General features: G+C 41.3%; 33 protein-coding genes. 16 read left to right on the top strand and 17 right to left on the bottom strand.

Annotated features, from left to right (window positions below; all coding sequences use genetic code 11):
• From CDG77_RS14995 to CDG77_RS15010, 4 genes are all read right to left on the bottom strand, one after another.
• A partial coding sequence (locus CDG77_RS14995; protein ID WP_442946423.1) for an endonuclease MutS2 occupies positions 1–1,306 on the bottom strand: 1,306 nt, incomplete at its 3' end.
• A gap of 197 nt (positions 1,307–1,503) precedes the next feature.
• Positions 1,504–1,800 (bottom strand): DUF2288 domain-containing protein, encoded by a 297-nt coding sequence (locus tag CDG77_RS15000; RefSeq protein ID WP_094330157.1) that lies wholly within the window; start codon positions 1,798–1,800, stop codon positions 1,504–1,506.
• Positions 1,801–1,878: 78 nt separating this feature from the next.
• Positions 1,879–2,916, bottom strand: a complete 1,038-nt coding sequence (locus CDG77_RS15005; RefSeq protein ID WP_094330186.1) for an AI-2E family transporter — start codon at positions 2,914–2,916, stop codon at positions 1,879–1,881.
• 155 nt (positions 2,917–3,071) lie between these two features.
• Complete coding sequence (locus tag CDG77_RS15010) at positions 3,072–3,710, bottom strand: lysophospholipid acyltransferase family protein (protein ID WP_094330158.1); 639 nt, start codon at positions 3,708–3,710, stop codon at positions 3,072–3,074.
• A gap of 134 nt (positions 3,711–3,844) precedes the next feature.
• On the opposite strand from CDG77_RS15010, the gene CDG77_RS15015 reads away from it, so the two are divergent.
• The 3 genes from CDG77_RS15015 (at position 3,845) to CDG77_RS15025 (ending at position 17,556) form a co-directional block, all read left to right on the top strand.
• Positions 3,845–9,307: a trifunctional serine/threonine-protein kinase/ATP-binding protein/sensor histidine kinase gene (locus CDG77_RS15015; protein ID WP_094330159.1), complete on the top strand. Its 5,463-nt coding sequence runs from the start codon at positions 3,845–3,847 to the stop codon at positions 9,305–9,307.
• 77 nt (positions 9,308–9,384) lie between these two features.
• Positions 9,385–15,225: an ATP-binding sensor histidine kinase gene (locus tag CDG77_RS15020; protein WP_094330160.1), complete on the top strand. Its 5,841-nt coding sequence runs from the start codon at positions 9,385–9,387 to the stop codon at positions 15,223–15,225.
• Positions 15,226–15,282: 57 nt separating this feature from the next.
• Positions 15,283–17,556, top strand: coding sequence for an ATP-binding protein (locus CDG77_RS15025; protein ID WP_223269819.1), 2,274 nt, complete (start codon positions 15,283–15,285; stop codon positions 17,554–17,556).
• Positions 17,557–17,679: 123 nt separating this feature from the next.
• On the opposite strand, the gene fabD is transcribed toward CDG77_RS15025, so the two are convergent.
• The 6 genes from fabD to CDG77_RS15055 form a co-directional block, all read right to left on the bottom strand.
• Entirely contained in the window at positions 17,680–18,561 is an 882-nt protein-coding gene (gene fabD / locus CDG77_RS15030) for an ACP S-malonyltransferase (protein ID WP_094330162.1), read from the bottom strand.
• 102 nt (positions 18,562–18,663) lie between these two features.
• Positions 18,664–19,656, bottom strand: a complete 993-nt coding sequence (locus tag CDG77_RS15035; protein WP_094330163.1) for a beta-ketoacyl-ACP synthase 3 — start codon at positions 19,654–19,656, stop codon at positions 18,664–18,666.
• A 126-nt stretch (positions 19,657–19,782) separates the two neighbouring features.
• A complete protein-coding gene (plsX, locus tag CDG77_RS15040) occupies positions 19,783–20,805 on the bottom strand; it encodes a phosphate acyltransferase PlsX (RefSeq protein ID WP_094330164.1) in 1,023 nt (340 codons plus the stop codon).
• Between the two features lie 259 nt (positions 20,806–21,064).
• Positions 21,065–22,546, bottom strand: a complete 1,482-nt coding sequence (locus tag CDG77_RS15045; RefSeq protein WP_094330165.1) for a leucyl aminopeptidase — start codon at positions 22,544–22,546, stop codon at positions 21,065–21,067.
• 230 nt (positions 22,547–22,776) lie between these two features.
• Positions 22,777–23,046: a DUF3146 family protein gene (locus tag CDG77_RS15050; protein WP_372726526.1), complete on the bottom strand. Its 270-nt coding sequence runs from the start codon at positions 23,044–23,046 to the stop codon at positions 22,777–22,779.
• Positions 23,047–23,254: 208 nt separating this feature from the next.
• On the bottom strand, positions 23,255–25,516 hold the full coding sequence (locus tag CDG77_RS15055; protein WP_094330166.1) for a cation:proton antiporter domain-containing protein: 2,262 nt from the start codon (positions 25,514–25,516) through the stop codon (positions 23,255–23,257).
• A 195-nt stretch (positions 25,517–25,711) separates the two neighbouring features.
• Between CDG77_RS15055 and CDG77_RS15060 the strand changes: the two genes are divergently transcribed.
• On the top strand, positions 25,712–26,455 hold the full coding sequence (locus CDG77_RS15060; protein WP_442946424.1) for a class I SAM-dependent methyltransferase: 744 nt from the start codon (positions 25,712–25,714) through the stop codon (positions 26,453–26,455).
• Between the two features lie 76 nt (positions 26,456–26,531).
• On the top strand, positions 26,532–27,215 hold the full coding sequence (locus CDG77_RS15065; protein ID WP_094330168.1) for a Uma2 family endonuclease: 684 nt from the start codon (positions 26,532–26,534) through the stop codon (positions 27,213–27,215).
• Positions 27,216–27,520: 305 nt separating this feature from the next.
• Here the strand turns inward: CDG77_RS15065 and CDG77_RS15070 are convergent, their stop codons facing one another.
• Both CDG77_RS15070 and CDG77_RS15075 read right to left on the bottom strand, forming a co-directional pair.
• Complete coding sequence (locus CDG77_RS15070) at positions 27,521–27,817, bottom strand: hypothetical protein (RefSeq protein ID WP_094330169.1); 297 nt, start codon at positions 27,815–27,817, stop codon at positions 27,521–27,523.
• Positions 27,818–27,845: 28 nt separating this feature from the next.
• Complete coding sequence (locus tag CDG77_RS15075) at positions 27,846–28,313, bottom strand: VOC family protein (RefSeq protein ID WP_094330170.1); 468 nt, start codon at positions 28,311–28,313, stop codon at positions 27,846–27,848.
• A 78-nt stretch (positions 28,314–28,391) separates the two neighbouring features.
• Here CDG77_RS15075 and CDG77_RS15080 point away from each other — a divergent pair, with 78 nt between their 5' ends.
• A complete protein-coding gene (locus tag CDG77_RS15080) occupies positions 28,392–28,865 on the top strand; it encodes a DUF4385 domain-containing protein (RefSeq protein ID WP_094330171.1) in 474 nt (157 codons plus the stop codon).
• Positions 28,866–29,308: 443 nt separating this feature from the next.
• Positions 29,309–30,388, top strand: coding sequence for a recombinase RecA (recA, locus tag CDG77_RS15085; RefSeq protein ID WP_094330172.1), 1,080 nt, complete (start codon positions 29,309–29,311; stop codon positions 30,386–30,388).
• A 259-nt stretch (positions 30,389–30,647) separates the two neighbouring features.
• On the opposite strand, the gene CDG77_RS15090 is transcribed toward recA, so the two are convergent.
• The 3 genes from CDG77_RS15090 to CDG77_RS15105 all read right to left on the bottom strand — a co-directional run bounded on the left by CDG77_RS15090 (position 30,648) and on the right by CDG77_RS15105 (position 35,164).
• Positions 30,648–31,367: an FHA domain-containing protein gene (locus CDG77_RS15090; protein ID WP_181154302.1), complete on the bottom strand. Its 720-nt coding sequence runs from the start codon at positions 31,365–31,367 to the stop codon at positions 30,648–30,650.
• Positions 31,368–32,264: 897 nt separating this feature from the next.
• On the bottom strand, positions 32,265–33,869 hold the full coding sequence (locus CDG77_RS15095) for a serine/threonine-protein kinase (RefSeq protein WP_094330174.1): 1,605 nt from the start codon (positions 33,867–33,869) through the stop codon (positions 32,265–32,267).
• 464 nt (positions 33,870–34,333) lie between these two features.
• Complete coding sequence (locus tag CDG77_RS15105; RefSeq protein WP_094330187.1) at positions 34,334–35,164, bottom strand: squalene/phytoene synthase family protein; 831 nt, start codon at positions 35,162–35,164, stop codon at positions 34,334–34,336.
• 1,261 nt (positions 35,165–36,425) lie between these two features.
• Here CDG77_RS15105 and CDG77_RS36530 point away from each other — a divergent pair.
• The 3 genes from CDG77_RS36530 to CDG77_RS15120 all read left to right on the top strand — a co-directional run bounded on the left by CDG77_RS36530 (position 36,426) and on the right by CDG77_RS15120 (position 42,226).
• Complete coding sequence (locus CDG77_RS36530) at positions 36,426–36,587, top strand: hypothetical protein (protein WP_181154301.1); 162 nt, start codon at positions 36,426–36,428, stop codon at positions 36,585–36,587.
• Between the two features lie 108 nt (positions 36,588–36,695).
• Entirely contained in the window at positions 36,696–41,063 is a 4,368-nt protein-coding gene (locus CDG77_RS15115; protein ID WP_094330177.1) for a PAS domain S-box protein, read from the top strand.
• A 530-nt stretch (positions 41,064–41,593) separates the two neighbouring features.
• Positions 41,594–42,226 carry a helix-turn-helix transcriptional regulator gene (locus CDG77_RS15120; RefSeq protein WP_094330178.1) on the top strand — a complete coding sequence of 211 codons (633 nt, stop codon included), beginning with the start codon at positions 41,594–41,596 and terminating at the stop codon, positions 42,224–42,226.
• Between the two features lie 159 nt (positions 42,227–42,385).
• On the opposite strand, the gene CDG77_RS15125 is transcribed toward CDG77_RS15120, so the two are convergent.
• On the bottom strand, positions 42,386–42,868 hold the full coding sequence (locus CDG77_RS15125; RefSeq protein WP_094330179.1) for a DUF4168 domain-containing protein: 483 nt from the start codon (positions 42,866–42,868) through the stop codon (positions 42,386–42,388).
• A gap of 109 nt (positions 42,869–42,977) precedes the next feature.
• Positions 42,978–43,967, bottom strand: coding sequence for a DNA polymerase III subunit delta (holA, locus tag CDG77_RS15130; RefSeq protein WP_094330180.1), 990 nt, complete (start codon positions 43,965–43,967; stop codon positions 42,978–42,980).
• Positions 43,968–44,133: 166 nt separating this feature from the next.
• Between holA and CDG77_RS15135 the strand changes: the two genes are divergently transcribed.
• The 6 genes from CDG77_RS15135 to pstB all read left to right on the top strand — a co-directional run bounded on the left by CDG77_RS15135 (position 44,134) and on the right by pstB (position 49,996).
• Complete coding sequence (locus tag CDG77_RS15135) at positions 44,134–44,922, top strand: DUF1868 domain-containing protein (RefSeq protein WP_190233983.1); 789 nt, start codon at positions 44,134–44,136, stop codon at positions 44,920–44,922.
• A gap of 355 nt (positions 44,923–45,277) precedes the next feature.
• Positions 45,278–45,610, top strand: a complete 333-nt coding sequence (locus tag CDG77_RS15140) for a hypothetical protein (RefSeq protein ID WP_094330181.1) — start codon at positions 45,278–45,280, stop codon at positions 45,608–45,610.
• A gap of 328 nt (positions 45,611–45,938) precedes the next feature.
• Positions 45,939–46,982, top strand: coding sequence for a phosphate ABC transporter substrate-binding protein PstS (gene pstS / locus CDG77_RS15145; protein ID WP_094330182.1), 1,044 nt, complete (start codon positions 45,939–45,941; stop codon positions 46,980–46,982).
• A gap of 176 nt (positions 46,983–47,158) precedes the next feature.
• Positions 47,159–48,136, top strand: coding sequence for a phosphate ABC transporter permease subunit PstC (gene pstC, locus CDG77_RS15150; protein WP_094330183.1), 978 nt, complete (start codon positions 47,159–47,161; stop codon positions 48,134–48,136).
• A gap of 72 nt (positions 48,137–48,208) precedes the next feature.
• Positions 48,209–49,090 carry a phosphate ABC transporter permease PstA gene (gene pstA / locus CDG77_RS15155; RefSeq protein ID WP_094330184.1) on the top strand — a complete coding sequence of 294 codons (882 nt, stop codon included), beginning with the start codon at positions 48,209–48,211 and terminating at the stop codon, positions 49,088–49,090.
• A 126-nt stretch (positions 49,091–49,216) separates the two neighbouring features.
• The gene (gene pstB / locus CDG77_RS15160; RefSeq protein ID WP_094330185.1) at positions 49,217–49,996 is read left to right on the top strand and encodes a phosphate ABC transporter ATP-binding protein PstB; all 780 of its coding nucleotides are present in this window, start codon (positions 49,217–49,219) and stop codon (positions 49,994–49,996) included.
• The last annotated feature ends 136 nt before the right edge of the window (positions 49,997–50,132 follow it).

Here is a 50,132-nt window from a genome sequence, read left to right on the forward strand (position 1 = left end):
GATTAGGAATTTCCTTTTCCTCAGTTCCAAGTCCCAAGTCCCCAGTCCTCAGTCCCAATTCCCCATCACCTAATGCTTCTAAAATGCGACTAATGCGGCGGATGTGACCAGAGAATGTGGATAAACTTTGCTGTAAGGATTGTTCATCGCCAATATCTGCCAGCACTTTATCAAACCAAGGTATTTCTACTGGTTCGCGGGCGGGGACAAATAAACCCACTTTGGCCATCAATGCTGCTAACCCTAGAGTTTTTAAGGTTACAGTTTTACCGCCAGTATTTGGCCCGGTAATTGTTACTACCCGGATTAGCGGGTTAATCAGCAAATCTACAGGAACTACTGGTTGCCCTTGTTCGTGCTGTTGTTGCCACACTAACAGAGGATGCCGTAAGTTCCGTAAGGTAATGGTTTCACTATCTTGACGCTGGATAAATCGCGGGGGATTTGCTCCTAGCCAGTAACTATATCTCGATCTAGCGGTTGCCAAATCTAAAGTTGTGGCGATCGCTAACAATCTCTCTAAATCTGGTTTGACTGCGGCGATTTGTTCGGTCAAAATACGGCGAACCGCTTCTTCTTCGGCTTGCTCTCTGCGGATGATTTGCCGCAGTTGGTTGCCTAGAGGTACTACGGAATTCGGTTCTACGTATAGCGTTGCACCACTGGTAGAGGTATCGTGGACAATACCAGGGATGGCATCTTTTTGCGGTGCTTTTACGGGGATGACAAAGCGATCGCTCCGTTGGGTAATTAGCTGTTCTTGAACTGCCCCAGATTTTGCCTGTAAGATATTTTGCAGCTTTTGGGTAATTTGGGTGCGTAATCGCCGCAAATCTGTGCGAATTTCTCCCAGTTTTTGACTCGCGCGGTCAGTTACCTGGGCCCGTTCATCAATACATCGGTGAATTTCTTGTTCTAGTTCTGGATAAGTCCGCAAATCGGCAACCAATTCAGTCAATATCGGCAAATCTTCCTGATTGTCGATGACACGGCGCAAACTTCTAGCACCAGCGAGGGTGGTGGCGATCGCTAGCAGTTCATCGCCAGACAAAACTCCGCTACGTTCCGCCCGTTCTAAGGAATCGCCAATATCTTGAATTCCCTCAAATGACAGCCCCGTAGTGAGGCGAGTTTCCAGTTGGTAGACTTCTTTGGTTTGCTCTAACAACTGTTCGCTTTGAGTCTGAGAATCGGGTATTTTCAGATGACGCGCAGCTGTAGCCCCCAGCTTAGTTGCCGCGAAGGTGGCAAGGTGCTGGCAGAGGCGATGCCATTCTAATAATTCTAAGGTTTCAGATTGGATCAAGGTTTCAACATCTAATCTGAAATTATCGTAACAATTTTAGCTCCTAGATGGATAAATCTTAGAGGAGAAAATTTCGCTTTATTCAAATCAGCCAGTTAGTGCGTGGTAATCATCAAGTAATAACTGGCACATTGAGCTATCTTTCCTGAGAAACTACCTTAACACCAACTGTCATCGAAAACAATACAGAAACTAATTCAAGTAGCGACTATTTCCTTCACCAAAACGTAAGGCTGAACGATGAGAGTATTAAATCGTTTACTGCGCTCAAGATTCCATTCTCCCACTTGTACTGTTGTGGGTTTGGTAATTAATTGCTCATCAATCCACTGTTCTACTGATGGAATATCATCACTGGCGATCGCTACTCCAACATCCACTAAGTTTAACTCCGGTGTCACTAAAATTACTGCATCTCGTTGTACATGAGGAATTAGCCACTCCCACTCTGCCTCATCCAAAATTTCTGTTAATTCCGCTCTTAAATCCGACATCATTCCTTAATTTATATTCTCTAATAAATTATTCTACATTTAATAGACGCGATGAATCGCGTCTCTTTCTCCTTTCAGCTAAACTTCAGATTTCATTTCATCAATTTCAAATAAAGACACAATTACTCCCGCGATAGGAATAGATATAAAAACACCTAATAATCCTGCTACTCTAGCGCCTACTAGCAAAGCAAAAAATATTACCACAGGATTAAGATTCAGCGCACCTTGCATAATTCGGGGCGCAATCAAGTTGTCTTGTATCTGCTGGAGAACAATACAGGCTATTAATACTTTCACTGCTAACCAAACACCTTGAGATAAGACAAATAGAGTAACTATACTTACTCCTAATGTTGCCCCTATGCCAGGAATGATATCAACGACTCCGACTATTATTGACAATATCAAAGCAAAAGGTACTTTTAATATGAAGAAAACTAAGAATGTTGAAATAGTCAAAAATGCGCTTAGTAATAACTGACCTCTAAAAAACCCTAAAAAAGACCGTCTGATTATACTTGTAAATCTATTGCGACGTTGTTTTGGTACTATTTTTAAAATAAAATTCCATAATTTGTCTCCATCTAATAGCATAAAAAAAGCTACAACTGCAATCAAGATAAAAGTCACAAAATTCGTCATAAACCCTTGTAAAATAGCCAAGCTAGTTACAAGACTTGATAGGGCTTGATTCCGCAATTGTTCTTCAATAAAACTTAAATCTATTTGTAAATTACGGCTTCGCAAAAATGCTTCTAGTCCTTCTAATAAAGGTGCTAAAGAATTTAAAAATACAGTGATACTATTAATTAATTCTTGTCCTTGAGATAAAACCGTTAAGCCCACGGTAATTATCAGACCGCCTATAATCACAATGCTGAGTAAAAAAACTAAGCCAACTGCTACATTGTGGGGCAAAAAACGCCGCAGCCCTTGTACAGGATAGCTGAGTAAAAAAGCTAAAATTGCCGCAAATGTAAAAATCACAATGACTGCTTCAAAGTAAGCTAAAAGCTGTACAATTGCCCAGCCAGAAGCAACTAAAAGCAAAAAGCGGACTAGCGCCAGATTGTTTAATCGCTCCCAAAAATTCTTGGCTTCCAAGCCGCTCATAATGCTGTTTAAGGTGAAATTGACGGTAGATTTGCCTAGCATTTGCATTTAAGCAGAAAGTCTGACTTTATTGCTAGAGCGGGTTGACCTTAAACATACAGAGACTCAAAGGCGATCGCTACCTCCCTAAAGCATATATTTCTTGCGTGTCTAACTCATCTTCCTAAATCATGCATTTCGTTAATTACCGTGGCACACTTTTGTGTCAATCCTTCCAATTCTTCTTTATTACTGGAACCGGGAGCATCAATCAAGTTACCAATTCTCACAGTAATGGGAACTGCGTGAGGCCGGGACGATCCTTTTTGTAAAATTTTCTCAGTACCCCAGACACTTACGGGTAATATTGGGGCTTTTGCTTTCGCAGCCAGTAACAATGCGCCTCTTTTGGGGTCTGTAATTCGACCATCTGGGGTGCGAGTACCTTGCAAGAAAACACCCACAGCCCAACCTGTATTGAGATATTCTAGGGCGGAACGGATGGCATTGCGATCGGCATTTCCTCGACTCACCGGGTAAGCACCGTACAATTTAATCGCTTGCGCCAAAACGGGGATATTAAATAACTCTTCTTTCGCCATATACGCCACTGGACGACGTACACAATTAGAGACAATGGGAGGGTCAAAGTAACTAGCGTGATTACTCACTACCAGTAGCGGCCCTGATTGGGGGACATTTTCCGCACCATAAATCTGGCCCCGAAAGTAAGCGTGAAGCATGGGGCTGACGACTGACCATTTAAAGGCGTGGTAAAGTGCCAGACTGATAAACGGTTCGCGGTTTTTGTCCACAGAAGATAATGCAAATCAAACTGAATTTAGCATACGCGATCGCCAGTCTCAGATCAAATGTCAGAAAGCTGTAGAAATTAATTGCTTTACCTATCTGGGAATACTAAATCTGGAAATCGTTAGGATTTAGCAGCATGGTTAGTACTTTAGTTACTATTCTCGGATATCACATTAATGACAAATTATACAATGGTTCTCGAACCCTAGTTTATCGAGGGTATCAAGAAGCTGACCAAAAACCTGTAGTGATTAAACTGCTGAAGAATCCTTATCCGAATTTCAGTGAATTGGTACAGTTTCGCAATCAGTACACCATTGCCAAAAATCTTAACTCACCTCTAATCATCCAAACCTATAGCCTAGAACCCTATCAAAATGGCTATGCACTGGTGATGGAAGACTTTGGAGGGATTCCTCTAAAAAAATATTTTACCCATGACCAGACGCGATATATCGCGTCTCTAGAAGAGTTTTTACAGATAGCGATCGCACTTTGCAATACCTTAGATATACTCTACCGAGAGCGAATCATTCATAAAGACATCAAACCCAGCAATATTTTAATTAATCCCGAAACTAAACAAGTTAAATTAATTGACTTCAGTATTGCATCTTTGCTACCACGAGAAACCCAAACCCTCATCAATCCCAATAGGCTGGAAGGGACATTAAGTTATATTTCTCCCGAACAAACTGGACGGATGAATCGGGGGATTGACTATCGCACAGATTTTTATTCCCTCGGTGTGACTTTCTATGAATTACTTACGGGAGAGTTGCCTTTTACATCAAACGATCCAATGGAGTTGGTACATTCTCATATTGCTAAACAAACTTCTCTAGCCCATGAAATTAACTCAAAAATTCCCCCAATAATTTCAGAAATTGTCCACAAATTGATGGCAAAAAATGCTGAAGACAGATATCAAAGTGCTTTAGGATTGAAATATGATTTAGAAAATTGCTTAACTCAGCTGCAAGAAACTGGAGAAGTTCAGAGTTTTGCAATTGCTCAGAGGGATATGTGCGATCGCTTCATTATCCCCGACAAACTCTATGGACGGAAAAACGAAGTTAAAACCCTATTAGAAGCCTTCGAGCGCGTTGCAACCCCCCTGCTTTCAGGGGGACAGAGAGGGGGTGAAATGATGCTAGTCACAGGCTTTTCTGGGATTGGAAAAACAGCAGTAGTCAACGAAGTTCATAAACCCATTGTCAGGCAACGGGGTTATTTTATTAAAGGGAAATTTGACCAATTCAATCGCAATATTCCCTTAAGTGCTTTTGTGCAAACATTCCGCGATTTAATGGGACAATTGTTAACCGAAAGCGATGCACAAATTCACCAATGGAAAAACAAAATATTATCAGCCGTTGGAGAAAATGGACAAGTCATTATTGAAGTGATCCCCGAACTAGAAAGAATTATTGGTCAACAACCACCCGCACCTGAATTATCCGGAACTGCGGCATATAATCGCTTTAATCTATTGTTTCAGAAGTTTACCCAAGTCTTTACCAATCCTGAACATCCCTTAGTGATGTTTTTAGATGACTTGCAATGGGCTGATTCAGCATCCCTGAACTTAATGCAGCTCTTGATGGATGATACAAGTTATCTCTTGTTAATTGGTGCCTATCGTGATAATGAAGTCAACCCGGTACATCCATTAATGTTGACTTTGAGTGAGATGCAAAAAATACAAGCAACGATTAATACAATTACTCTAGCACCCCTGAGTCAAGAGCAAATCAATCACTTAGTAGCTGATACACTGAAATGTCCAGAAACTTTAGCCTTACCTCTTTCTCAATTGGTGGAACGAAAGACTCAAGGAAATCCATTTTTTGCCACGCAATTTCTGAAAGCGTTACATCAAGAAAAATTAATTAAATTTAACTACCCCTCTTTGTCCCCCACCCCCCTTTCATCCCTCCAAACTTCGGGGGGAAATGAAGGGGGGTGGCAATGCGATATTGCACAAGTTAACCAGCAAGCGGTTACAGATGATGTAGTTGAATTCATGGCGTTGCAGTTAGAGAAATTACCCTTAGCAACCCAGAACATCCTCAAGTTAGCCGCTTGTATTGGCAACTCTTTTGATTTAGTAACCTTGGCAATCGTTTCAGAACACTCCGAGGTAGAAACGGCGGCGGATTTATGGAAAGCGTTGCAAGAAGGGTTGATTTTACCGATTGGTGATGTTTATAAGTTTTATGTTGGGCAAGAAAGTAAAACAGTTACTCAAGAACCATCTCAAACTGTTACCTACAAATTTTTACACGATCGAGTACAGCAAGCAGCCTATTCACTAATTCCTGACGACCAAAAAATAGCAACTCATCTCAAAATTGGTAGGTTACTTCAACAAAAGTTATCCGATTTAGAGCTTGAGGAAAAACTGTTCGATCTGGTCGGGCATTTGAATTTAGGAAGTGAGTTAATTAGTCAAGCGAGCGAACTCGAAGCCTTAGCTCAACTGAATTTGCAAGCTGGAGTGAAGGCGATAAATTCTACAGCTTACGCCGCAGCAAGGGTTTATTTGCAAACGGGGATTAAGTTACTGCTGACAAACTGCTGGCAACATCAGTATGAATTGACTCTGAATCTGTATGTTACGGCTGCGGAAGTTGCCTATTTGAATGGTGACTTTGATGGCATGGAACAGCAAGCCGCAGTGGTATTGCAGCAAGCACAGAGCATTTTCGACAAAGTTAAAATTTACGAAATTCAAATTGCGGCACAAATGGCCCAGAGTCAGGCGTTAGCTGCGATCGCTATAGCTAGAGACGTGCTGGGACAATTGGGAGTTCAACTCCCCACCGAACCTGATGAAGCCCAGATTGGCGAAGCGATACAAGCCGTTGCCAGCCAGCTTCAGGGCAGACGGATTGAAGAACTGCTTGATTTACCAGTGATGAGCGATCGCAGTGCGATCGCCGCCATGCAACTATTAGGAGTATTGTTTGCACCCGTGTTGGTGGGAATGCCAGGTTTACTACCCCTCTTGGGCGCGACGATGGTGAAGTTGTCGCTCCAGTTTGGCAATACCCCTGCCTCGACGGCAGGATATGGGCTTCATGGCATGGTGCTGTGTGCCTTTTTGGGCGAAGTCGAAACAGGCTACGAGTTTGGTAGATTAGCACTCTCGTTGCTGGAGAGGTTGAATGCTCAGTCCATGAAGCCTCTCACTCTAAACTTGTTTGGGTCTTTTATCCAACATCACCAGCAAGCGGTATTGGCAACGCTACCGACGCTGAAAGATGGCTACACCACTGGCATCGAAACAGGCGATTTTCTCTACGCTGGCTACAACGTAACAGGTTACGCCTATAATGCGCTGTTTGCAGGTGTAGAACTGGACGCATTGTCATCCGAATTGGCTGCTTACAATGCTGTCCTAGCTCAGATCAAACAAGATTCGGCGCATATTTATTCGGACATGGTGCGACAAACGGTGGAGCATTTGAGAGAAACTGTGAGCCAACCAGATTGCTTAACTGGCACTATCTATGATGAGACGCTGATGCTGCCGAAGCACCACCAGGATAACGATCTTACCTCGATCGCCATTGTCTACATCTACAAACTGCTGCTTGCCTGCTACTTTGGCAATTATCAGGCTGCCCTGGACTACATCACCCCAGTCAAGTCCCATTTGATGGGAGTATCGGGAATGGTTTTTATTCCCAGTTTCCATTTTTATGCTGCGCTAACTCATCTGGCACTCTTCCCCACCCAGCCAGAACCAGAGCAAGCTCAAATGCTTGTCCAAGCCGAAACCCATCAAACTGCTCTCCATCAATGGGCGCAAAATGCCCCGATGAATCACTTGCATAAATGGTATTTAGTTGAAGCTGAACGTCATCGAGTTTTGGGTGAAAAAATCGCCGCCAGTGAGTGTTATGACCAAGCCATAACTCTTGCTAAAACACATCAGTTCATCAACGAAGAAGCCTTAGCCAATGAACTGGCAGCTAAGTTTTACCTAGAGTGGGATAAACAGCGTATTGCCCAGGAATACATAACTAATGCCTACTATGCCTATGCTCGTTGGGGAGCCAAAGCCAAAGTCGCCGACTTGGAAGGACGCTATCGGCAACTGCTTGCTCCTATCCTCCAGCAAACCCGTTCTCCCTTGTCAACTAGCGAAACTCTCTTCACATTGGGGAGTCTTACATCCACCAGTTCCAGTAGCAGTGTCTCTGTCGCTTTAGATTTAGCTGCAATTCTCAAAGCTTCCCAAACTCTTTCTGGCGAAATAGAACTGTCTAAACTGCTTTCATCGTTGGTTTCCATTGTCATTGAAAATGCGGGGGCTGATAAATGCGTGTTAATGCTGTCACGAGATAATCGCCTGCTCATTAAAGGGTCAATAAGCGTGGGGATGGAGCCAGTTGTGTTGCAACGCCTTCCCATTGAAGACAGTCAGGATATTCCCCTAAAGCTGATTTACAAAGTCTTGCACAACCAGCAGACTGTTGTTTTGGTGGATGCGACAGCAGATTTAACCTTAGCTAATGATCCGTATATTATTCGTCAGCAACCCAAGAGTATCTTGTGTAGCCCGATTTTGCATCAAGGCAAGTTGATGGGCATTTTATATCTAGAAAATAATCTAGCAACGGGGGCATTCACGAGCGATCGCATTGAACTACTCAATTTACTCTGCGCTCAAGCTGCCATTTCCCTGGAAAATGCCCAACTTTATGAGCGATCGCAGCAATATGCCCAACAATTAGAACAGGCATTAAACAATCTGCAAAATGCCCAACTCCAAATAGTCCAAAGTGAAAAAATGTCTGCACTCGGTAACTTAGTCGCCGGTGTCGCTCACGAAATCAACAATCCCGTCGGCTGCATTACTGGCAACGTTTGTGCTGTCCAAGATTCCATCAATGACCTATTTGGACTGATTGACCTCTACAACGATAAATTCCCCCAACCTGGGACTGAGATTGAAGAAGAATTAGAGACAATCGACCTGGAATATTTACGGGATGATTTACCCAAATTAATCAGAGCGATGAAAGATGGTGGCGATCGCATCAAGTCTATCAGTAAGAGTCTCCGTACTTTCTCCCGTGCTGATAGCGACCAAAAACAAATCTTCAATCTCCACGAAGGGATTGATAGCACCATCTTGATTTTACGCCATCGTCTCAAAGCTTCGGAGACTCGTCCAGCCATTGAAGTTGTCACCAACTATGGTAATTTACCTCCAGTAGAATGCTTTCCTGGGCAACTAAATCAGGTATTTATGAATATTTTGGCTAATGCTATTGATGCCTTGGATGAATCTAATACCGGACGCAGTTTTGAGAAAATTAAAACAAATCCTAACTGCATTACAATTACAACCTCAGTCGAAAATGATTTAGTTAAAATTACCATTGCTGATAATGGTCAGGGGATGAATGAATCAGTCAAACAAAAAATCTTTGACCATTTATTTACTACAAAAGGTGTCGGAAAAGGGACGGGATTAGGATTAGCGATCGCTCGGCAAATCGTTGAAGAAACCCACGGCGGAAAATTGAGCTTTAACTCAGTTATGGGTCAGGGTACAGAATTTGTAATTGAAATTCCGGTATAATTATTTTTGGCTCTTTTTGGTAAAAGAATTGAGGTATCTGGGAATACTAAATCTGAAAGTCTTAAAGATTTAGTAGTATGCTTCACACTATTGTCAGTATTCCCGGATATCGGATCGGTGAAGAACTCTACAACGGTTCTAGAACCTTAGTTTATCGAGGGTATCGAGAAAATGACTCATTACCCGTAGTGATTAAACTGCTGAAAAATCCATATCCTACTTTTAGCGAACTTTTGCAGTTTCGCAATCAATACACCATTGCCAAAAATCTTAACTCACCCTTAATTATCCAAACCTATAGCCTAGAACCCTATCAAAATGGCTATGCGCTGGTGATGGAAGACTTTGGAGGGATTTCTCTCAAAGATTATTTTGCTGGTGTAGAGGCGCGATATATTGCCTCTGGTCAAGAGTTTTTAGAGATAGCGATCGCACTTTGCAACACCTTAGATATACTCTACCGCGATTGCATTATTCATAAAGATATTAAACCCGCGAATATTTTAATTAATCCAGAAACCAAACAAGTTAAATTAATTGACTTTAGTATTGCATCCCTCTTACCACGAGAAACTCAAACACTCATCAGTCCTAATATGTTACAGGGGACACTTAGTTATATTTCTCCTGAACAAACAGGAAGAATGAATCGCGGCATTGATTACCGTACTGACTTCTATTCTTTGGGTATAACTTTCTATGAATTACTTACAGGAGAGTTACCCTTTCAATCAAATGATGTGATGGAGTTAGTGCATTGTCATATCGCTAAAGCAGCATCCAATTTAAGGGAAATAGGGAAAGGGGGAAAGGGAAGAGAGATTCCCCAAGTTCTTTGCGATCTTGTCAGCAAATTAATGGCTAAAAATCCTGAAGACCGCTATCAAAATGCATTAGGAATTAAATTTGATTTAGAAAATTGTTTAACTCAACTCCAAGAAACTGGTAAGATTGAGAACTTTAAAATTGCCCAAAGGGATGTGTGCGATCGCTTTATTATTCCCGATAAACTCTATGGACGAGAACCCGAAGTATCAACCCTACTTCAAGCATTTGAAAGAGTTAGTCTTGGTGCAACTGAGATAATGTTAGTAGCTGGTTTTTCGGGTATTGGTAAAACTGCGGTGGTGAACGAAGTTCATAAACCTATTGTTCGGCAACGCGGTTATTTTATCAAAGGCAAATATGACCAATTTCAGCGAAATATTCCCTTTTCGGCATTTGTGCAAGCATTCCGGGATTTAATGGCACAATTATTAACAGAAAGCGATGCTCAGATCCAGCAATTTAAAACCAAGATTTTAGAAGCTGTTGGTGATAATGGACAAGTAATTATTGAAGTCATCCCGGAATTAGAACGAATTATTGGTCAACAACCACCTACTACAGAATTATCAGGAACTGCGGCACGAAATCGATTTAATTTATTATTTCAAAAGTTTACTCAAGTCTTTGCTACTGAGGCGCATCCATTAGTGATGTTTTTAGATGACTTGCAATGGGCTGATTCGGCATCACTGATGTTAATGCAGTTATTGATGGCTGATACAGGTTATCTCTTTTTAATTGGTGCTTATCGTGATAACGAAGTCAACCCAACACATCCGCTAATCTTGGCTTTGAATGATATCCAAAAAACACAGGCCATTATTAATACGATTACTTTAGCACCGCTAAGTCAAATCCAAGTGAATCAGTTAGTGGCTGACACACTTAAATGTGGAGAAAGTTCGGCATTACCTATTTCTCTACTGATATCTCAAAAGACTGAAGGCAATCCGTTTTTTGCTATCCAGTTTCTTAAGGCATTACATCAAAATGGGTTTATTCAATTCATCCCTCCAACCTTGCCAGGGGAAACTACAGGAACTTGGCAATGCGATTTGACGCAAATAAATCAGCAAGCAATTACAGACAATATTGTTCATTTTATGGCATTTCAATTACGAAATTTTCCTCAATCAACTCAATATCTGTTGCAATTAGCTGCTTGTATTGGCAATCAGTTTGATTTAGCAACTTTGGCGATTGTTTCGGAACAATCAGAAATTGAAACGGCTGCTAATTTATGGAAATCTTTACAAGAAGGGTTGATTTTACCTATTAGTGATATTTATAAGTTTTATCAGGGAGAAGATTCCGATCGATTGGCGCTGTCAAATGAAAATACTAATAAAAAATTAGCGAAGTATAGATTCTTGCATGACAGGGTGCAACAAGCTGCCTATTCTCTAATCCCCGATCGCCAAAAACAAGCAACTCATCTCAAAATTGGCGAATTACTTCTACAAAATTCCTCTCAAATACAACGAGAGGAAAAACTGTTTGATATTGTTGGACATTTAAATTTAGGGCAAGAATTAATTACCCAATCAAGCGATCGCCTTGCATTAGCTAAACTGAATTTGCAAGCGGGAGTGAAGGCGAGAAACTCCACAGCTTACGCAGCAGCGAGGGTTTATTTACAAACGGGAATTAAGCTACTGGAGACAAACTGCTGGCAAGATCGGTATGAATTGACTTTGAATCTGTATGTTGCAGCTGTGGAAATTGCCTATTTGAATGGTGACTATGAAGGCATGGAACAGCTAGCAGCCTTGGTATTGCAGCAGGCGCAGACAATTTTCGACAAAGTGAAAATTTACGAAATTCAAATCCCGGTACAAACGGCTTGCAGCCAAATATTAAAAGCGATCGCTGTGGGAAGAGAAGCACTGAGTCAACTAGGAGTGGATCTCCCAAATGCAATCGATGAAGCTCAAGTAGGTAAAGTTCTAGAAGATATTGCAAGCCTTGAAAATGGGAACAATCCGTCTGCCTTGGTTAATTTACCTACAATGAGCGATCGCACCGCCCAAGCCGCAATGCAACTATTAGGAATCTTGTTTCCACCAGCGATTCAGGGAATGCCAGAGTTACTGCCCCTCTTGAGTGCAACTATGGTGAAGTTATCGCTCCAGTTTGGGAATGCACCCATCTCAATGGTCGGATATGCGATTCATGGAATGGTACTGTGTGCCTTTTTCGGCGAAGTTGAAACAGGTTACGAGTTTGGTAAATTAGCGCTTTCGTTGCTGGAACGGTTGAACGATCGAACAAGAAAGTCATTCACTCTCAACCTGTTTGGGGCTTTCATTCAACATCGCCAGGAAGCACTTAGAGCAGCGATACCGATGCTCAAAGATGGCTACATAGCTGGCGTGGAAACAGGCGATTTTCTCAACGCTGGCTACAACATGGTAGCTTCCATGAATAGTTCGCTTTTCGCAGGTGTAGACCTAGACATTTTGGCATCCGAATTGGCTGCTTACAATAGTGCCCTAACTCAGATGAAACAAGATTCGGCGCATATTCATTTGAACATAACGGGGCAAGTGGTACAGCATCTAAGAGAAACGGTGAGCCAAGCAGATTGCTTAATTGGCACTGCCTACAATGAAACATTAATGCTGCCGAAGCACAGACAGGATAACGAACTCACGCCTATTGCCATTGTCTACATCTACAAATTGATGCTTGCCTACTACTTTGGCAATTATCATGCTGGCCTCGACTACATCACCCAAGTGAAGTCCTATTTAACGGCAGTATCAGGATTAGTTTTTATTCCCATTTTCCATTTTTATGCTGCACTAACGCACCTGGCACTCATCCTCGACCAGCCAGAATCGGAACAAGCCGAAATGCTTGCTGTTGCCATCACTCATCAAACCACCCTACATAAATGGGCACAAAATGCGCCCATGAATTATCTGCATAAATGGCATATAGTTGAGGCTGAAAAACAACGAGTGTTGGGCAATAAAGCCGAAGCACTCGAACATTACGATCGCGCCATCTCCCTCGCCAAAGAAAACCGTTACATCCAAGAAGAAGCACTTAGCAACGAGCTAGCAGCCAAATTTTACCTAGACTGGGGCAAAGAAAAAGTTGCTCAGGCATATATGCAGCAAGCATATTACTCCTACGCTCACTGGGGTGCAAAAGCCAAAGTAGAAGATTTAGAAAAACGCTATCCCCTGCTACTCCAACCCATTCTGCAACAGCAACGAATCAACCTCAACCCCTCAGAAACTATTGCTTTTCGTGGAACTTCTTCTTCCACTCGCACTACTAGCGCTGGCAGCACCAGTATTTCGGACGTTCTAGATTTTACCTCTGTCCTCAAAGCGGCTCAAGCTCTTTCCAGTTCTCTAGAATTAAATCAACTTATTGCCAGCCTCACCCGGATTATCCTAGAAAACTCTGGCGCGAAGAAATCTGCACTAATTCTTCCCCAAGATGACACTTGGCAAGTACGAGCAATTACCTTTATTGAGGATGAGGAAATACAAACTATCCTCAAATCGCAATTACTAGACAATTGTCAAGATATTCCTGTAAATATTATCCATTATGTCAAAAATACCAAGCAAACAGTTGTTATAGATAATTGTCAAACAGATATTCCTGGGGTAATTGGGGAATATATGTTGCAACATCAACCCCAGAGTGTGTTATGTACCCCGATTATTAATCAAGGACATTTGGTGGGGATTGTTTACCTAGAAAATCAACTGACTCAAGGAGTATTTACTAGCGATCGCCTTTCTGTGTTAAATCTCCTCTGCACTCAAGCGGCGATTTCTTTGGAAAATGCCCAATTATATAATCATCTCCAGGAGCGAGGAAAGTTCCTCAGTAGTATTTACGAAGGTGTCGGCTGTCTGATCTTTGTAACTGATATCCGGGCTAATGGTAGGTTTGAGTACACAGGATGGAGTAAATCTTGCGAATTAGCGAGTGGTATACCTGCTTCGGAAGTGCTGGGTAAAACTCCGCAAGAAATAAATCCTAATGAAGGTGCAGCAGTCGAGCAAAAATATCTGCATTGTTTCCAAACCGGAATAACCATCACTTATGAAGAATGTCTAACATTTAATGACCAGATAACTTGGTGGTTAACCACAATCAGTCCATTAAAAGATGAGATAGGCAAAGTTTATCGCATAGTCGGGACAACTATTAATATTAGCGATCGCAAACAAGCCGAAGCAGCGGTAACAGCAAAATCCCAAGCACTCGGAACAGCTTTAGAAGATTTACAACAAGCACAATTAAAAATGGTTCAGAGCGAGAAAATGTCTGCATTGGGTAATTTAGTTGCAGGGGTAGCCCATGAAATGAATAATCCTTTGGGCTTTATTTCTGCCAGCCTCAAACAAACTCAACCCACCATTGCCGATCTTGTTGAACACTTAAAACTATATCAAGAAAGTCTCCCCCATCCGGGCGATAAAATTATTGATCATGCTGAAGAAATAGACTTAAATTATACCTTAGAAGATTTACCAAAAATTATTAATTCAATGGTGATGGCGTGCGATCGCCTAAAAAATATCAGCACTAGTTTAAGAACTTTTTCCCGTGGTGACAAAGATTACAAAGTGCCGTTTAATATCCACGAAGGTATCGAAAGTACGATTTTAATTCTTAAACATCGCCTCAAAGAAAACGATCTACGCCCAGCAATTGAAGTTATAAGCAAATATGGAAGTTTGCCAAAAATAGAATGCTTTCCTGGACAATTAAATCAGGTATTTATGAATATCATTGCTAATGCAATTGATGCTCTGGAAGAAGCAAATACTGGGCGAAGTTTTGAGGAAATTAAGTCTAATCCTAACCGAATTACAATTAAAACCTCCCTGGAAAATAAAGGTGTGAAAATTTCTATTGCTGATAATGGCAAGGGAATGAGTGAAGAAGTAAAAGAAAAGATTTTTGACCACTTATTTACGACAAAAGCTGTAGGGAAAGGTACAGGATTAGGATTAGCGATCGCGCGTCAGATTGTCACAGAGAAACATGGAGGAGCGATCGAGGTAGATTCTAGACCAGGCGAAGGTACTGAATTTGCAATCCAGCTACCGATTTAGCATATCCACACGAACTTTCTGGAAATATTCAGCCTAAACACTAATCTCTTTGACTCCATGCTTACCCAATTTAGACAAACCCTTCAGAAACAGTGGTATATCCGTTTCGTTAAGAATCGCCCTAGCTCACTTACCTACAAAACACTAATAAATATGGCATTGCGAGTAACGGTAGTGGTACTCGTCTCTGCTGGGGTGAGCTATATCCATGTCATATCCCGTTTGGAAGCCCAGACCCAAGTCCAGCTAGAAAAGTACATCAGGGGACGGGGAGAGCAAGAAAGCGGCATCTTTAAACTCGCACAGGATAACCTCACTTTGCTGCGCGATCGCCTTTTGCAAGAATTCAAGCAACCCCCTAATGATTTCCAGGCTGAATTTGAGCGGCAATATTTTTCCTGGAACGATGGTACTAAACGCAATTTTCCCCAAAATCGACCGCGCAAAGACTTTGATTCTACTCGATATGCCGGCTCGTTCATTGGTCAAAATGTGCAAATTACTAAAGAACTAAAGCAGCAATTACTAACGGCTAACACGCTAATTAGTGCCTACGGTTCTGCTTGGTCCAATCAGTTTGTTGATACTTATTTCGTGAGACGTGAAAATGCAACGACAACCTATTGGAAAGGTGTGCCGATCTTGTTGGAAACACCGCCTGATTTCTATATGCCGAAAGAGGAATTTTTCTATATTGCCGATCCTCAGCATAACCCGTCTCGATCGACGAAGTGGACAGGGGTTTATCTCGATCTCAGTGTAAAAGTCTGGATGATTTCAGCAAGTGTACCTGTCTATGAGGGCGATCGCTTCTTGGGCGTTGTAGGACACGATGTGGTCTTAACCGATTTGATGGAGCATACGATCCAGGATCAATTACCAGGTACTTACAATCTAATTTTTCGCTCAGACGGTCGTTTAATTGTCCATCCCGACCGGACTGCCCAAATTCAGGAAGCTCAAGGTCAATTAAAAATCGATACAATCAACGATCCTCATCTCAACCGCATTTTTCAGCTAGTGACAAACGCTCAACCAAAAACCCACGTCCTGGAAAATAGCCAAGACCGTGAATACTTAGCAGTGACTCGCTTACAAGGCCCAGATTGGTATTTTGTCACAGTCTATCCCAAATCACTGCTATCGGGGGAAGCATGGGATATGGCTCAGTTTATTTTAATTTCTGGTGCAGTAGCCCTGCTGGTTGAAGTGTTGTTGCTCTTGTCGGTATTGCACCAACAAATCGCTAAACCCCTCCAGCAATTAACTGCCGCTAGTAACCAACTTGCTGACGGTGACTTTGCGATCGCTCTCGATACCACGCGACAGGATGAATTGGGAGGACTGGCCAGTTCTTTCAACAGTATGGCAAGTCAGTTAAAGACTTCTTTCATTCAATTAGAACAGGTAAATAATGCGTTAGAGCTACGGGTTGAGGAGCGGACAACAACGTTACAAAAAACACTTGAAGAATTACGTCGGACTCAAGCCCAGATGATCCAGAGTGAAAAAATGTCAGCCTTGGGGCAACTGGTGGCAGGTGTGGCACATGAGATTAATAATCCTGTTAACTTCATTCACGGCAATCTTACCCATATAGAAAATTACGCCCAAGATTTATTGGAATTTATCCAACTGTATCAGTATCACTATCCTAATCCAGTGGCTGAAATTCAAATTGAGGCGAAAGAGTTGGATCTGGAGTTTATTCGAGATGATTTACCCAAGATGCTCTCTTCGATGAAAGTTGGCACTAATCGCATTCGGGAAATTGTGCGATCGCTCCGCAATTTCTCCCGTTTAGATGAAGCTGAATTTAAGGCGGTTGATATTCATGAAGGCATTGATAGTACTTTATTAATTTTGCAGCATCGTCTGAAAGAGCAACCGCAACGTCCAGCAATAGAAGTGATAAAAAACTATGGTAATTTGCCTCTAGCGGTCTGCTACCCCGGTCAACTCAATCAGGTATTTATGAATATTCTATCTAATGCTATTGATGCCTTAGAAAATGCAAATCAGCAGCGCCCGCCTACAGAAGTTATTTCCCATCCCAACACAATTTGGATTCAAACTCAGTTGGGATCAGAAAAGGAAATCATGATTTCCATCACAGATAATGGTCTTGGAATTACAGATACAGTTCTCAAAAGGTTATTCGATCCTTTTTTCACAACTAAAGATGTAGGTAAAGGATCTGGATTAGGTTTAACTATCAGCTATCAAATTGTGACTGAATTGCATCAAGGTAAACTTGATTGTAATTCCACACTAGGAAAGGGTACAGAATTTGTTGTCACCCTACCAATAAAAGCTAATTTCATGATTTGATGATTGCTTCGCGTTTGTAGGAAGTGTTTCCAAAGTAAGTCTTTTATTCGCGGTAATTATATTTAATAGTTTTTACCTCCAGAATTCCTCTAAATGTTGTTTTGCTATAAAAACAGGGAATTATTAAACAGGTAAATTAGCAGCACTTTGGATATTTTCTAATATTAAGTCAGGGCTACTACGTTTAATCAAGCCAGTTAAAACTTTGCCAGGGCCAATTTCTATTACTCGCTGGATACCGTTGGCTGGTAATTGCAGAGAAATTTCTCGCCATCTTACAGAACCAGTCATTTGTTTGTTTAAACGTTCCTTTAAAATCTCGGCATCAATAGATGGAATTGGTTCGACATTAGATAACACTGGTACAGTAGCTGGTTGAAATTCTACAGATTCTAAAATGTCTTGGAATTGGGCAGCCGCAGGCGCGATTAAATGTGAGTGAAATGCTCCAGAAACTTTTAAAGGAATAGCACGCTTGGCTTTAACTTGAGTCATCACCGCTTGTACAGCCTCAGTCGTGCCTGAAATTACTACCTGAGCCGAACTATTATCATTTGCTATTACTACATCAGGGGTTTCGGCAATGACTTTTTCCAACTGTTCGCGGTCAAAATTCATCAAAGCCGCCATCATCCCACCGACAGCATTATCCATGAGTTCTGCACGACGCTTTACTAGATATAAACCAGCCGACCACTCAAAGACACCCGCTACATACAGGGCAGAATATTCTCCCAGACTGTGACCAGCAACTAAATCTGGCTGGTGTCCTCGTTCTCGCAGAAGATCGGCAAGGATGCTTTCTACCACATAAAGAATGGGCTGAGTATATAGCGTCTGTGATAACTTTGCTTCTTCCTTTTGACAGATTTCGGTTACAGACCAGCCCAAAATTTCCTCGGCTTGGGCAAATTTGTCTTTAGCGGAAGGTATATCTAATAAATCTATTCCCATTCCCAATGTTTGAGAACCTTGTCCGGGAAACACCCATGCAGTTTTAGTCATTAGTCATTAGTCATTGGTCATTGGTCATTAGTCATTGGTCATTGGTCATTGGTCATCGATCGTTAAAAAAGGACAAATGACTAATGACAAAGGACAAAATATTTATCTTCCCCATTGAAAAATTGCCGCGCCCCAGGTAAGACCGGCACCAAAACCGGATGTAGCAATGATCTCATTGGGTTTAATTTTACCTTGTCGTACTGCTTCATCCAAAGCTAAAGGAATGGAAGCAGCTGAGGTATTACCATACTGGGCAAGATTACTTATAACTTTATGTTCTGGAATATTCAGGCGTTGGGCAACGGCATCGATAATGCGCTGATTGGCCTGATGTAAGATTAGCCAATCTATTTGGTCAACGCTCAGGTTAGCTTGAAATAAGGCTTTATCAATAATTTCTGGCACTTTTTGCACAGCAAAGCGGTAGACTTCTTTGCCGTTCATAGTAATAGGTTGATAAGTGCCTTTAGTAATATTTACACCGGGGAGCAATTCTTGGGAAGCGCCTGTATAAGCAAGATTGAGGTGATGGTTTTGAGTGCCATCACTTTTAAGGGCAAATCCTAATAAGCGATCGCTTTTGTCTGCCTGCAATACTACTGCGCCCGCACCATCACCGAATAATACACAAGTGCGCCGATCTTCCCAATCCACCCAGCGAGAGAGGATATCTGCCCCGATCAAAAGTACATTTTTATATACACCTGTTCTAATGTATTGGGCTGCTGTAACCAGACCAAACACGAAGCCAGAGCAGGCTGCTGTCAAGTCAAAGGCTACTGCGTTGGTGGCTCCTAATTGAGCCTGTACTTTACAAGCACTACCAAATAAATCGTCAGGGGTGGAAGTCGCTAGCAATATCAGGTCTAGCTCTTCTGGTCTAATTCCCGAAGCTGCGATCGCTTGAATGCTGGCGGCAGTAGCGAGTCCACTTAGGGACTCAGATGGTGTGGCTAATCTTCGTTGACGAATTCCCGTTCTCGTTGCAATCCACTCATCTGATGTTTCAACTAGTTCAGTCAATATCTCATTGTGTAGGGAAGTTGCGGGTACTGCCGAGCCACTTCCGGTAATTGCTACGCCTAAGTTTTGCACTCCTAATCTCCCAAGCTATCAGCTTTTGTCCTTTGTCAGTTGTCCTTTGTCATTTGTCCTGTGTCAGTTGTCCTGTGTCAGTTGTCCTTTGTCGTTTCCAAATGACCAATGACTAATGACTAATGACTAACCGCCCTCGCGCTCTAGGATATATTGGGACTGAATTCGTTGTATTACCTGGTTGTCAACGGCTTCTTTAGCCATGCGAATTGCATTAAAAACTGAAGGTGCTTGTGAGCTACCATGACCGATAAAACAAACTCCTGCCACGCCTAAGAGCAAAGCACCACCATGTTCTGCATGATCCATTCGCTGCTTAACTCGCTTCAGGTTTGGTTTTAAGATTGCTGAACCAATTTGACCATGCAATCCTTGGGGTAATTCTTCGCGCAGAATTTGCAGAATCACTTCTCCAACTGCTTCGGCAAATTTCAATAGTACATTGCCCACGAAGCCATCGCAGACAATAACATCAAAGTTACCGGAAAGCACATCACGCCCTTCGGCATTGCCAATAAAATTAATTTGGGAATTTTCGCGGAGCAGTTGGTGGGCGCGGACGGCTGCATCATTGCCCTTAGAGTCTTCTTCACCGATATTCAGCAAACCCACCTTCGGTTCATCTGTACCCAAGACATACTTACTGTAAGCCGATCCCATAACGCCAAACTGCTCTAAAAACTTGGGACGGCAATCTACATTAGCGCCAACATCAAGTACTAGCACTGGCTTACCAGCAATAATTGTGGGGAAAACTGTCCCGATCGCTGGGCGATCGATTCCTGGCAATCGTCCTAAGCGGAGCAAAGCAGATGCCATAGCTGCCCCAGAGTGTCCGGCAGAAAATACGGCATCTGCCTTTTGCTGCTTGACCAAATCCATCGCCACATTGATAGAAGCCTTCCGTTTGCGTCTAACTGCATTTAAAGGCTCCTCATCCATTGCGATCGCTTCTTCAGCAGTCACGATCTCTATCTGCCCTAGATTCGTTTTTGGCGGGAAGGCAGCTTCTATTTGTTGGGGATCGCCAACTAGTAATATATCTACACCCAATTCTTCCTTTGCTCGCAGTGCGCCAGCAACGATTTCACCGGGTGCGCGATCCCCTCCCATTGCGTCAATTGCGATCCGTACGCGAGTCGATCCCATTGCTCAGAGCTTTTAGAAACCTTATAAATTTTACCAGATGGCAATGCCCGAAAAAGCTTAACTTTCTGGCTGCCAAATTATTTCTGTTACTATTGCAACAATTTTTACTGGCAAGCTCAAGATAGCACGAATTGTTCGGTAGTAGGGAGTAGGGCATGGGGCATGGAGAAGAGACAAGGTAGAGAAGGAAGAGGGGGGGACAAGGGAGAGACTTGTTCAATATTCCCCCTTGTCGCCCTTGTCTCCCCTGCCCTACTCCTTATTCCCCACTTCCCAGCACCCAATCAACTAGTGTCCGAACGCCGTAGCCGGTTGCCCCTGCGCTGTTGTAGCCATTTTCTTTATCTGTCCACACGGGGCCAGCAATATCTATATGCGCCCAAGGTGTCTCTTTGATGAATTGTTTCAGGAAAAGTGCAGCAGTAATAGCACCACCTGGGCGCGGCCCTGTATTTTTCATGTCCGCGATGCCAGACTTTAGCCCTTCAAAATATTTTTCTTCCATTGGCATCCGCCAAATCTTTTCCCCTGAAGTTTGGGCAGCTTTCTCGATTTGGGAAGCTACACCATCATCGGGAGTGTACAAACCAGCAATATCTTCACCCAAGGCAATGACATTAGCACCGGTTAGGGTAGCTAAATCCACGATCGCATCCAACCCTAATTTGTCGGCATAAACCAAGGCATCTGCTAAGGTTAAACGTCCTTCAGCGTCGGTGTTGTTCACTTCGATTGTTTTGCCGTTTGATGCTGTGAGAATATCTCCAGGGTGCATGGCGTGACCGCTAATCATGTTTTCAGCTACCGCCGAGATAAAGTGAACTTCAACATCTGGCTTAATTTGAGCAATTGCTTTTGCCGCGCCCAAGGTAGCAGCTGCGCCACCCATATCCATTTTCATGGTTTCGATGCCACTACCAGCACCTTTAATATTGAGTCCGCCGGAATCGAAGGTTACACCTTTACCAATAATTGCTAGTTTCTTTTTCGGTGTACCTTCTGGTTTGTAAGTCAGGTGAATGAATTTAGGTGGCAACTCGGAACCTTGCGATACTCCCAAAAAAGCACCCATACCCAACTTTTCACAGTCTTCTTTTTCTAGAATCTCTACTTGTAAACCGTACTCCTTTGCGATCGCTTGAGCAGTTTCTGCCAAAGTAATTGGTGTGACTGCGTTGGCTGGCGCTGCTACTAACTGCCGTGCCAAATTTACCCCAGAAACGATTTGATTGGCGCGGCTAATGGCGGCTTCTTGTCCACCGAAACCTAGTAAATCTACGCTTTCTATTTGCGATCCTTTCTCTTCTGGTTCTGATTTAAAGCGAATATCTTGGTAAAGTGCTAATTCCACACCTTCTGCGATCGCTTGGGCACTGGCCGCTGGATCGTTATTCCATAATGGAAAACTAAATCCCAGAATTTTGCTTTTTTGCTTTTTTCCTACCCTAGCTACAGCAGCAGCAGCACGTCGCAGAGTGTCGAGTTGTAGTGCATCTGGTTTACCTAATCCTACTACAATCAATTTCCGCACTGGGCTACCAGCATTTACACGGGTGAAGATTGTAGTGTTGGCTTTACCTTTAAATTCTTCTTCTGCAATCAGTTCTTTTAATACCCCGGAAAACTTTTGATCTAAAGTTGCCAGTTCTCCAGTTAACTCGACTGCATCTTCAAATAATCCAATTGCCAAACTATCGCCTGCCCACTCTAGCAAAGGCTTGTCACTAGGTTGAATTGTCATTTTGGGATTTTGTGTAAATATTCCTTCCTGTACCAGTATTGCTCAAAATTATTGTTTCAGGATGAGGATAATTGGGAATTGTCCATACTAATCATGGGGGAAGTCTGAGTTGAAAAGCTGGTAACTTTCATCTTCTTACTTCTCTTGCCTTTTTTTCTAATTTATATTAGGCGTGAGTTAGGAATTAATATCTTTACAACTCCTAACTCCTAACTCATAACTTATAACTTCTAGAGTTCCGCCCGAATAGTAAAAGCATAATCTCCTCCAGGCTCTAGCTGATAATCTTGTTGCTCCAAAAATCGACCAAGGGGTTCTTTGATTAAAGCGCGGCCTTGGGAAGGCTTGACGGCAAGTTCTCCTCGGCGAAAATGCCACTGGAAATGCCACTCAAACTCACCTGCACTCACTTCACCCTCAAGGAAGCCGTGTTGCCAGGATTGGCGAGTGATTCTGACATGGGCAATGGTTTCTGGCAGTCGTCTTTTCGCACTCACAATGCTTTATATCAAGTGTAGAATAGCAGCCGTTTGTGTAGGCTTCTTATTTTATTTACCAAACATAGCTTAAATAGACAAACTGACAAAATGAGTATTTGTAGTTGAGCTAGAAGAACTCAGGAGTCAGAAGCCAGAATGGCAAGTGTGCCAGTAGAAAGCTGATGTGCTAAGGATGTATTTTCTTAAAATGTATCTAAGCTGAGAACGATTATGGCGCAGTAATTACCGCTACTGGGCAATGGGCTTTACTTAGAATTACATCCACTCTGTGACCGAAGAAAACGCGGCCCGTAACCATTCGGATATTACTCCCTAGAATAATTAGGTCAACTTCCTCGGCTTGGGCAAACTTGAGAATTTCCTTTTCTGGGCTGTTTCCTTGAAGAATATAGGTTTTCACATCAGCATCCAGATTGCGGCCAATTGCTGCTTGCTGTTCGAGCAGATCGCGAGCAATTTCCTTTGCTGGAGCTAGCGATCGCTGCTCGTAAAGAATATACTCAACCTGGGGCAAATTAATCACGTTTACAATCATTACTAATGCTCCGGTCTGAGCAGCGATCGTACTTGCCATCTCTACAGCGTTTTTGCTATATTCTGTCCCCACCGTTGGCACTAGAATCTTTGTCAGCTTTTGTTGAGCAATTTTGCATATCTCGCCTTTGGGTTGGGGTAAATGCGACTTTACTACCATCGTTGCACATGGCGCTTCTTGTACTACCCGATCTACAAGCAAATTGAACAATTTTTTCTGAGGGCGCATCTGTTCAGAAGCTCCCAATACGATCAAGTCATAGTTTTTGTTTGCTTCATTCAGAATTACTTCTGCTTTACTACGCCCAGACTCCGTTTTTGCTTGCAGAGTTGTATCAGCAGGTAGCTGCATTTCCTCAGCGATAGAAGCCAGAGCTTCCTCGGCAGCCGTATCTTTAACCTGGGTTGCCGTCCGGCGGGCTTTTTTTTGGGGCTGCTTGTCACTCAGGGCATATAGAGATGTCACTTCTATGGAGTTTTGGTGAGCCATGTAACCAACTAGTTGCGCTGCGAGTTGGATGTTGGGGCCACCACTAGTAGGTATCAGAACACGCTGAATCTGTTTAATAAAGCTGCGGCTATCTTGTTCTTCTTGTTCCAAACGTTGCGCTTCCTCGTCACTCATCACCACGTTCGACAAACACCAGCGCAAAAGGGGTGGAGCCATTAGGGAAGTGACGATCGCCACCATCACAATAATCGAGTACATCTGGGGATTCAGCACTCCCAAAGATAAACCAATGGTAGCAACGACAATTTCCATCGCCCCGCGAGCATTCATCCCGGAACCCATCGCTAAACCTTCCCAATGACTCAAGCCGCCGACACGAGAACCAATGTAAGCTCCTGTAAATTTGCCAACACAGGCAACAACAAGAACAATTAAGCCAAATATCAACGTCTGGGGTACTAACAGAGTTAGTAGATTAACTTTCAAGCCAGCTGAAGCAAAAAAAATGGGTGCTAGAAAAGCTGCTGTGAATACTTCTAGCAGATGTCCAGCTTCATTACTAAAGCGGCGAGATTGACCAGCTAGAATTCCCAGCACAAAAGCACCTAATGCTGCTTCCAGACCTAATGCGTGGGTAAGTGCTGCTGCCGAGAGCGAAAGAATTAGCACAGCCGATATACTAGCGGAGATACCGCCAACGTAGTCATCAACCCACCGCAAAATCTGGTCTACAATGGTACGCCCAATTGTGAAAGCGATCGCTAAAAACAATATAGCTGCACTTACGGAGTGGAAAATTGTCCCAAAGTCAAATTTGCCGCTACTAGCTAGACCTGAAACCACAGAAAGTAAAATCCAGCCAATGGTGTCGTCAGTCATCCCAGCCGCTAAGGTAACTTGACCAATGTCACGGCGAATCAGGTTTAAGTCCATCAGCACTTTAGCAATCACTGGTACTGCCGAAATACTCATTGCTGTGGCAATAAATAAACTGAATACCAGTCGCTTTTCTGGATCGGCTAAAAAACTATCTGGCAATAGCCAGCCCAGTCCAAATCCGGTGATAAACGGAACAATAATTCCGCCGAGTGAAATCAGCAGAGCCGTTTTACCCTTACGAAGAATCAGCTTTAGATCCGTCTCCAAGCCAGTTACAATCAGCAAAAATAACACGCCTAACCAAGAAATCACCGAAAGTAAATTAGACTGTTCTTGACTTTTGGGAAAGATCAGCGCCTGTAAATCTGGAAGGAGTAAACCAAATAGAGAAGGGCCCAGCAACACACCCGCCAGTAATTCCCCAACGACAGGTGGGAGGTTAATCCGGCGCATCAACTCACCTAATCCCCGCGCTACCAGAAGCAATAGTGACAGTTGTACTAGCACCAACAGCAACTCATGATGACCGAGAGGTTTAATTAAACCGTCACCTGCTACTTTCTGTGCAGCGAGTACAGGCACTAACATTAGGGACAGGTTTTGCATATAAGCGTCCAAAGCTTGGATTAGAAGTTTTTAAAGGGGCTGTTCAAGTAAATCCTGAAAATGTTTACTTCCACATCGGCCTATGAGATTAAACTGTCATTATCCTTAAAATTCTCTTAGTTGCTGTTTATAGCTATCCAGATCAGTCATAACCAAATGTCAAATTTTCTCCACTTTATAGTAACTTTTGTTGTGATGCTGAGTTGCTGGCTGCTGAATCCAACCCTGACAGCACAAGCCGCGACTGGTGCGATGTCTACGACGGGCTACGCCTACGCAGTTTACGAACAGCGTATTATCCATAGTCCAGATGGTATCGGCAAATATTACATGGGACGGGAAATCGCTAAAGTTATGGGATACACAGGCGCTGGCTGGCTAGAACGACAAAGCCGAGAGGTGGAGGAACAGCCAAGTAAAATAGTTAGCCTCCTTAACCTTCAATCTAACAATGTAGTGGCAGATATTGGTGCTGGTACAGGTTATTTAAGCTTTCGCATCGCCCCGTTATTAACAGATGGAAAGGTTTTGGCTGTGGATGTTCAGCCAGAAATGTTGGAAATAATTGAGTTGTTTAAAAAAGAGAAAAATATCACCAATGTCGATCCTGTTTTGGCAACCCTTAGTAACCCCAACTTACCATGTGAAAGTGTCGATTTGGCTTTGATGGTAGATGCTTACCATGAACTTGAGTATCCGCAAGAAGTGATGCAAGGAATTGTGAAAGCACTTAAACCTGGTGGTAAGGTAGTGCTGGTTGAGTACCGGGGTGAAAATCCTTTTATTATGATTAAAGGTTTGCACAAAATGACTCAAAAGCAAGTCCGTAAAGAAATGCAAGCTGTTGGTTTGGTTTGGCGCGAAACTAAAAACTTATTACCTCGACAGCATTTAATGATATTTGAGAAACCTGATTCTAGCGATGTTTTGACCAGATGAGGCTTGGACGGTACATCACAAGAAAAATATGTCCCAAGCCATAATAAAGTAAAACTCTTTGCCAGAGACGAAAATCATGGTCAAGCTATCACTCAAACAACGAATTCCTCCTTTAGAAAATGGAGATCGCCTCACTCGCTACGAATTTGAACGCCGCTATCAAGCAATGCCCCGTCATCAAAAGGCAGAATTAATTGAAGGAGTTGTATACTTGGCATCCCCATTACGCTTTGAAAGCCATGCTGAACCACATGGCCATACAATCACTTGGTTAGGAGTTTATGAAGTATCAACCCCTGGTGTGAGATTGGGAATTGAGCCAACAGTCCGCTTAGATCGAGACAATGAACCACAACCTGATGGAGTGCTATTAATAACGCCAACATCTCAAGGACAATCTCGTTTGAGTGATGATGATTACATCGAAGGTGCGCCAGAACTCGTAATAGAGATAGCAGCTAGCAGTGTTGCTATTGATTTACATGACAAGAAAAAAGTCTATGGTCGGAATGGGGCAAAAGAATACATTATTTGGCAAATATTTGAAAATAAATTAGATTGGTTTCGCCTGCAACAAGGAGAATATGTTTCCTTAGAAGTGGATGCAGATGGAATTATCAAAAGTCAAGTATTTCCTGGTTTGTGGTTGTCAATGTCAGATTTACTTGCTGGGAATATGCAGCAAGTATTAGCTGTATTGCAGTTGGGATTAAATTCGCCAGAACATCAAATATTTGTTCAGAAATTATCTGGTGAATGAAGATAGTTGCACAAATACATGACAAATAAAATTATGCCAAACACGTCTAAATTCCTCTTGTTCACAACCAAGATTAAGAAGCAACGAAAAAACGTATCGATGAATATAAACTATCTAAAGCTTAAGTAGGTGGGTGAGAAAATTTATAACTATGTCATTGCGAACGCAACGAAGTGGAGTGAAGCAATCACAAGGTTTTCACCGCTTTTACTTTTCGTTACATAGTTATATTTATTTGTGCATGCCTACTTAATTCGACCAGAAGAATTATTGAAAAAGTTGCAGTCAATAATGGATTACTGACATCAGTCGATTTTTTGGGGAATGAGACTGGCGTTTTTGGTTGTACTATCCCAAACAATCCAGCTAAGAGAATTATCTAAATCATCGGGGCTATTTGAAACTTTAAAATATAGCTTTTCTTCGCGCTTTCTTTCAATAGCAAAGTCGGCATTTTGAGCATAAACGACTATAAAACCTTTTTCTCGCAAACAATACATCGCCCAGGCTTTCAATGATTGCTTGTATGGTTCGTGTGGAATTGGCGGTTTTGCGATCGCGTCTTCAATTACTTTAAAGATTTGTGTAAGTTTTGCAGTCATAGTAGAGATTTTTGTTATTAGTCCTAAGTTAACTAGCTTCTGGATCGCAACGAATTTCAATCATAAAGCCATCTGGATCGTAAAAATACACACCTCTACCAGTAGGGCGCGTAATTGGACCATGTGCGATCGCTATTTTATTTTCCCCGATGACTGCCACCGCGCGATCGAATAACTGCGGATCGATATCAAAAGCCAGATGGTAGGCTCTGGTGAATGTCTTCTCTGGATTGGGATCTGGTGGTGATAATTCTGGTTCCCCAAATAAATCGAGTATCATCCCATCTGGGGTGATGAAGTTGGCTACTTTCCCTAATGCAACAAGTTCCGCCAGGGTTGCGGGTACTTCGTCGCCTGTGAGTTCGTGCAAACCCAAAATTGTGCCATAAAAGTAGCGGGAAGCTTGCATATTTTGGACGTTGAGGGCAATGTGATGCACTTTACGCAGATTTCCTGGCGCAAGTACACTGTTCGCAGATTGGGTGCTAGATAGCATAGTGGAACAAAATCTCAATACTTTAGATAGAAGCTGAACTTTTGATTTTAAGTTTACTATTCCTAATAAAAATCTATCATGCCATTTGATTATTCTTTAGACTTTAAAAATATTGATTTTCGCCAACATCGTGAGTTCTATCGTGTTGGCAAGGGTGAGCAGGGTGTACTTTTGGTTGAACCATATAAATCAGAAATTCTTCCCTACTGGCGCTTTAAAACTCCTGATATTGCTAGAGAATCGAGTGCAAAAATATACGATATGTTTCTTGATTATCTAGAACAAGATGATTTTGTCGGCGCAGATATGGCACGAAAGTTTATCCAAATGGGTTATACTCGCTCCCGCCGTTATGCTAATCATAAAAGCGGCAGAAAGTATAAACAAAATTCCGAAACTTGCGGTGACAAAAAAGAAATTCTTCCATACGAAGTAGACCAAGTTAAAGCGGAATCAGCAGCAATATTTAAAGCCAAGTGGATACAAGCAAAGACAAATAAGAAATACCAAGAGCTTTTAGCCAAGCATAAACAGATGTATGAGAGCAACTGAACTATGTAACTAAGTATACATATTTACTATAAATCGTCGCTACATAAACGTATAATACCAAGAGTTTGGGCGTTTTAGAGGTCATCCTTATCCAGTATGAGGTAATAACTCCTGTGCCTTTACCCTGCTAGCGATCGCTCCTAATTTAGCTACCTTTGCAAATCTTCACAAAGAAGGTTCTACTGACAGTGTTATTTAGATAGTTTTTCTTTGAAAATCCCTTGCTTACCCAGCTAAAAAAAGCTATCTCTGAATGCAAGTTGGTATCATTGTGCAAAACTACCCTAATCTGGTAGCGATCGAGTTACGATCTTGTCACACCCCTTTTTTTGATTTGAGAAGTCCTATTCCAGAATTTTCTGGTTAAAATAGTATATCTGTTCTACTCAAACTCCCAAACAACACTCCTTAAAACCATATATTTAGAGGCATTAGAGGCAGAAATGGCTATCAACACCGATACTTCCGGCAAGCAAAAAGCGCTGACTATGGTGCTAAACCAGATTGAGCGCAGCTTTGGTAAAGGAGCAATCATGCGCCTGGGTGATGCTACCCGGATGCGGGTGGAAACAATTTCCAGTGGAGCGCTGACTCTAGATTTAGCATTGGGCGGTGGTTTACCCAAGGGGCGGGTAATTGAAATTTATGGCCCAGAAAGTTCTGGTAAGACTACGGTAGCTTTACATGCCCTCGCCGAAGTGCAAAGAAATGGCGGTATTGCTGCTTTTGTTGATGCTGAACACGCTCTCGATCCCACTTATGCTGCGGCATTGGGTGTAGATATTGACAATTTGCTGATTTCCCAACCTGACACTGGCGAATCAGCTTTGGAAATTGTCGATCAGCTTGTTCGCTCTGCTGCGGTTGATATTGTAGTCATTGACTCAGTAGCAGCACTAGTTCCCCGCGCTGAAATTGAAGGCGATATGGGTGATATTCACGTTGGTTTACAAGCGCGGTTAATGAGCCAAGCTCTACGTAAAATAACGGGTAACATTGGTAAATCTGGTTGTACAGTAATTTTCATTAACCAGTTGCGGCAAAAAATCGGTGTTACTTACGGTAGCCCAGAAACCACAACTGGCGGTAACGCATTGAAATTTTACGCTTCGGTGCGCTTGGATATTCGCCGGATTCAAACCTTGAAAAAAGGTACAGATGAATTTGGTAATCGCGTTAAAGTCAAAGTAGCCAAAAACAAAGTAGCGCCACCTTTTAGGATTGCGGAATTTGACATTATTTTTGGTAAAGGAATTTCTACCTTGGGTTGTATTGTAGACTTGGCAGAAGAAACTTCCATTATTGTCCGCAAAGGAGCTTGGTATAGTTATAACGGCGATAACATCTCTCAAGGACGAGACAACGCCATTAAGTATCTAGAAGAAAAACCTGAATTTGCTGAGGAAATTAAGAAACTAGTGCGTGAAAAGCTAGATAAAGGCGCTGTTGTTTCTGCTAATTCCGTAGCGAAAGCCAGTGAAGAAGATGAAGAGGAAGAAGGCGACTTAGAGCCAGAAGAATAAGGGATGTGAATTTATTAATCTGCAATTTTGAATATTTAGTGGGTTATAAAGACAGCTAACCCACCTTTTGCAAGTTATTGATGTACAGCAAGCCTAACGAAATGATTGCTCTCCATGACGAGCAATCATTTTTATTACGTTTATGGTTGCAATCATCTAAAAATGTAAAACTAGGGCACAATATTCTTGTGTCCCTACAAATTGTATATCCTTCACGCAATTAAAAATTGCTATAATTTCTAATTTTTTAGCTGGGATATTATAGTATTTGTCTGCTAAAAAAACGGTCTAAAATTTCTGATTTCTGTTCTGAACTAAAGTTGTTATAGTCATGTTTAAACTTCTCAAATAGTGGGGATTTTCTGGAAACATCTAAATTTTGATCTGCTTTTTCAGGTATAGATATTTGTCTGTCAGGAGATAAAGTAAGTATTTCTAATTGTTCCTTCTTTTTCTGCACCAGTTGCATTAATAACTCCATTGCTACACCTGGCAAAATACGGTGAGTAGAATTCATAAAAAAATCAAAAGTCATGTTGCCTACACGGATGCGATCGCCATCTTTGAGCTCGATCGGCCCAAAAGCGCGATCGCCATTCACAAAGGAGCCATTGGTACTGTTGAAGTCTATAAAGTAGAAGCCTCGATCGTCAATATATTGAATAGCCGCGTGGCGACGAGACATATAATTATCAGCAATGCAAATACCACTATTGCGATTACGACCTATTGTCCATATCTGCTGTGGCTGTCGTAAACTTTGAGTATGATTGTCGCATAAGTTAGTCATCAAATAAACAGCAGCAGTATCCACTACACCATGTACGTAACATACCTTCATTTTCCTCAACGACGGTTGAGATAGGTTTTCTAGCTGAAGAATTTCATCTAGAAGACTGCTGTGGTGTTCATACAACTTGAGAAATACCTGATATAAAGTTAATCTCCGTTCTATTTCCGTTTGTGCAAAGTCAATCATGATACCTAAACCTTGTATTACCTGATTTCGGTTGTAAATATTCTGCTTCAGCCTATAATCAGGGATAATTAATTAATTAATTTTTCACTTCTCGTGTAATCTGAAAACTTGAGTTGCTTTAGAGCTTTAGATTCTACAGCTTTTAAGTACGAGATACCCTGTTGTTAATAGCAATCAAAAGCATGGAAATATCTATGAACAATGATTGTGATGCTTTATTGTAAATAACTATTTGTTATTTGTAACAGATAATAATCATAAAGAATTTATTAAGAGTTGCCAAGCATCTGCGTATTTTTGCTAAATAGTTGGATATTTATTAATATTTACAAGAGCGATGGCTATGGTTCGACTCAACCATAACAATCCTGAACCATTCTTGATAAAGAATATCCCCGACAACTTTTACGAAATCGAGGGTCTGGGATTGTAAATTCTCACAAATCAAATACGATTGCCATATCATATTTATTTGGTCAATTCCGAATAACTCTAAGTTTTATCGAGAAGAATAAGGACTGATTTGTCAAGCTAATAAGAAAATCACAGCTTTATGAGTTTTATAAAACAACACAGTTCAATTTAAGAGGATGTTTTAAAAGTATTTAGCTGTGATTTTAGGCACTTGTCGATCCCCTCTAACCCCCCTTCAAAAGGGGGGAACCAGAATCAAAGTCCCCCTTTTGAAGGGGAGCCACTGCGGTCTTGGGGTCTCCCCAAGTGAAGCAAGTGGCGTGGATTTAGGGGGATCTAGAACGTTTTGATACTTACAATAAGACTTTTAAAACATCCTCTAAGACTTTATCCTCCCAAACCTCCTTAAAAAGTAGAGAATTAGTCTGAGAATTAGTCTGAGAGCCAGTTGCTTGCTCTGGCTCAAAAATCTCAATTTTCAACTTATAATAAACCCCGTTTACCATTGGGGCGAATAGTCATCCAGTTTGTTTTTGCTAGTGCTAGCTGCTCATCGGAAATTTTGGCACTGGTGAGATTAGCACCACACAAATTAGCTCCTCTGAGGTTGGCATTGCTGAGATAAGCATTACTGAGGTCTGCACCTCGCAGGTCTGCACCTTCTAAATCAGCATGATTAAAGTATGCTTTGCTCAAATTAGCATCCTTAAGATTTGCTCTAGTGAGACTGGCTCTGCCAAAGTCACTATTGTGAAGATTAGCTCCCTGGAGATTGGTTTTTTGGAATTGAGTGGAATGGAAATTTGTTCCTGATAAGTCAGCACCTTGCAGGTTCAGCAAATTTAAATTGTGGAGAGCAAAATCTCGTCTTCCCTTCTGGTAGGCGGTTAACAAACCTTGGGTATCTAACTTACGCTCAACTTTAGAAGTTTGACCATGCGAACCATTACTGTTGCTGTTAGCTAAAGTTGTTGATTTGCCCATCCCAGAACCCTGGTGTAATCCAGCCGCTTCTGTTGCCTTAGCTCGTCTGGCACGAATTGCTGCTGCTACCTGTGCCACACCTGAACTGGTGACAGCGACAGAAGAGTTGTTGCATAAAACAGCAGAATTTTGTAAATGGTTGTGTGTTCGCTCTTTAGATCCAGTATCTGATTTAATTAGTAAACCCTTTGCTAAACTTTCTAAGTATGGTTCTATTTCCAAGGCTCTAAGAACATCTGCCGCCGACTGATAGCGATTACGTACAGACACGTCTAACATTTTTCGCAATACATTGCTCAAGTGATCGCTCACTTGCACAAGTTGCTCCCACATCATCTCGCCAGTGTTGGGATTGTAATCTAAATCTTTAGGAGTTTTGCTAGTGAGTAAATAAATGCATGTCACCCCCAGTGCATAAATATCACTGGCGTAGACTGGACGCATAGCCATTTGCTCTGGAGGCGCAAAACCAGGAGTACCAATGGCATAAGCAGTTAATGCTGTGTGTCCTGATGGACTTGTCGCACCTTGGCTGATTTGGTCTTTGACGGCACCAAAGTCGATGAGTACCATTCTGGCATCTTGACTGCGGCGAATTAAGTTGGCTGGTTTGATATCACGGTGAATCACCTTTTGCTCGTGGATATATTGGAGCAGTGGCAAAACTTCGCTCAAAAATTGCTTGACTCCAGTTTCGCTCAAGATGCCGTTAAGTTTGACTTCCTCCTGTAAGGTATCACCACTGATGTATTCTTGAACTAAATAAAATTGTTCATTATTTTCAAAATAGTCTAACAATCTTGGTACTTGGGGATGATTGCCAATTTTACCTAGAGTTTTGGCTTCTCGTTCAAAGAGTTCTCTGGCCATCTTTAAAACGTGTGGGGCGCTTCCTGATGGGCGTAATTGTTTGATTACGCAACTCGGTTCTCCTGGTAAGCCTCGATCGTTGGCTAAGAAGGTTGCTCCAAAGCCACCTTGACCTAATGGTTCGATCACCTGATAGCGATCGCGCAACAGTAGTTGCGAGCCACAAGACTGACACCTTTGGCTATTTACCAAATTTTCTGGATTGGGACAGATAGGATTTAAGCAGTAGCTCATGCACTGTCAACTCGCTGCACGAATAATCACGGGGAGCATTACACTCTCTCTCAATTATTTAGATATTAATCAACTGTTGCCAGGTAATTTCTGCTGGAAATCCTTTGAAGAGTTCCTAAAGTCTAGCTGGGATTACGTAAATAGTTTGCCACAACACAATATTTTTTTATACTTAACAATAACTAGTGTTCGATCTAAAGTTTTTATTCCAAAATCCAAAACTAGTATTAGGGCAATCACCAATGCCAGTCGCCATACTTGGCGATGACACCCCAATTCATTCATTTTGAGAGATCCCAGACATTTACAGACTTGCTAACGCTTTTAGCGTCTCCCTTTCTCTACGAGACGCTACGCGTTGGGAGAATACAACACTGGCTCCCTTACAAAAAATCGCTGTAAGATTTTGGATGCATAAATTTGGAGGCAATTTAGAATTGTCTCCATGAGTGCTTAAGAGACTATTAGCTGGCTTTCATATTCACACTAATCAGCTGTTCGATAAGTGCAAAAACATCACTACGGCTTAGTTTCTCTTTACCATTAGCAAGAGCGTCAAGAGTGCCATTAGCTAAGGTTAAGGGAATTTGGCAAAAATCTAAGGCTGGGCCCGTAGGAAGGTCTTTGGTATAAGCTTCAGCTAAGGCTAGATTGCGCCGCGCATACTCTTGCATATTTTCTGCATTCCAACCTTCTGGGAAGAAGTCTACCCCACGCCCCAAATCTTCAGTATGGTTACGTAGGATATTTACTGCTTGTAAACCTCGACCAAACCCAATGGCCTGAGTACGGTTAGTTTGCGTTCCATCGTACCAAGTCCATAAGTCCGAAAGTAATAATCCCACTGCACCTGCAACCCCAAAGGTATAACGATCCAAATCAGACTCTGTGTAAATTTTCCAGTTTATTTCTGCCCAAGAAGCCATACGGTCTGCCATTGCAGCAGTGGCATCCCAAATTCGAGGTGCAATGGTTTCTGGTGCTAGCAGTGACCATTCTCTAATTCTCAGAGTGACTTCTTCTAGGGTATTCTCATAGCCATTAAATCCTTCAAAGAAAGCATCTAGTGCGAAGCCATCAACGCCTGCCTGTAATGTCAGACTAATGGTTCTTAACAGCTTTGCTTTAGTAGCATTATCTAGTCCGGGATGATCTTCAATTTCATCAATGGCCCGCATACACAAATATGCCGATGCTACTGCTTCTTGTAATCCTGGCGGTAAAAGATTAATTGGGATATAAAAAGTTCGGCTAGTTTCTTGGAGGATTTGCAATGCATCTCTACGTAAATTCATGTTTTCACTCCCCGCTTGATTTTTGCACCACATGAAGTTTGCAGTTTTTTGATGATACTGGATATAGTTTTGACTAAACCTTAAAAACTATAGACTATAAGATACGCTAGTATTTCATCTAAAAATTAATCGTTTTTGGTGTTGCAATTAACAAAACTCTCAAATTTATCAAAGTCTAATCTAGTATATAGGCTTTTGGCTGCAAAAATTTGTCAGGTGTCGTTTGATATAGCTTTCATGAATTTATAGCGTATATACAGATAATTATGCTAATATTCGGTCGATTACAGCGATTTCTTTCCACAAGCAAACATCCATTTTAGGAATTTGAAAGTCTTCTAAGTCTGCGTTAATCTGACTAGCAAAGTATAATTGTTGTATATATAAAGACAATCTAGGGAAAACTGGTAACGGATAAAGTAACTATCCGTACCTTTAGATGCAAACGGCGACTTGTGGAAGAGTTAGAGTCAGTTAAATTTAGACATTGAGAGCTGCAATGCCTAAATCAGACATCGCTTAAGCTTAAGTGGTTATAGTCGGAGCCTCCTCGCTATTCAAGGTGACATAAAGTGACCATAATCCAAAACAAGAAGTTCCCGTATATTTACGAGATTAATAATACAAAAGCGGGCTGTTTGCCCACTCAACAAAATATTTGTGAATATTTGACCTCTCATTGGTCTCAAAATATGGAAATTCAAGTAGTTGTTTTGAGTCAGGCTAAAGCTATGGCCTCTACTTTTTACCTCATAAATTGCTGGGTTGTTGATTACCTGTCTCTGCGTATCAAACTGCGAACCATAACACTGACTATTCCAGGTTTTTTGAGGAATTTTAGGTAAGGGTACAGTTGAAGTGGCTACAGATTGCAGAATGTTTGTGTGGCGTACAGTTTTCATCTCAGTAAGCTACAAATTTTATCGAACTACGCCGTTTTGCTGTACTTAAAAAGGGAGTAACTCTTTCAGTATTGTGTTTTGATATGTCTTGAAACTCTTGTTAAAAATAATTTAATATGTGTATTTTAGCTTCCTATTATATACATGTATCCAATTATTTTTAAATGACATATATCCATAATATTAGATATAGAAATAAACTTAATTGTGGTTGATTCAGTCAAATATTTATAGTAAAAAAACAGTTTAGAACTAAATATATTTGTAATCATAAATCCAGGCAAATATAAAATTTCTAAAAAAATTATACCCCGCCATTTTTGAGCAAGCTTATCAAGTTTCAATTCACATTCTTGCTCGTGTACCAGCAGAAAGAATCGCACTGGATGTTTGTAATGGGGCGATCGCTGGCCGATCGAGCCGATATCCTCTGCAATTTTGAAATAGTCACAAAGGTGGTTTTTTCAGCCCTGATTATTTCCTACTCTAAATTACGCAAGAAAAAATATGCATCTGGGTAGATGAAAAGTAAGTCAAGGGGTAGCCTAAAATACAAAGGGTCTAAATGATTAAACCGTAAGAAATACGGAAGTTTACCACGCTAGATAGATGCGGTTAGAGAACACTAAATGTTAAATGTTAACCGCTTGCGGCTGCAAGATATAAAAATCCCTGCAAATTTACTTGTGGCAAAAGTCGCAAGTGCGATCGCTGTTTTTGTTGGCAGCTTGGTACTAGTTGGCTGGTGTCTCGGCATTGAAGTTCTTAAGCGCGGCTTTCCTGGGAGTCCTGCCACAATGAAAGTCAACACAGCGCTGTGTTTTGTGCTGTGTGGTATATCGCTATGGCTATGTTCAAAAACAGGAGGTAGGGAGCAGGAAGCAACAAGGAAGGGGAACAGAACAGTTCAAAATTATCCCCAAAGATTGCTCTTTCCTACTCTGCGAATTTCTAATTTCTGTGCAATATCGATTACCACAATTGCGACACTCACACTCTGTCAATATTTATTTGGCTGGAATTTTGGCATTGACGAACTGGTATTTAGTGATTCGCCAACTACAATAGCGACATCACATCCGGGGCGAATGGGGGTGAACACAGCAGTCAACTTTATCCTGATTAGCGTCGCCCTACAGATTCTGATTAATCCAAAAAACCACCGTAGTTATTGGTATGCTCAGATTATTGCTCTAATCGCTACTTTGATTTCCTTTCAGGCACTCATGGGCTATGCCTACAAAGTGAAAGTTCTCTACGGACTTGCCCCTTATACAACATCTATGGCTTTACATACGGCGGTGTTGTTCAGCTTACTAAGTATGGGCATTTTGTGGGCACGGTCAGAACAGGGGTTAATGAGGGTAGTTACAAGTGATACTTATGGTGGCTTACTTGCACGTCGTTTATTAATTGCCGCGATCGCAGTACCTTTTATATTGGGGTGGGTAATTGTTGAAGGTCAACGCGCAGGACAATACGATCCGGCTTTTGCAGTATCGGTGTTTGCGATCGTCCTGATTGTAATTTTTACTATTTTGATTTGGCAAAGTGCGGCAGTTATTGAACGCCTCAGCCATCAACGCGATCTTGCTCAGAAAGCACTGAGAACTTACCAGGATAAACTGGCGAGTTTTGTAGATTCTAACGTCATTGGTATTCTGTTTGGTGATGTGTATGGTGGTATCCAGGAGGCAAACGATGAATTCTTGAGGATGATTGGTTACACGCAGGAGGATTTGTCAGAGGGTAGATTAAGTTGGAGCAATATCACACCACCAGAGTATCTATATTTGGATCTGCAAGGTGTCGCTGAAGCACAAGGAAATACTAACGCTACTTGTACGCCCTACGAGAAAGAATATATTCGCAAGGATGGTAGCCGTATCCCAGTTTTAGTTGGTTATGTGCTGCTTGGAGAAAACCGGGAAGAGTCAGTAGCGTTTATCCTCGATTTAAGGGAACGCAAGTTTGCAGAAGCAGAGCAACAAAAATTAGTATCGCTGGTAGAAAATAGTTCTGACTTTATCGGTATCGCTACCCTTAAGGGTCAATTACTCTATATAAATGATGCAGGTCAAAAGCTGGTAGGGCTTGCTAGCATTGACGAAGTAAGGCAAAAAGTAGTATTAGATTACTTCATGCCCAAAGACAAAGCCTATTTTCAAGAATATATACTGCCAAATGTGCTATTACAAGGGCGCTGGCAGGGAGAATTCTGCTTCCGACACCTCCAAACAGGTCAACCAATACCAGTTGATTACAATATCTTCACTGTTACAGATAACAACACCGGTCAGCCAATTGCCTTAGCAACTGTGACTCGCAATATCAGCGAGCAAAAGCAGGCCAAGGAAAAAATCTTACAATTAAATAAGGATCTACAGCGCCGCATTACTGAGTTACAAACTTTGTTAGAGGTAATTCCCATTGGAATTGGCATTGCTGAAGATCCACAATGCCAAAATATCAAGGTGAACCCTGCTTTTGCCAAGCAGTTGGGGATATCGTTAGATACTAATGGCTCCCTCAACGTTCCTAGCGACCAAAAATCCACAAGCTTTAAAGTCTACAAAGAGGGAAGGGAACTTTCAGCAGAAGAACTCCCAATGCAATACTCTGCTGCTCATGGTGTCGAAGTTCTAGGTTGCGAACTTGATATAGTCCATGAAAATGGAAAAATTGTCAACCTGCTGGAATCCGTTGCACCCCTATTTGACGAAGAGGGTAAAACTAGAGGAAGCGTTGGTGCATTTTTAGATATTACGGAGCGCAAACAGGCAGAAGAAGTACTTATAAATCAGCAAAAATGGCTGGAGGACGTACTAAATCTGATGCCAAGACCCTTGCTGTTTATTGAACCAGGAACGGCGCGGGTAACTTTTGCCAATCGCTCTGCTAATGAATTAGCTGGGGGCGAATTTCCTAAAGGTGTAGCAGCAAAAGATTATCACACAGTTTACCACTATACAGATGCGGCAGGCGATCGCATTCCCAATGAACAAATGCCAGGAGTGCGGGTTGCCCTGGGCGAACGTCTCAATGGTTTGGAGGTAGACTGGCACACTCCCGCAGGTGTGCGCTCTCTACTGATATTTGCTGATACTTTGCCAGCAATGCACGGCCATCCAGCAACCTGTATTTTGGTATTTCAAGAGATTAGCAACCTCAAAGAGGTACAAAAAGCGCTCTCGTTAGGTTACAAAAGGCTAAAGCTACTATTTGATACAGCTAGCGATTTACTCTCAAGCCAGCAACCACTAGTACTAATCGATAGCGTCTATCGAAAACTAAAAGACCAAATTGGTTTAGATGTTTACTTTAACTATTTGGTTGAGGATAATTCCCAGGTATTGCGGCTAGAGTCTTACAGTGGCATTTCCCCAGAAGTGGTAAAGGAAATAGAGTCGTTGGCGTTTGGTGAAGAGGTTTGTGGTAATGTAGCCCAGGAGCGTAGTGCAATAGCTCTAGAGAATGTACAGCAATCAACTGACCCAAAAACAGAATTGATTCGTTCTTTAGGCATTACTGCTTATTCTAGTTATCCCTTGATTGCCCAAGGACGGTTGTTAGGTACTCTTTCTTTGGGTAGCCGGACTCGGTTAAGCTTCACCGAAAATCAAAAGGGGATGATGCAAGCAGTATGCGACCAAATAGCGATCGCAATGGAACGAGCTAGTTTAATTGCTTCTTTGCAAAAACAAACTGAGCAATTGCAAGAGGCTAACCGGATGAAGGATGAGTTTCTAGGGATATTGTCTCACGAATTGCGATCGCCCCTCAATGCAATTCTGGGCTGGGCGCAACTTCTGCAACGAACCAAGCTTAGTGAAAGCCAAATGGCTAGAGCGACAGAGACAATTGAGCGCAATGCTAAGGCGCAAACCCAGCTAATTGAAGACCTGCTAGATATATCGCGAATGATTAGAGGCAAGTTACGCCTCAATGTCCATACTTGTAATTTGGTTCCGATGATTGAGTCGAGCCTAGAGACTGTTAGTCTAGCCGCCCAATCTAAGGAAATCGATTTAAGATTTTCCGTTATTTCCTCAAAAGAAACACCAAATTCAGATTGGGGATTAGGAATCAATCAGGAAAATCTAGAATTTCCTGAAGCACAATTCCAAAGCAATCAAGATTCAGAAGACAGCAAACTTGGCGAAAATTCCCAATTCTTAGTTTCCGGTGATTTCGAGCGTTTGCAGCAAATAATCTGGAATTTACTATCCAATGCCATTAAATTTACACCCACTGGTGGACGGGTAGAGGTGCAATTGTCTGTGGTAAATGGCGAAGAAAAACAACAGATAACAGATAAATATGCCCAAATTCAGGTGATTGACACAGGCATTGGTATCAGTCCTGATTTTATCCTTTACGTCTTCGATCGCTTTCGTCAAGCTGATAGTTCTAGCACTAGAACCTATGGTGGATTAGGACTAGGATTAGCGATCGTGCATCATTTAGTAGAATTACACGGCGGTACTGTCTACGTAAATAGTCCGGGTAAAGAGCAAGGAGCGACGTTTACAGTCAAACTACCACTTCTAAAAAGTACCTCTCTTTCCCCTTTTCCTCCTGTACGTGTGTATCCCTCCCCCCTTTCCTTCGTCTCCCTTCTTGGCGTGCGAGTAGTGGTTGTAGATGACCAAACTGATAGCCGTGAATTTATCACCACAGTCCTCGAACAGTGCCAAGCCGAAGTTAAAGCAGTAGCATCAGTTCAAGAAGCATTGCAAGTAATTGCACAGTGGAAACCAGATGTTTTAGTCAGCGACATCAGTATGCCTGATGAGGATGGTTATTCTTTAATCCGCAAACTGCGATCGCAACCACCAGAACTAGGGGGAAATATTCCCGCAGCAGCGTTGACAGCTTATGCCAAGGCAGAGGATCGGATGCGAGCTATACAAGAAGGTTATCAGCTACATTTACCCAAACCTATTGAAGCAGATGAGTTGGCGACAGTGGTTGCCAGCCTTGTCGGGCGGACTTAGAGAAAATGGGGGATTGGGGATTGGGAAGAATTCTGGCTAACTCCCAATTTCTACCACTGATTCATGACAGGAATTAGGCAATACCCTTTTTCGCGATATCAAAATTTATATCAAATTCAAAGTTTTTCCCAATTACCAAAAAGCAGTTTTTTTGCAATTTAATGTAGTTGGTAAATATCTACGTATAAAGTATATTTTTATTTTGGTAGCGATCGATGTTTTGTATTGGTGCGAGGTACACTGTGAGCTTTCTTGCTGCTTAAGGTAAAAGTTGCTTCAATAGGCAACGCAGTGGCTACCCTTAAAAACAATAGGCTTGAGTTAAGACAATTAATTTACATAGAGATAAAAAATTTTGCCTCTTCCGAAATAGGTAATTTCAGAGTTGTATTTAAATTATGTAACCTGAGTTCATTCAAATAGGCTACATAAATTATGGAATTATGGATTAAGTATTTCAATAAAATTATGTAAAAAAACATACATTTACTGGTTGTAGTCAGCATGATTTTATACATTAAATACTTCCTATGAGCGCCAAAACAAAAATAGTAGCAGAACTGCAACAGCCAGATAGTATTGACTTACATAACTCGAAGCGAGTTAATTTTTTACAAGAAGTAATTGAAGGCTTAGAAGACGGTATATTAATATTAAGCCAAACTGGTGAAATAGTTCATACGAATGCATCTGCTAATCGCCTTTGTTCTCAATTCAATCAAGGCAATTTCAACCAGAGTTTTGTACCGTCAGCTATCTGGAGTATTTGTAAATTATTACTCAGTAGTAAGTATTTATTTTCCGATAAACTTTTGATTCTGTCGGATGAAATTGTCCTTGATAAGTCAAATGTTTTTCGGATTAGAGTGAGACTACTAGATTTAGACGGGTTTGAAAAGCCTTGTTTATTAGTGACCATAGAAAACCAATGTGAGTCAGTGAAAAATGTAGCACTCACTGAAGTACAAAAATTTGACCTCACGCCGCGAGAAGCTGAAATTTGGTTTCTCTATCGAAGCAACTATAGCTACAAAGAAATTGCTATAAAGCTTTACATCACCATAAACACTGTGAAGAAGCACATGAAAAATATTCACACCAAGCGACAATCAAACCTATCTGATATATTGACCGATGGGATCGCGATAAAAATTGCTTTATAAAATGCAATAGGTTAATAAGTAATAACCTCTTATCCACAAAGAAGCATTTTTTGAATCCATCCTTGCAGTTTTTTGTAGATAATCAATAACTAGCCCTTGCTTTCATACAGGGGTAGTTATTTTAAACTTAATCCTATCTAATTTATATACAAGTTTGAACTAAGGAGAATCAGGACTTTTTTGTAACCGTAATAAGGTGTTATAGACCTGCTGTTTCAAGATATCGTTATTTTGTAGCTCTATAGTAATTTTGTTGAACTGATCGATGCTCAAACCATTATCTTGGACAATTTTTTGAGAACGATTACAGTAATTTACTGCGATATCTTGAGCCTTTCTAGGAAGACCAGTTATGCTGTTAGAATCGTTACAAACAATTTTGGGAATTTCTCCATTGCCAATAAGTTTTTTAATTTCTTCAAAGGCATTTTGACGGGCTGGTTCCATTGTTAGCACGGCTTGAGCGTAGCTGTTGATTTGAGTATTGTTAGCTATTGGTGGTGGAGTTTGACTATAAACTTTTGAACTCAATGAAAAAGCGTTAGAAATCACACTTGCAGTCGCGATCGCGCCAAAAAAAAATGATTGGCAAAGGATTCGTTTTCGGCTAGATTGGGAAAATAAATCAGAAATTTTCTTCATATAGTATGTGACACAAAACTACATCAGGGATATTATAAGGACTTTGAATTATTTTCGGAGTTGGAAGTTCCAGCAACTGCTCAATACATCAAGTTTTTATATTTGATTGTCAACTTCCTCGGCAGACTTGACAAAGTTCGATGACTTTAGTCTGAAATGTTGACATTTCTGATGCTCCTTGCTTAAGGCTGACTTCTAACTCCAATAGTAGAGGGAAACAAGAGATTAGCTGTTGCACAGAAAGCAGTTTTATTTCTTGCTGGAGGAAGTATATCCGTTTGGGATTACCGATATCAGCAGCAAGAGCGATCGCTTGTTGATTGCGCTCACCACTTTCTATCATAATCTTGACCCATAGCCAGGTGCGAAATTGTCCAATCAGTGTGGCAACTATCCGTAATCCTGGCTCGGAAGCATCGATCAAATCTGCTAAGGTTGTCAAAGCTTTCGCTGTATCTCCCGTTCTGATTGCTGCTGCTAATTGTAAGCTATTTTGAGTAGTATTTCTTACTAACTTTGTAACAGTATCTACGTCTAAAGGCTTGTTGCTACCTTGGGCATATAACCGCAATTTCTCTATTTCATTGTAGAGTAATCGTGTATCATTTCCAACGGATTCCGCCAACAGTTGGGCAGTATTGGCAGTTAATTTCACGCCCATAGTCTGGGCTGCTTGATTAACAGATTGCACCAGTAATTCTGTTTTCCAAGGGGGAATGAGGGGAAATTCTCGGAATTCAGTAGCAAATTGCTTTAACAATTTCGTGGATTTGAGGCGTTCATCTGGCTTGTTGCGGCTGGTAAGTAATAAAAATGAGTTTTCGGGAATTACAGGTAGCGATCGCACCAGTTCCGCTAAGACGTTCTCTGGACAGTGCTGACACAGAGTAGTATTTATCAGCCATACCAAGCGCCCACCACCGCCAAAAGTGGGTGTCATCACCTGATTTAACCCCTGGATAGCAGCATCAGCTTGATCTGGGGTGAATGCAGTGTAATTAAAACTTATCCAGTCGGGATCGAGGACGCGATCGCGCAAAAGGGCGATCGCCTTTTCTATAGCAAAATCATCCTCACCCCAGTAAACATAAATTGGCATAGATAAACCTCAATTGGGCATTAGGAAAGAATTCTTATAATTTTTCACTCCTAACTCCCTTATCCTTCAATCATCACACCCAAAAACTAAATACTTTTGAAATCATTCTGTTAATCGGGGTAATTTTCCCTAAAATCTATCAAGTGAGAGCGTGAGGCTATAAAGATTGGACGACAACTATCAAACTTACTTAAATCGGTTAGCACGACTGACCCTGCCAGAAGCCTACAGATCCCAAGCCCAGCATATTCAGGAATCTTATAAATTTCAGCAACATTCTGGCTTGAGACAAGCAGCGTCCTTTCCTGGCTATACGCTAATTACCCCGCCGGCAGGAGAAGAATCAGACAACTCTGCTTTCTATGCCAAATTACAGACTTACCAACAGGAACTTTTACAGTTGCCTGTAAACCGTGATTTGATTGTACCTCTACCTCCTGCTAGCTTTCATCTGACTTTAGCGGATTTAATTTGGGACAGTGCTTACCTTGACGCATACGAAAAAAATCCCAAATTTGACGAGGAATTACACTCTCGTTTAGCTGAAATATTTCAGCAATATCAACAATTGATGACAAATAGGAGTCATCCGATTAAATGGCAAATGTTGGGACTGATACTGATGCCAAGAGCTATAGCCGTTTGTTTAGTACCCCAAGATGAACGCTGCTACGAGGAAATTATTAAATTTCGCCGAACAATTTATCAAAATCCCAAGTTAATTGCTTTGGGTATTGAGCAGCATTATCATTTCACAGCCCATGTTACATTAGCTTATTTTGGGGAGGTTTCATCTGACTTAGACCGTACAAGTTTCAGCACAAAGCTTTCTCAATTGAATGAACAATGGCTGTTGAATTTGCCAGAATTCTCGATCGATCGTGTCGAGTTGCGAAAATTTGACAACATGACACACTATTATCGCGAACCAGACTGGCCGATTTTAGATTTTTAAGTCATTAGTTAGTAGTCAGTAGTTTCCAACCTCTGAAAACTGACTACTAATTATGAATTAAGCTGCTACGCAGCTTAATTGTATAATGCAAAACTAAGCAACTAATTTAGTATCAGCTATATTATGCCAGCAAAAAACTCTCTTTCTCAAGAATAGATTGTTCGAGTCTGTATCACAGCTAGAATAATTGTCAAATAAATTGCTAAATGAAGGTGGTCTTATTATTAAATGGGAGTGTCAGATTAAAAATAAAGGTAATGCTGTTTATTAAACTTAGCTGCATAACAGCTTATTTGGCATTGTACCAATTTTGATTATTGTCGTTCAAGCCAACCTACTATTCTTGTACTTAAATATGCCAAGACGTACAAATGATATGCGAAAACACATCATCACCGAACTATCTGATGAACAAGAGGCAATGCTTCCTTTCTATAGAGACAAGTGGCGATCGATACAAATATCAACTGAATCAATTCAGCAAGAAAAAGTCGCAGAGGTAATCGCGATCGCCCTTGTAAGTTGTCTTTTGATGCAGAAAATCTGCTCCATGCTGAAGGGGAGCCTGCTCTTAAATTTGCTGATGGCTATAGTGTCTATGCTCGCCACAGAAGACATCCCTCTGAAGAATATCGTGAGCGATATTATGAGGAACAAGATCCTGATTTCGTGTAAATGCACAGCCTAACCACGAATGATTTAGGATTGCTACTTAATTTAAGTTACTCACCGATAAACACAGATTTTTATCCCTTCTCTACTGAAGTTACATTCCTTAAACTTTGTGATTGAATCATTTTTAGTTATTTAAAACAAATTTAATTATTTTGCGATTGTATTTTTATTCAACTAATCTAATCAATCAAATATCAATAAGCAAAAAACATTTTAAATCAAGAGTTAAGCGGATCTTAATTATTTTTTTATCAATTGTTAAATAAAGTTTAACCATAAAAAATGTAACTTGATTAAGGCTGTAATTACAGCAGCAAGATATTCCTTTAATCACAGGTAATATGATTTTTTCGACCACCATCTTGAATCGTGTCGTTGCTACTTCATTGGTGACAACTTCTGTTGCACTGAGTCCATTTTTTGGTGCGATCGCACAAGCTGAAACTCTCAATGGTGCAGGAGCAACTTTTCCGGCTCCGCTTTACGAACGGTATGCTCGTGAAGTTAAGAAGAAATATCCAGACTTGAAAATTAACTATCAAGCAATTGGTAGTGGCGGCGGTATTCGTCAAGTTATCGCTGGAACCGTTGACTTTGGTGGTAGTGATGCTGCAATGAAAGATGATGAAATCGCTAAAGTCAAGAATGGTGCAATCTTAGTACCCACAGCAGGAGGTGCTGTTTCTGTTGTTTACAATCTTCCGGGCGTTAACGATCTTAAATTGTCCCGCGCTACATTACCAGCAATTTATTCAGGTCAAATCACCAAATGGAATGATGCGAAAATTAAAGCTGATAATCCAGGTGCTAATCTACCAAATCAAACAATTAAATTTGCTGTTCGCGCCGATGGTAGCGGTACAACTTTCATTTTTACTAATCACTTGAGTACCATTAGCGGTTATTTTAAAGGTAGAGTTGGAGCTAACACCGCTCCAAAATGGAATTTGCCAAATGTCCTCAAAGGCAAAGGGAATCCAGGCGTAGCTGCTATAGTAGCTCGTACTCCTGGTTCTATTGGTTATGTTGAATATGCCTACGCTGTCAAAAATAATCTCAAATCAGCATTGGTACAAAATAAGAGAGGAGAATTTGTTGCTCCTTCTTTAGAATCTGCAAATGCAGCTTTGTCAACTGTCACTTTTCCAGATAACTACCGCGTTTTTGTAGGAGATCCTGGACAAGGTTATCCCATTGTCGGCCTTACTTGGATGATGGTTTACAAACAATATGCTAATGCTGCTAAAGCTGATGCAATTAAGAAATGGATTAATTGGGTATTGAAAGAGGGTCAACAATATAACGATGATCTCAACTACACCAAAATTCCATCGGATGTGACAAATCGGGTGCTTCAAACAGTAAACAGTTCAGTCAAACCTTAATTTGTCATCTTTAACACTTACCTAAAAGAGATCCCCTACCACCTTTAAAAAAGAGGCTTTTAAGATTCTCTCTTAAGAAAGGAAATAGAGGGATAATCTTACTAATTTCCTTTCCTACTAGAGTGAGTTAATAACTTGCTCTAGTACTAAGAAAAAATTTATTTTCTTGATTTGTAATGGCAAATTTATCAGATGATTCAAATCTAGGTGATGAAAGTTTCAATCTAACTGAAATAAGTGGCACAAATTTCTGGTTTGACCAAGGTTTTACACGGCTAGTATACTTTTTTGCCGTTATTACTGTTGCAGTTTTATTTTTGATGAGTTGGGTAATTTTACATGAAGCTCTACCAGCCATCAAGCAGTTTGGAGTGGGGTTTTTGTGGGGCCAAAATTGGGATACGGGTAATCAGATTTTTGGAGCATTACCCTATATTTATGGAACTTTGGTAAGTAGTGCGATCGCTATTTTATTTGCTGTCCCAGTGGGAATGGCAGTAGCCTTAGTCACCAGTGAAAATTTCTTACCTACATCGCTGCGAACCATCCTAGCATTTGTTGTTGAATTAATTGCAGCAATTCCTAGTGTAATTATTGGTTTATGGGCAATTTTTGTCTTTATTCCAGTTCTAGAACCTCTACAAAAGTGGCTAGCCAGCAATTTAAAATGGATACCACTGTTTAATACAGAAGATCCTTCTGGGACTAATATATTGACTGCTGGAGTTATTCTCGCCATCATGATTTTGCCCACAATGGCAGCAATTAGTCGTGATGTCTTAATGGCTATCCCTAAAGAATTACGTAGTGCATCTATGGCTTTGGGTAGCACTCGTTGGGAAACAATTTTTCGAGTCTTACTACCATCTGGGTTTTCTGGAATAGTGAGTGCAGCCATGCTTGCTTTAGGACGAGCTTTAGGTGAAACAATGGCCGTCACTATGGTGATTGGTAACTCTGCTCAAATTAGTGCTTCTTTACTCGATCCAGCTTATACAATTCCCTCTGTATTAGCTAATGAATTTGCTGAAGCTGAACCGGGATTGCATATCGGTGCTTTAAGCTATTTGGCATTGATTTTATTTGGGTTGACTCTAGCTGTAAATATTGGAGCTGTACTCTTGGTGAAGTGGGTTGGTAGGAAAAATAAATAATCCCATCTCACTTTTAAATTATTACAAATACCTCAGCATACAAGATATTTATCAATCAAAGTTTGTAAAAATATGAGTGGTTATATCCAGTCAGAAACTGATGAATCTCTGGCGAGAGAATTATGCAGTCCTCTGCCAACAGAACGAGTAATGTTTACTTATATGATGAATGCGATCGCTTTTGGTTTTACAGGTCTAGCACTCATTCCTTTATTATCAATTTTGTGGGAAATTTTCGTTCGGGGAATATCTGGACTCAAATCAGATATGTTTGTCAAAGCAGTGATTGACAACGGCTTTGGCAATGCCATTCTGGGAACCATAATCATGGTGATAATTGGTGCTATTTTTAGCATTCCTACAGGGATAATGACAGGAATTTTCTTGGCGGAATTTGGTCAAACCAACCCAATCACTAGTATTGTTCGTTTTATTGCCAGCATCCTTACAGGTGTGCCTTCCATTGTTGTAGGCGTATTTGCTTATGGTGTAATAGTTTTGCTTACTAAAGGATTTAGTGCGATCGCAGGTGGTTTTGCTTTAGCCGTAATTATGCTACCTGTAATTATACTAACAACAGAAGAATCCTTAAAACTGATTCCCACATCTCAACGCCTTGCCTCTGCTGCTTTAGGCGGAACTCGCTTCCAAACTACTTTTCGCATTGTTTTAACTACTGCAATTCCCGGAATTACTACAGGAATTTTATTAGCTGTAGCTCGTGCTGCTGGTGAAACAGCACCCTTAATTTTTACTGCTTTATTTAGTCTAGATTGGTCAGAAGGATTGTTAAGTCCAACAGCTTCTTTACCAGTATTAATTTTTAACCTCTACAACGACCCCGACCCACAAAAAAGTCAATTAGTGTGGACTACTTCTATAGTTCTAATCGGCTTAATTTTAGGTGTCAGTATTATTTCTCGCTTAGTTATTAGGCAGAAAAGACTAAAGTAAAATAAATAATTTTTTGTATTGTTTTCTATGTTGGCAAAGTATGATATTAAAATGGTAAGCCGCCAGCGATCAAGGCTTATTCTATATGCCTTAATTACGAATTACGAATTACGAATTACGAATTGCATGAGTAACCTAATTCCAGCTATCAAAGTTAAAAATATCAGCTTTTACTATGGCACAATCAAAGCAATTGAAAAGGTGTCAATAGATATTTACCAAAACAAAATAACCGCAATTATTGGCCCTAGTGGTTGTGGCAAATCTACCTTCATCAAAATTCTTAATCGCATTAGCGAATTAGAAGGGCCCGTAAAAGTTGAAGGAGATGTAGAATTTTTTGGTCAAAATATTTATGCTCCTCGTGTCAACATCAATCGATTACGCCGCCAAATTGGTATGGTGTTTCAAAAACCGAATCCTTTCCCAATAAACATTTACGAGAACGTTGCCTACGGGATGAGAATCGTAGGTAGATATTCAAAATTTGAATTAGATGAAATTGTTGAATCTGCACTTCACTGTGCTGCTCTTTGGGATGAAGTCAAAGATAAGCTCGATAAATCAGCTTTAGGGCTTTCTGGTGGTCAGCAACAAAGATTATGTATTGCCCGTGCTTTAGCAGTCAAGCCGAAGGTTCTCCTGATGGACGAGCCTTGTTCTGCTCTTGACCCCATCGCCACCATGAAAGTTGAGGAACTACTCCACAGTTTACAGTCTGAGTTGACGATCGCGATCGTTACCCACAATATGCAGCAAGCCGCTCGTGTTTCTGATTTTACGGCTTTCTTTAGCACCGATGAAAGTCGGATTGGTCAAATGGTTGAATTTGGCGCTACAGAGCAAATCTTTAACAACCCACTAGACCCTCGAACCCAAGACTATATTTCAGGGCGTTTTGGTTAAGGTACGTTCTAGGATGACTGATTGATTTTTGTCGAACTATCTGGTACTAAAGGATACTCTTGATACTCCCCACCGCGTAGGCGGATGGGGATTCTTAAGCAATCCAGAAACGGATTCTCAAAGGTGCTATCAATGC

The organism is Nostoc sp. 'Peltigera membranacea cyanobiont' 213 (assembly GCF_002245975.1).
GTDB lineage: Bacteria > Cyanobacteriota > Cyanobacteriia > Cyanobacteriales > Nostocaceae > Nostoc.

Coding starts and splice junctions, on each gene's coding strand:
- CDG77_RS15000 (WP_094330157.1), bottom strand. CDS start 1,800: ATGTCGGATTTAAGAGCGGAATTAACAGAAATTTTGGATGAGGCAGAG.
- CDG77_RS15005 (WP_094330186.1), bottom strand. CDS start 2,916: ATGAGCGGCTTGGAAGCCAAGAATTTTTGGGAGCGATTAAACAATCTG.
- CDG77_RS15015 (WP_094330159.1), top strand. CDS start 3,845: ATGGTTAGTACTTTAGTTACTATTCTCGGATATCACATTAATGACAAA.
- CDG77_RS15020 (WP_094330160.1), top strand. CDS start 9,385: ATGCTTCACACTATTGTCAGTATTCCCGGATATCGGATCGGTGAAGAA.
- CDG77_RS15025 (WP_223269819.1), top strand. CDS start 15,283: ATGCTTACCCAATTTAGACAAACCCTTCAGAAACAGTGGTATATCCGT.
- fabD (WP_094330162.1), bottom strand. CDS start 18,561: ATGACTAAAACTGCATGGGTGTTTCCCGGACAAGGTTCTCAAACATTG.
- plsX (WP_094330164.1), bottom strand. CDS start 20,805: ATGGGATCGACTCGCGTACGGATCGCAATTGACGCAATGGGAGGGGAT.
- CDG77_RS15045 (WP_094330165.1), bottom strand. CDS start 22,546: ATGACAATTCAACCTAGTGACAAGCCTTTGCTAGAGTGGGCAGGCGAT.
- CDG77_RS15055 (WP_094330166.1), bottom strand. CDS start 25,516: ATGCAAAACCTGTCCCTAATGTTAGTGCCTGTACTCGCTGCACAGAAA.
- CDG77_RS15060 (WP_442946424.1), top strand. CDS start 25,712: ATGCTGAGTTGCTGGCTGCTGAATCCAACCCTGACAGCACAAGCCGCG.
- CDG77_RS15065 (WP_094330168.1), top strand. CDS start 26,532: ATGGTCAAGCTATCACTCAAACAACGAATTCCTCCTTTAGAAAATGGA.
- CDG77_RS15070 (WP_094330169.1), bottom strand. CDS start 27,817: ATGACTGCAAAACTTACACAAATCTTTAAAGTAATTGAAGACGCGATC.
- CDG77_RS15075 (WP_094330170.1), bottom strand. CDS start 28,313: ATGCTATCTAGCACCCAATCTGCGAACAGTGTACTTGCGCCAGGAAAT.
- CDG77_RS15080 (WP_094330171.1), top strand. CDS start 28,392: ATGCCATTTGATTATTCTTTAGACTTTAAAAATATTGATTTTCGCCAA.
- recA (WP_094330172.1), top strand. CDS start 29,309: ATGGCTATCAACACCGATACTTCCGGCAAGCAAAAAGCGCTGACTATG.
- CDG77_RS15090 (WP_181154302.1), bottom strand. CDS start 31,367: ATGATTGACTTTGCACAAACGGAAATAGAACGGAGATTAACTTTATAT.
- CDG77_RS15095 (WP_094330174.1), bottom strand. CDS start 33,869: ATGAGCTACTGCTTAAATCCTATCTGTCCCAATCCAGAAAATTTGGTA.
- CDG77_RS15105 (WP_094330187.1), bottom strand. CDS start 35,164: ATGAATTTACGTAGAGATGCATTGCAAATCCTCCAAGAAACTAGCCGA.
- CDG77_RS15115 (WP_094330177.1), top strand. CDS start 36,696: ATGTTAAATGTTAACCGCTTGCGGCTGCAAGATATAAAAATCCCTGCA.
- CDG77_RS15120 (WP_094330178.1), top strand. CDS start 41,594: ATGAGCGCCAAAACAAAAATAGTAGCAGAACTGCAACAGCCAGATAGT.
- CDG77_RS15125 (WP_094330179.1), bottom strand. CDS start 42,868: ATGAAGAAAATTTCTGATTTATTTTCCCAATCTAGCCGAAAACGAATC.
- holA (WP_094330180.1), bottom strand. CDS start 43,967: ATGCCAATTTATGTTTACTGGGGTGAGGATGATTTTGCTATAGAAAAG.
- CDG77_RS15140 (WP_094330181.1), top strand. CDS start 45,278: ATGCCAAGACGTACAAATGATATGCGAAAACACATCATCACCGAACTA.
- pstS (WP_094330182.1), top strand. CDS start 45,939: ATGATTTTTTCGACCACCATCTTGAATCGTGTCGTTGCTACTTCATTG.
- pstC (WP_094330183.1), top strand. CDS start 47,159: ATGGCAAATTTATCAGATGATTCAAATCTAGGTGATGAAAGTTTCAAT.
- pstA (WP_094330184.1), top strand. CDS start 48,209: ATGAGTGGTTATATCCAGTCAGAAACTGATGAATCTCTGGCGAGAGAA.
- pstB (WP_094330185.1), top strand. CDS start 49,217: ATGAGTAACCTAATTCCAGCTATCAAAGTTAAAAATATCAGCTTTTAC.